Annotated in this window: 55 protein-coding genes, 1 tRNA gene and 2 pseudogenes (1 of these 58 running past the window's edge); 28 read left to right on the forward strand and 30 right to left on the reverse strand. The window is 60.7% G+C overall.

Annotated elements, in window-relative coordinates:
- Nucleotides 1-141: 141 nt before the first annotated feature.
- Genes MB818_RS14120 through MB818_RS14130 form a run of 3 tightly spaced genes read right to left on the reverse strand, consistent with a single transcriptional unit; the run spans nucleotide 142 to nucleotide 1,987 of the window.
- Nucleotides 142-423, reverse strand: coding sequence for a helix-turn-helix domain-containing protein (locus MB818_RS14120; protein WP_238905499.1), 282 nt, complete (start codon nucleotides 421-423; stop codon nucleotides 142-144).
- A gap of 39 nt (nucleotides 424-462) precedes the next feature.
- Nucleotides 463-843: a hypothetical protein gene (locus tag MB818_RS14125; RefSeq protein WP_234140010.1), complete on the reverse strand. Its 381-nt coding sequence runs from the start codon at nucleotides 841-843 to the stop codon at nucleotides 463-465.
- Nucleotides 821-1,987: an exonuclease domain-containing protein gene (locus tag MB818_RS14130; RefSeq protein WP_238905501.1), complete on the reverse strand. Its 1,167-nt coding sequence runs from the start codon at nucleotides 1,985-1,987 to the stop codon at nucleotides 821-823. The genes MB818_RS14125 and MB818_RS14130 overlap by 23 nt, the downstream gene beginning before the upstream one ends.
- 243 nt (nucleotides 1,988-2,230) lie before the next feature.
- Between MB818_RS14130 and MB818_RS14135 the strand changes: the two genes are divergently transcribed.
- Nucleotides 2,231-2,533: an SH3 domain-containing protein gene (locus tag MB818_RS14135; protein WP_234167717.1), complete on the forward strand. Its 303-nt coding sequence runs from the start codon at nucleotides 2,231-2,233 to the stop codon at nucleotides 2,531-2,533.
- 84 nt (nucleotides 2,534-2,617) lie between these two features.
- On the opposite strand, the pseudogene MB818_RS14140 reads toward MB818_RS14135, so the two are convergent.
- Both MB818_RS14140 and MB818_RS14145 read right to left on the reverse strand, forming a co-directional pair.
- A pseudogene (locus MB818_RS14140) lies at nucleotides 2,618-2,898 on the reverse strand (phage terminase large subunit family protein); the annotation flags it as partial.
- Nucleotides 2,886-3,110 (reverse strand): annotated as a pseudogene (locus MB818_RS14145) (transposase); the annotation flags it as partial. The pseudogenes MB818_RS14145 and MB818_RS14140, both read right to left, overlap by 13 nt.
- A 39-nt stretch (nucleotides 3,111-3,149) precedes the next feature.
- Here MB818_RS14145 and MB818_RS14150 point away from each other — a divergent pair.
- Nucleotides 3,150-3,386, forward strand: a complete 237-nt coding sequence (locus MB818_RS14150) for a LysR substrate-binding domain-containing protein (protein WP_234140007.1) — start codon at nucleotides 3,150-3,152, stop codon at nucleotides 3,384-3,386.
- A 94-nt stretch (nucleotides 3,387-3,480) separates the two neighbouring features.
- Entirely contained in the window at nucleotides 3,481-4,608 is a 1,128-nt protein-coding gene (lptF, locus tag MB818_RS14155; protein ID WP_234140006.1) for an LPS export ABC transporter permease LptF, read from the forward strand.
- Between the two features lie 15 nt (nucleotides 4,609-4,623).
- Here lptF and MB818_RS14160 read toward each other — a convergent pair whose 3' ends face one another.
- On the reverse strand, nucleotides 4,624-5,238 hold the full coding sequence (locus MB818_RS14160) for a response regulator transcription factor (RefSeq protein WP_234140005.1): 615 nt from the start codon (nucleotides 5,236-5,238) through the stop codon (nucleotides 4,624-4,626).
- A gap of 333 nt (nucleotides 5,239-5,571) precedes the next feature.
- On the opposite strand from MB818_RS14160, the gene MB818_RS14165 reads away from it, so the two are divergent.
- Nucleotides 5,572-6,054 (forward strand): putative pterin-binding protein, encoded by a 483-nt coding sequence (locus MB818_RS14165; RefSeq protein WP_234140004.1) that lies wholly within the window; start codon nucleotides 5,572-5,574, stop codon nucleotides 6,052-6,054.
- 88 nt (nucleotides 6,055-6,142) lie between these two features.
- Complete coding sequence (locus tag MB818_RS14170) at nucleotides 6,143-8,581, forward strand: PAS domain-containing hybrid sensor histidine kinase/response regulator (RefSeq protein ID WP_234140014.1); 2,439 nt, start codon at nucleotides 6,143-6,145, stop codon at nucleotides 8,579-8,581.
- On the opposite strand, the gene MB818_RS14175 is transcribed toward MB818_RS14170, so the two are convergent.
- From MB818_RS14175 to MB818_RS14190, 4 genes are read right to left on the reverse strand one after another with little or no spacing between them, the layout of a single operon-like run.
- On the reverse strand, nucleotides 8,578-10,557 hold the full coding sequence (locus MB818_RS14175) for an oxidoreductase (protein WP_238905504.1): 1,980 nt from the start codon (nucleotides 10,555-10,557) through the stop codon (nucleotides 8,578-8,580). The two genes, MB818_RS14170 and MB818_RS14175, sit on opposite strands and share 4 nt — an antisense overlap.
- Nucleotides 10,554-11,285, reverse strand: a complete 732-nt coding sequence (locus MB818_RS14180) for an NAD(P)-binding domain-containing protein (protein ID WP_238905506.1) — start codon at nucleotides 11,283-11,285, stop codon at nucleotides 10,554-10,556. The genes MB818_RS14175 and MB818_RS14180 overlap by 4 nt, the downstream gene beginning before the upstream one ends.
- 1 nt (nucleotide 11,286) lies before the next feature.
- Nucleotides 11,287-13,332 carry an NADH:flavin oxidoreductase gene (locus MB818_RS14185; protein WP_234217081.1) on the reverse strand — a complete coding sequence of 682 codons (2,046 nt, stop codon included), beginning with the start codon at nucleotides 13,330-13,332 and terminating at the stop codon, nucleotides 11,287-11,289.
- A 9-nt stretch (nucleotides 13,333-13,341) separates the two neighbouring features.
- On the reverse strand, nucleotides 13,342-14,910 hold the full coding sequence (locus MB818_RS14190; protein WP_238905508.1) for a trimethylamine methyltransferase family protein: 1,569 nt from the start codon (nucleotides 14,908-14,910) through the stop codon (nucleotides 13,342-13,344).
- Nucleotides 14,911-15,015: 105 nt separating this feature from the next.
- On the opposite strand from MB818_RS14190, the gene MB818_RS14195 reads away from it, so the two are divergent.
- From MB818_RS14195 to MB818_RS14220, 6 genes are all read left to right on the forward strand, one after another.
- The gene (locus MB818_RS14195; protein WP_234139999.1) at nucleotides 15,016-15,654 is read left to right on the forward strand and encodes a TetR/AcrR family transcriptional regulator; all 639 of its coding nucleotides are present in this window, start codon (nucleotides 15,016-15,018) and stop codon (nucleotides 15,652-15,654) included.
- A gap of 52 nt (nucleotides 15,655-15,706) precedes the next feature.
- A complete protein-coding gene (locus MB818_RS14200) occupies nucleotides 15,707-16,405 on the forward strand; it encodes a lytic transglycosylase domain-containing protein (RefSeq protein WP_234139998.1) in 699 nt (232 codons plus the stop codon).
- A gap of 69 nt (nucleotides 16,406-16,474) precedes the next feature.
- Entirely contained in the window at nucleotides 16,475-18,502 is a 2,028-nt protein-coding gene (gene flhA, locus MB818_RS14205; RefSeq protein WP_235790002.1) for a flagellar biosynthesis protein FlhA, read from the forward strand.
- Nucleotides 18,499-19,272 carry a flagellar biosynthetic protein FliR gene (locus MB818_RS14210; protein ID WP_238905510.1) on the forward strand — a complete coding sequence of 258 codons (774 nt, stop codon included), beginning with the start codon at nucleotides 18,499-18,501 and terminating at the stop codon, nucleotides 19,270-19,272. Before flhA ends, MB818_RS14210 begins: the two co-directional genes overlap by 4 nt.
- Nucleotides 19,269-20,357: a flagellar type III secretion system protein FlhB gene (gene flhB / locus MB818_RS14215; protein WP_238905513.1), complete on the forward strand. Its 1,089-nt coding sequence runs from the start codon at nucleotides 19,269-19,271 to the stop codon at nucleotides 20,355-20,357. Before MB818_RS14210 ends, flhB begins: the two co-directional genes overlap by 4 nt.
- Complete coding sequence (locus MB818_RS14220; RefSeq protein WP_238905514.1) at nucleotides 20,351-20,764, forward strand: hypothetical protein; 414 nt, start codon at nucleotides 20,351-20,353, stop codon at nucleotides 20,762-20,764. Before flhB ends, MB818_RS14220 begins: the two co-directional genes overlap by 7 nt.
- A gap of 92 nt (nucleotides 20,765-20,856) precedes the next feature.
- On the opposite strand, the gene MB818_RS14225 is transcribed toward MB818_RS14220, so the two are convergent.
- From MB818_RS14225 to MB818_RS14265, 9 genes are read right to left on the reverse strand one after another with little or no spacing between them, the layout of a single operon-like run.
- Nucleotides 20,857-21,393 carry a flagellar basal body-associated protein FliL gene (locus tag MB818_RS14225; RefSeq protein WP_234165303.1) on the reverse strand — a complete coding sequence of 179 codons (537 nt, stop codon included), beginning with the start codon at nucleotides 21,391-21,393 and terminating at the stop codon, nucleotides 20,857-20,859.
- Nucleotides 21,394-21,401: 8 nt separating this feature from the next.
- Nucleotides 21,402-22,142: a flagellar basal body L-ring protein FlgH gene (flgH, locus tag MB818_RS14230; RefSeq protein ID WP_234144644.1), complete on the reverse strand. Its 741-nt coding sequence runs from the start codon at nucleotides 22,140-22,142 to the stop codon at nucleotides 21,402-21,404.
- Entirely contained in the window at nucleotides 22,139-22,555 is a 417-nt protein-coding gene (gene flgA, locus MB818_RS14235; protein ID WP_234144643.1) for a flagellar basal body P-ring formation chaperone FlgA, read from the reverse strand. Before flgA ends, flgH begins: the two co-directional genes overlap by 4 nt.
- Nucleotides 22,555-23,340: a flagellar basal-body rod protein FlgG gene (gene flgG, locus MB818_RS14240; protein WP_234139990.1), complete on the reverse strand. Its 786-nt coding sequence runs from the start codon at nucleotides 23,338-23,340 to the stop codon at nucleotides 22,555-22,557. The genes flgA and flgG overlap by 1 nt, the downstream gene beginning before the upstream one ends.
- 22 nt (nucleotides 23,341-23,362) lie before the next feature.
- Nucleotides 23,363-24,076, reverse strand: a complete 714-nt coding sequence (locus MB818_RS14245; protein WP_238905515.1) for a flagellar hook-basal body complex protein — start codon at nucleotides 24,074-24,076, stop codon at nucleotides 23,363-23,365.
- Nucleotides 24,076-24,348 carry a flagellar biosynthetic protein FliQ gene (locus tag MB818_RS14250; RefSeq protein WP_234139988.1) on the reverse strand — a complete coding sequence of 91 codons (273 nt, stop codon included), beginning with the start codon at nucleotides 24,346-24,348 and terminating at the stop codon, nucleotides 24,076-24,078. The genes MB818_RS14245 and MB818_RS14250 overlap by 1 nt, the downstream gene beginning before the upstream one ends.
- 3 nt (nucleotides 24,349-24,351) lie before the next feature.
- The gene (gene fliE, locus MB818_RS14255) at nucleotides 24,352-24,642 is read right to left on the reverse strand and encodes a flagellar hook-basal body complex protein FliE (RefSeq protein ID WP_238905516.1); all 291 of its coding nucleotides are present in this window, start codon (nucleotides 24,640-24,642) and stop codon (nucleotides 24,352-24,354) included.
- A 12-nt stretch (nucleotides 24,643-24,654) separates the two neighbouring features.
- On the reverse strand, nucleotides 24,655-25,047 hold the full coding sequence (flgC, locus tag MB818_RS14260; protein ID WP_234139986.1) for a flagellar basal body rod protein FlgC: 393 nt from the start codon (nucleotides 25,045-25,047) through the stop codon (nucleotides 24,655-24,657).
- 11 nt (nucleotides 25,048-25,058) lie between these two features.
- A complete protein-coding gene (locus MB818_RS14265; protein ID WP_238905517.1) occupies nucleotides 25,059-25,448 on the reverse strand; it encodes a FlgB family protein in 390 nt (129 codons plus the stop codon).
- An 87-nt stretch (nucleotides 25,449-25,535) separates the two neighbouring features.
- On the opposite strand from MB818_RS14265, the gene MB818_RS14270 reads away from it, so the two are divergent.
- Nucleotides 25,536-26,873, forward strand: a complete 1,338-nt coding sequence (locus MB818_RS14270) for a FliI/YscN family ATPase (RefSeq protein WP_234144640.1) — start codon at nucleotides 25,536-25,538, stop codon at nucleotides 26,871-26,873.
- 18 nt (nucleotides 26,874-26,891) lie between these two features.
- Here MB818_RS14270 and MB818_RS14275 read toward each other — a convergent pair whose 3' ends face one another.
- The 3 genes from MB818_RS14275 to MB818_RS14285 all read right to left on the reverse strand — a co-directional run bounded on the left by MB818_RS14275 (nucleotide 26,892) and on the right by MB818_RS14285 (nucleotide 30,185).
- Entirely contained in the window at nucleotides 26,892-28,409 is a 1,518-nt protein-coding gene (locus MB818_RS14275) for a tripartite tricarboxylate transporter permease (RefSeq protein ID WP_238905522.1), read from the reverse strand.
- A 1-nt stretch (nucleotide 28,410) separates the two neighbouring features.
- Nucleotides 28,411-28,905, reverse strand: coding sequence for a tripartite tricarboxylate transporter TctB family protein (locus tag MB818_RS14280; protein ID WP_234139982.1), 495 nt, complete (start codon nucleotides 28,903-28,905; stop codon nucleotides 28,411-28,413).
- 299 nt (nucleotides 28,906-29,204) lie between these two features.
- Nucleotides 29,205-30,185 (reverse strand): tripartite tricarboxylate transporter substrate binding protein, encoded by a 981-nt coding sequence (locus MB818_RS14285; RefSeq protein ID WP_234144638.1) that lies wholly within the window; start codon nucleotides 30,183-30,185, stop codon nucleotides 29,205-29,207.
- A gap of 106 nt (nucleotides 30,186-30,291) precedes the next feature.
- On the opposite strand from MB818_RS14285, the gene MB818_RS14290 reads away from it, so the two are divergent.
- The 8 genes from MB818_RS14290 to MB818_RS14325 all read left to right on the forward strand — a co-directional run bounded on the left by MB818_RS14290 (nucleotide 30,292) and on the right by MB818_RS14325 (nucleotide 39,264).
- Nucleotides 30,292-30,957, forward strand: a complete 666-nt coding sequence (locus MB818_RS14290; protein WP_234139980.1) for a response regulator transcription factor — start codon at nucleotides 30,292-30,294, stop codon at nucleotides 30,955-30,957.
- Nucleotides 30,954-32,339: a sensor histidine kinase gene (locus MB818_RS14295; RefSeq protein ID WP_238905523.1), complete on the forward strand. Its 1,386-nt coding sequence runs from the start codon at nucleotides 30,954-30,956 to the stop codon at nucleotides 32,337-32,339. Before MB818_RS14290 ends, MB818_RS14295 begins: the two co-directional genes overlap by 4 nt.
- Nucleotides 32,336-33,334, forward strand: coding sequence for an ABC transporter substrate-binding protein (locus MB818_RS14300; protein ID WP_439653290.1), 999 nt, complete (start codon nucleotides 32,336-32,338; stop codon nucleotides 33,332-33,334). Before MB818_RS14295 ends, MB818_RS14300 begins: the two co-directional genes overlap by 4 nt.
- A 98-nt stretch (nucleotides 33,335-33,432) precedes the next feature.
- Nucleotides 33,433-34,269 carry a flagellar motor protein MotB gene (locus MB818_RS14305; RefSeq protein ID WP_234165321.1) on the forward strand — a complete coding sequence of 279 codons (837 nt, stop codon included), beginning with the start codon at nucleotides 33,433-33,435 and terminating at the stop codon, nucleotides 34,267-34,269.
- 77 nt (nucleotides 34,270-34,346) lie between these two features.
- The gene (locus MB818_RS14310) at nucleotides 34,347-35,666 is read left to right on the forward strand and encodes a flagellar hook protein FlgE (RefSeq protein ID WP_234165323.1); all 1,320 of its coding nucleotides are present in this window, start codon (nucleotides 34,347-34,349) and stop codon (nucleotides 35,664-35,666) included.
- Nucleotides 35,667-35,704: 38 nt separating this feature from the next.
- Nucleotides 35,705-37,156, forward strand: a complete 1,452-nt coding sequence (gene flgK / locus MB818_RS14315; protein ID WP_234139975.1) for a flagellar hook-associated protein FlgK — start codon at nucleotides 35,705-35,707, stop codon at nucleotides 37,154-37,156.
- 3 nt (nucleotides 37,157-37,159) lie between these two features.
- Complete coding sequence (locus MB818_RS14320; RefSeq protein ID WP_234139974.1) at nucleotides 37,160-38,167, forward strand: flagellin; 1,008 nt, start codon at nucleotides 37,160-37,162, stop codon at nucleotides 38,165-38,167.
- The gene (locus tag MB818_RS14325) at nucleotides 38,164-39,264 is read left to right on the forward strand and encodes a flagellar basal body P-ring protein FlgI (protein WP_234139973.1); all 1,101 of its coding nucleotides are present in this window, start codon (nucleotides 38,164-38,166) and stop codon (nucleotides 39,262-39,264) included. Before MB818_RS14320 ends, MB818_RS14325 begins: the two co-directional genes overlap by 4 nt.
- Nucleotides 39,265-39,418: 154 nt before the next feature.
- On the opposite strand, the gene fliP is transcribed toward MB818_RS14325, so the two are convergent.
- From fliP to fliF, 4 genes are read right to left on the reverse strand one after another with little or no spacing between them, the layout of a single operon-like run.
- Nucleotides 39,419-40,162, reverse strand: a complete 744-nt coding sequence (fliP, locus tag MB818_RS14330; RefSeq protein ID WP_234163575.1) for a flagellar type III secretion system pore protein FliP — start codon at nucleotides 40,160-40,162, stop codon at nucleotides 39,419-39,421.
- Complete coding sequence (locus MB818_RS14335) at nucleotides 40,159-40,443, reverse strand: FliM/FliN family flagellar motor switch protein (RefSeq protein WP_234139971.1); 285 nt, start codon at nucleotides 40,441-40,443, stop codon at nucleotides 40,159-40,161. Before MB818_RS14335 ends, fliP begins: the two co-directional genes overlap by 4 nt.
- Before the next feature lies 1 nt (nucleotide 40,444).
- Nucleotides 40,445-41,035: a FliH/SctL family protein gene (locus MB818_RS14340; RefSeq protein ID WP_234139970.1), complete on the reverse strand. Its 591-nt coding sequence runs from the start codon at nucleotides 41,033-41,035 to the stop codon at nucleotides 40,445-40,447.
- Nucleotides 41,035-42,639 (reverse strand): flagellar basal-body MS-ring/collar protein FliF, encoded by a 1,605-nt coding sequence (gene fliF, locus MB818_RS14345; protein ID WP_234177866.1) that lies wholly within the window; start codon nucleotides 42,637-42,639, stop codon nucleotides 41,035-41,037. The genes MB818_RS14340 and fliF overlap by 1 nt, the downstream gene beginning before the upstream one ends.
- 118 nt (nucleotides 42,640-42,757) lie before the next feature.
- On the opposite strand from fliF, the gene MB818_RS14350 reads away from it, so the two are divergent.
- The 5 genes from MB818_RS14350 (at nucleotide 42,758) to MB818_RS14370 (ending at nucleotide 47,450) form a co-directional block, all read left to right on the forward strand.
- On the forward strand, nucleotides 42,758-43,264 hold the full coding sequence (locus MB818_RS14350) for a flagellar basal body-associated FliL family protein (protein WP_234139968.1): 507 nt from the start codon (nucleotides 42,758-42,760) through the stop codon (nucleotides 43,262-43,264).
- A gap of 9 nt (nucleotides 43,265-43,273) precedes the next feature.
- Nucleotides 43,274-43,690 (forward strand): hypothetical protein, encoded by a 417-nt coding sequence (locus MB818_RS14355; RefSeq protein WP_234139967.1) that lies wholly within the window; start codon nucleotides 43,274-43,276, stop codon nucleotides 43,688-43,690.
- The gene (locus MB818_RS14360; protein ID WP_234139966.1) at nucleotides 43,687-44,277 is read left to right on the forward strand and encodes a MotE family protein; all 591 of its coding nucleotides are present in this window, start codon (nucleotides 43,687-43,689) and stop codon (nucleotides 44,275-44,277) included. The genes MB818_RS14355 and MB818_RS14360 overlap by 4 nt, the downstream gene beginning before the upstream one ends.
- A 63-nt stretch (nucleotides 44,278-44,340) precedes the next feature.
- Entirely contained in the window at nucleotides 44,341-45,210 is an 870-nt protein-coding gene (gene motA, locus MB818_RS14365) for a flagellar motor stator protein MotA (RefSeq protein WP_238905524.1), read from the forward strand.
- The gene (locus MB818_RS14370) at nucleotides 45,210-47,450 is read left to right on the forward strand and encodes a hypothetical protein (RefSeq protein WP_234139964.1); all 2,241 of its coding nucleotides are present in this window, start codon (nucleotides 45,210-45,212) and stop codon (nucleotides 47,448-47,450) included. Before motA ends, MB818_RS14370 begins: the two co-directional genes overlap by 1 nt.
- Before the next feature lie 337 nt (nucleotides 47,451-47,787).
- Here the strand turns inward: MB818_RS14370 and MB818_RS14375 are convergent, their stop codons facing one another.
- Nucleotides 47,788-49,158: an MmgE/PrpD family protein gene (locus MB818_RS14375; RefSeq protein ID WP_234139963.1), complete on the reverse strand. Its 1,371-nt coding sequence runs from the start codon at nucleotides 49,156-49,158 to the stop codon at nucleotides 47,788-47,790.
- A 184-nt stretch (nucleotides 49,159-49,342) separates the two neighbouring features.
- Between MB818_RS14375 and MB818_RS14380 the strand changes: the two genes are divergently transcribed.
- On the forward strand, nucleotides 49,343-50,230 hold the full coding sequence (locus MB818_RS14380) for a LysR substrate-binding domain-containing protein (RefSeq protein ID WP_238905525.1): 888 nt from the start codon (nucleotides 49,343-49,345) through the stop codon (nucleotides 50,228-50,230).
- 92 nt (nucleotides 50,231-50,322) lie between these two features.
- On the opposite strand, the gene MB818_RS14385 is transcribed toward MB818_RS14380, so the two are convergent.
- Nucleotides 50,323-52,740 carry a GcvT family protein gene (locus MB818_RS14385; protein ID WP_238905527.1) on the reverse strand — a complete coding sequence of 806 codons (2,418 nt, stop codon included), beginning with the start codon at nucleotides 52,738-52,740 and terminating at the stop codon, nucleotides 50,323-50,325.
- A 200-nt stretch (nucleotides 52,741-52,940) separates the two neighbouring features.
- Nucleotides 52,941-53,027 (reverse strand) — tRNA-Leu (locus MB818_RS14390).
- Between the two features lie 203 nt (nucleotides 53,028-53,230).
- Here MB818_RS14390 and MB818_RS14395 point away from each other — a divergent pair.
- A complete protein-coding gene (locus tag MB818_RS14395) occupies nucleotides 53,231-54,214 on the forward strand; it encodes a complex I NDUFA9 subunit family protein (protein ID WP_234217093.1) in 984 nt (327 codons plus the stop codon).
- Here MB818_RS14395 and MB818_RS14400 read toward each other — a convergent pair whose 3' ends face one another.
- Nucleotides 54,215-55,018 carry an undecaprenyl-diphosphate phosphatase gene (locus tag MB818_RS14400; protein ID WP_238905529.1) on the reverse strand — a complete coding sequence of 268 codons (804 nt, stop codon included), beginning with the start codon at nucleotides 55,016-55,018 and terminating at the stop codon, nucleotides 54,215-54,217.
- Nucleotides 55,019-55,249: 231 nt separating this feature from the next.
- Between MB818_RS14400 and MB818_RS14405 the strand changes: the two genes are divergently transcribed.
- Nucleotides 55,250-55,376 carry the start of an NAD(P)-dependent oxidoreductase gene (locus tag MB818_RS14405; protein ID WP_238905531.1) on the forward strand. Its footprint extends 1,307 nt past the window's final position, so only the first 127 of its 1,434 coding nucleotides appear in the window; it begins with the start codon at nucleotides 55,250-55,252; its stop codon lies off the right edge, out of view.

Consider the following 55,376-nt stretch of genomic DNA (forward strand, 5'->3'; position numbering starts at 1 on the left):
TTTCGATGTTCCGGATTTCTTGTCCATCTTCGCTCCATAATGGCTTTGATGAACCAGAAATCCTCCGTCGCTCAAACTCCTAAATCTGTCCGGTAGGTGCTGACGTCAGACAGGTCCTTTGGTTGTGCCGAAGCTCTTGTTTCAGATATCTTCCTTGAGGGCTTCGAGATTGGCGTGAATAACCTTCCAAGTTTCTGGCATACACTCTTGCAGGGCCAGGCGGATGAAAGGCGCGGGCTCGACACCGGTGGCCGCGGCAAGTGCGGGGATCTTTTCGACAGGTATCTTTGTAATTCCATTTTTCATCATCGAGATGATGTTCGAATTACTGTACCCCGCCTCGTTTGCGATTTCGCGCTGTGTCTTTCCGGAAAGCTTGATTGCCATCTCAAGATGGCTGGCGACGTCCGTCTTTGAAGTCATGTGAACTCCTTTTGTACTGTCTGTCGAATGAATGGTTGATCAGCCGCGAAGCAGTCCAACGCGGTAATTTGCGGGTGAGACGCGGATTATTTCCACGGTGTCACCAGCACGCGCGCCAGTACGCTCGAAGAACGCTCGGGTATTGGAGCGGTCACGGAAAAACTTGTGGCGTTCGCAGATGTCGGTTTTGCTGGAAACGCCCGGCCCCCACTCGACAGTCACCATCTGCGAACGGCCATCGACCCTCTTGCTGGCGCCGATCGCAGATTCGGGAAACTTTGCCAGAAACTCGCGAAGGTAGAAGTGGTGGTATTTGAGGTTAGCCTTTGTAAGCGTGCTGCGCCCAATCACTGTGCCAGCCTCCGGAACCACACCGCAGGGCAAAATATTCGTCGGGTCAGGAGGAACCGGAGCTTCCATTTTTTTCTGACAAATTTCTTCCTCCTTCGGTTACGTGATTTCGTTTTGCCATGAGCACTACCTGTGCAGCTGCGCGCGCATCCTCGCCGGCATCGTGATGCTCGAAACTCAATCCAAGATGTTTTTTCAAAGAAGCAAGCCCGAAGCCTCCGTTTTCCTTCAGTTCAGGCCAAGCGTGACGAGCAATACTGACACTATTCTGCCAGTACCAAGCCGGCTCGTCGCGGCCGAGCGCAAGACAGGCTGCGCGGATCGCGCTGCGATCGAAACCACTGTGCTGGTAAACGGTACGCCCCATCAAAAAGGGGTCTAGTACCTTCAGAACTGTGTCGATTGTAGGTGCGCCCTGCACCATTTTGGCATCAATACCGTGTAGCCCAGAGAATACCCAATGGCGTGTCCTCGGATTGACCAGTGTTTTCCAGGTTTCGATACTATTGTCATACCGCACGCAGGCAACACCGATCTGGCAGATGCTGCCGCGATCGTGGTGCGCGGTCTCCACATCCAATGCAAAGAACTGGAATGACCCGGATGGCAAAGGCGGAATGGTTTCAGATTTTCCAAGGGCTGCAGCCATACTTCTATCAAAACGTTCTTTCTGGCGTTCTAGCGCTGAAATCTCCAAAGGGCCGAGTTTGAGTCGCTCAATGACTTTATCAACCAATGCAACCGGTTCTGAGTAGATTCCCATGCCTTTGCGGTTCCAGGCGACAACTTCAGGCTGCGCCAAGGCAATCACCTGCGCCTCCAGTTCAGCGATATCGACCATATCTGGCAACGACACCCAAACAGCGCCGCAATATTCCGCAATGAAGGCATTGCGCAGCACCTTGGCGATCCTTCCATCTGCCGCCGTCGTTTCGTCGTTGCGCAATCGGAACATCCGACCAGTGTTGTACATTCGAGAAAAATAGTGGCTGTGGTCTTCCGATCCGGTTCGGTGGCGGTGGTGGATGCGCTTGTTGAGGCTCTCACCTTCGGATTTTGTCGCACCGATGTAACGCAAGGCCCCGTGGTGATCGACAAGCCCATAGATGCCGCGACAGTCTTGCGGTGTTTCACTGGTCGGACGAGTCGGCATTGTGAGCAGAATGTCCAGTATCTCGGAAGCAGAGAGAGTCGCTTTCATGGTCTGACCCATTTTTAACGGTGGAGGCGGCGTACGGCGCTGCGGACAGCCGACATCACCGGATTTTGCTCTACGCCCAGTTCGCCACAATCAAACCCGGCATGCTATCGAGCCCCCGCTCGAGGTGGCGTAAGAAATTCAGGGGGTTTGGCACCCAGCTTCTTGTTGGAAGTCGAACCCTGCCGTTTTGTCGGTGTTTCTTTCATCGGGCCGACGAACTACGATCCTCATTTAGGCAGATTACAGGAGAAGACGATGCGCAAAGCCATTTTCGTCGCACTTGCGGCGGTTTCTATCGGAACTCTCCTGAGTTCCAACCCTGCAACGGCTGCGTCGCTCGGACTGTTCGAGGTTTCTGGTGTCGAGGGGGATGACATGCTCAAGATGCGCGCAGGCCCTGGAACAGGGTACCGCGTGATCCTCGGCCTGCCAAACGGCACCGTGCTGCGCGTTCACACATGTGAGCAAACCGGAGGCACGCGCTGGTGCAACGTATCGCTGGAACAAGCACGAGGGCTCAAGGGGTATGTATCCTGGGCGTATCTTCGGAAACTGTGACCGCAAGCCTTCGGGGAAGACTGGCAGGACGTCAGCCGGCACGCATTGGGTAGCCTTGGCCGTGGTCACCTGCGGGTAGCGCTGATAGGCGCACGCCACCGCTCGTCCCTTCGCCCAGCGCAACCGCTCGAGTTGCAGCCACTGCATCGCCCCACAATGCGGGCAGGGCACAAAGTGGCGCTGCTGGTCGGAAGCCTCGAACTCCCGCTCAATGCAGGAAACCCTCCGGATCGTGGGCGTCGAGACCATCAACACCTTGCGCCGGTGCTCAAATGTCGTGGCACGGGCTTCGGTCAGGTTGACCGGATCCCCTTCCTCGATGAGGCGGGATAGGCATTAACCTCATCGAGGAAGACATAGCGCGCCGAAGCCGCTGGTTCTCCTTCTCAAGCTCCTTCAGTCGGGCAAGCTGCGATCTGCCCATCCCGCCATAGAGCTTGCGCCATCGATAGAACGTTTGCTGCGTTATGCCGATCTGGCGGACAGCCTCGCCCACCGTTGCGCCTTGGCCTTGCAGAACTTCAACTTGCCGAAGCTTCGCTACAATATCTTCGGGCTTCTCTCGTTTCCCAGCCACCGCTGATCCTCCAGTTTAAGGGACAATCCATCCCAGTTGGTGGACCACTTTCAGGGGGATACTCCACTGGCCCATTCGGTCAAGGCGATGATCCTCGACGGGTTCGGCTTGGGATGGCTGCCCCGTCATCTCTGCGCCCAGGAGTTGGCCGATGGGCGCCTGGCCTTGGCCAGCGGCAGCGCATTTCAGACCCAATTATCGGTGTGGCTCTATCGAGAGACCGACAATGAAAAATCGACACTGAACCGCTTGTGGCGGGATCTGTCAGCGGGTTAGGCGCCACCAGCGAACGCTGACAAAACGACGGTTCCGTATCCCGCAGCCATGGCTTATTGTGCCACGAACGCCCGGCCAACCCGCGAAAGCCTGCATGTCAAAGTTCGATGGATATTTCCTGCGCCAACTTCTGGTTCTGTGCGGCTTCTTCGCCTTTGTTCTGGTCGGCGTGTTCTGGATCAGCAAGGCGGTCAGCCTGTTCGACCGGCTGATCAGCAGTGGGCAGACGGCGATGGTGGCGCTGGAGTTCACGGCGCTGACCCTGCCGACGCTGGTGCGCACCGTGATGCCGATGGCGGCATTCTGCGCAACGGTCTATGTCACCAACCGCCTGAACCGCGAAAGCGAGATGACCGTTATGCTGGCAACCGGCAGCAGCCCGTTCCGGCTGGCCCGTCCCGTCATCCTGTTCGGCCTGATCTGCGCGGCGATGCTGGCAACGATCACGCTTTATCTGCGTCCCGCCGCCATGTTGCGGCTCGAGGCGCGTCAGGCCGAGGTGGCCGGCGATATGACCGCTCAACTTCTCAATGACGGGCAGTTCATGCACCCGGTCAAGGGTGTGACCGTCTACATCGGCAAGATTGACCGCGACGGCACGCTGAACGATGTCTATCTGTCGGACCGGCGCGCGCCCGAGCGCGTGGTGACTTATACCAGCTCCAAGGCGTATCTGGCCCGTAGCGGCGAACAGATCGCGCTGGTGATGGTCGAGGGCACCGCCCTGCAGATGGAGACCGGGCGCAAGACCCTTTCGACCACTGTGTTCCGCGATTTCTCCTATGACATTTCGGCGCTGGCCAAGCGGGACATCGAACGGCGGCAGGGCATTCGCGGCATGCCAACTTTGGCGCTGGCCGCTGCGCTAAGTGGCGGCGAATTGAGTGAGACTTATTCCCAAGGCGAGATAGCCGAAGAGTTGCAAGAACGCCTGTCCTGGATCGGAGTCAGTGTCGCTGTCACCCTGATCGGCTTTTCTACGCTGATGTTGGGCACGTTTTCCCGATTTGGCCTCTGGCCACAGCTCATTGCAGCCTTTGCCGGCCTCATCGCGCTCGAGGGAATGCGGAGCACCGCGACCGCATTTGTTGCGACCCACCCCGGCCTGTGGTGGGTTCAGCACGCGCCCGCCCTGGGTGGCATTTGCTTGTCGATCATGTTTCTGATGATCGCCGGACGTCCGCTGCGATTGCGGCAGCGACCCTCCGCAGACCTCGCATAGATCAAGTTTTCGGGCCTATTCGAACCCCGCATCCCGGGCGATCATTGCGGCGTGTGTCCGGTTCTTGGCATTCAGTTTCTTGCACAAAGTACGGACATGCAGCTTGATCGTTACCTCCTGCAAGTTCATTTCGCGGGCGATCTCCTTGTTGGGCATACCGCGGCACAGCCCGCTAAGAACCTGTTTCTCCCGCCGGCTTAGCGCGGCGGTCATATTGTCGCCCATGGATTCTTCAGGTGCTTGCAACACGGTGCTGGGTACAAATACCTCGCCCGCTACCATGAAACGAACGGCATTCAACAGGCTCTTGGCTGCCATTGACTTGGGAATGAAGCCCGCTGCCCCGGCGTTGACCGCATCTTGGGCGATCCGATTGGGCGCGGTTCCACTGAGCAGCGCAACCGGTGTTTCGGGCGCCTGGCGGACCGTTTGGCGCAGCCCATCCAGGCCATTCATTCCAGGCATGTTGAAATCGAGCAGAACAAGGTCGAATGGCTTGCCATCCCTGAGTAACTGCATTGCTGAGGTGAAGTCATGTGCCGTAACAACTTCGGCCTGACCCTCTGACTTAAGATAGGCCGAGATTGTATCCCGAACCAGTGCATGATCGTCGGCCAGAAGAATGCGCATGCGTTTCCCAAATACAAAGGACTAGAATTGACGCTACTCTAGCCTCGGGTTGGCGCCGCTGCCAGAGTGGAGCGCTGGAAAATGTCGCATCAGATGGGCGGGCGAAAAACGTGATTCCCGATCTAAGACCGGTAGGGACCTAAAGGTCGCGCTCAACCGTTTTGCTGTCTGTAAGAATGCTAACGACCCTACGTTAAGGCGCCAACCATGACTTCTAACGCAATTGTGTTCCGGACTTATACTAAAGGCTATTTCGATAACCCAAAGTGTTGTGCCCTCTTGTTCTGGGACTGACATAAATTGACGAATGGTATTGGTTTTTTGGAGGCGAAGATGAGGAGACTTGCAATTGCACTGTCGTTGTTGGTTGGAACGCTTCTTGCGCCCGTCGGACATGTGGCCAACGCAGGTGAAGAGTTGCTTGTCATCAGCGCTTCCGATGGTTCGGTCACGCGTCTCGATCTTGGTGACCTGAAGGCGCTTCCTGTCAGCGAAATACGTACAAGAACGATCTGGACCACAGGAGTACAGGAGTTTCGCGGTGTGGCCCTGCGCGACCTGCTTGATCATGTGGGCGCTGCCAGCGGTATGATCACCGCTGTCGCGCTCAACGATTACTTGATCCAAATCCCAACCTCGGATGCTACGATACCTGGCCCAGTAGTGGCCTATCTGCATAATGGCAAACAAATGTCGGTGCGTGAAAAGGGCCCCTTGTGGGTCGTGTATCCCTATGATGACAATCCTGTCTATAACACCGAAGAATACTATGCCCGAAGCATCTGGCAGCTGATCCGGCTGGAGGTGCCAAGGTAGCTGACGCTGGGGTGACGAGATCGCGATAGGTTTGATGAGATCGTTAAATAGCCGGCTTAGAACCGGTTTCTGGCTTACCCTCGTGCTGATGCTGATTGCGTATTCCGCGATGCTCGGGCGCGAAGCGATGGTGCGCCTCGACAGCCTTTCAACCGCCGCCTCTGATGACATCCGTTGGAACATGTCTCAGCTCGAAGTGGAGTTGTTGCGTCTTCAAAGTGCATCATTCAAGGCGCAGAGCGGGGAACCGGCAGATCTGGCGGCGCTTCGAACCAGGTTCGATATCTTCTACAGCCGCAGCCAGATCGTGCTGCACGGCGCATTGTACGGTTCGGCACGCGCGGTTCCTCAGGTGCGGAGCAAGCTGACTACGCTGGCGGATTTCCTGACTGACAGCCTGGAGATCGTCGATGCGACCGATCCCGTGCTAGTCACTCGTCTGCCAGAGTTCGCGACGAAGGTGGAGCTGTTGTCTCCTGAGGTGCGCGACATGGCGCTGACCATCGTCAACACATCTGCCCGTGCTGCAGATATCCAGCGTGTCAAAGTTTCCGAGACACTCAGGCGTTTGGCGCTGGCGGTGTTGGGATTGCTGGTCGCACTTTCGATTTTCGCGCTGCTCCTGCTGCGTCTCTATCGCAGCGGCCAGCTTGTCTCAGCGGAGAAGGAAGCGGTCAAATCGCGTTTCGAGGCCGCTGTTAGATCAGCGCTGGATGCCGTTTTGGTGGTGGATACCGACGGCCTTATTGTCGAGTTCAACGGTGGCGCCGAAGCCATGTTTGGCTATTCCCGTAGCGAGGCGCTGGGTCAACCGATGGCCGATCTTATCATCCCCCCCCACTATCGCGCGCAGCATGAAGAAGGCATGCAGAGGTTTCGCAAATATGGCACCAGCCGTGTGGTCGGCAGGGGACATTTGCGCCTGGAGGGCATGCGGAAATCGGGGGAGGTCTTTCCGGTCGAGCTGTCGATTTCGCTGGCCGAAACCAGCGACCAACTCGTTTTTGTCTCGTTCCTGCGTGATATCACAACCCGGCTCAGGACCGAGCACGAGCTGCGCGAGGCCCGCGATATCGCGCAAGCGGGCGCTCAGGCCAAGGCAGAACTTCTGACGGTGATGAGCCACGAGATGCGAACCCCACTAAACGGGGTTCTCGGTTCCTTGGAGCTGATGGAACGTGACCAGCTGTCGCCCAAGCAGCTGCGCCTGCTGCGCGCGATCCGGGTCTCGGCGGAGTTGTTGCTGAGCCAGGTCAACCGCGTGCTGGAACTGTCTCGGCTAGAGTCGGGAATGATCGAGTTCCCCAAAGAGCCGTTTGCACTTGTGACCATGGTCCAGCGCCTGACCGAGAGCTTGAATGCCGCAGCGGAGGAGCATGGCAACCGGCTCCGTTTGAACGTGATCGGCGACGACCCAGGTATCGTCTTGGGCAATCGCTTCGCGCTTCAGCAGGCGCTGGTCAACCTGCTGGGCAACGCGATCAAGTTTACCCGAAACGGCGAGATTTCGGTTGAGGTTGAAAGGTTGGCCGACGGTCGCATGGTCGAGTTCCGCATCTCGGACACTGGTCTGGGCATTCCCGCCGAGGATATAGATCGGATCTTCGACGAATTCGTTACTATCGACGCTGCGTACGCTCGAGAGAACCCGGGCACCGGACTGGGACTTAGCATCACCCGGCGGCTAGTCTGGGCCTTGGGGGGCGAGATTGAGGTCGAGAGTATAGAGCATGAGGGGAGCCTGTTCCTTATCCGCCTCCCGTTGGAGCCGGGTGAACCGGTCGAAAACGCAAGCGAGAACGAGAAGGAGGAAACTGGATCGCTTTCGGGAAAGCGGGTGCTTGTTGTCGAGGATAACGACATCAACAGGATGCTGCTTTTGGATATGCTGGAAGAGTTCGGTTGTCAGGTCAAGCTGGAGCGCGACGGGTTCGACGGTGTCGCCGCTGCCACAAGCACTCACTACGATCTGTTGCTGGTCGATATCAGCATGCCGGGCAAGGACGGGCTGGCGACTTTGCGAGAGATCCGCGCGCAAGAGGACCCGGCAACACATGTACCTGCCATCGCGATAACGGCCCATGTACGAGAGCAGGACAAGAAAAGATTCGTTGACGCCGGTTTCGACGGGTTTCTGGCCAAGCCGATTTCGATGGCTCAGTTGCAAAAAGAAATGAGCGCACTGCTTTTGTTGCCAGAGGAGGCAGCGGCTGCAGAACCGTCGATTGCTCAGGATTTCATCCAACGGTTCGGAGATGCAGAGTATCGCCGCTATCTGGTCGAGATGGTCGACGAACTAAGCGCCATTTCCAATGATCTCGCCCGTGGTGATCTGACAGATGCGCTCAAGGCGCATGTTCATAAACAGGCCGGATCAGCGGCGATTCTGGGCCAGATCGATCTGCACGCAGTTCTGCAAGAAATCGAAGCGGCAAGCCCGGGCGACTGGGCCGCGTGCATGGATGGTGTTCTGGGTCGGCTCAAGAGCGAACTGGCAGCTATCAGGGTCGTCGCCTCGGGCGGTTAGAGCCCCAGACCGGTCTTGCGGCCTTCGTGGATCGCGGCGGCGGCAAGCCGGGGGGCCGCGGCGTCGCCAATGCTGGTGGCTTCGATCCGCATGGTCTGCAAATCTTGCGACAAGCTGATTTCTGGGGTGTTGGCGGTGGCCAGAACGAGGCTGTCGGCGGCGATCACCTCCGCCTCTCCGGTCAGCAGCGATAGGACTTCGGCGCCCGCGCCGCTCCACTCCGTCAGGGCGCTTTCGGTGACGAAGCGCACGCCCAGACCTGCCAGCGCGGCGCGGGCAGGGAAATCGGTGGCGGACCGCACCAGTTCGCGCCCGACCATGGCGTCTGGGGTGACGATGGTGACCTTGTGCCCCTTTTCTGCCAGGTGCCAGGCGGTGCCGATACCGCGCCAGTTGCCTGCCTCGTCCAGCAGAACGACATGATCCCCCAGCCGGGCGGCGCGGGTCATCACGTCCTGGATGGACCAGACCTGCCCTCGTTCGATCCCCGGCAAGCGGGCCACATGCGGCAGCGCCTTTTGGAACCCCGTTTCCGGCGGGGCGGAGCCGGTGGCCAGTATCACGTGTTCGGCACCGATGGCGGCGACCTCTTCGGCATCCAGATAGGTGTTATAGCGGATCTCGACCTGAAGCTGGCGCAGTTGCCGTTCGTACCAGCCGATCAGGTCGGTGATCTGGGCCCGGCGCGGTTGCATCCCGGCGAGGCGGAATTGCCCACCCAATTCGGGGCCCGCCTCGGCCAGGATCACCCGGTGCCCGCGTTCGGCGGCGACACGGGCACATTCCAACCCGGCAGGGCCGCCGCCCACAACCAGCACGGTTTTCGGTGTCTCCGTGTGCGTGAACCGGTCGCCACCCCAGAGGTATTCATGCCCGGCCGAGGGGTTCACCAGGCAGGAGATATAGTAATCGCGCCCGCGCCGGCCCCAGCATTGCTGGTTGCACGAGAGGCATCCACGGATGTCTTCGGGTGCGCCGCGCTCGGCCTTGGCCACCAGATGCGGGTCAGCGATCTGGCCGCGCACGATCGACACCAGATCGGCCCGCCCTGCTCCCAGCACCGTATTGGCGTTGTCGGGAGTGCGGATATTGGCCTCGGCGGTGACCAGCGCGGTCAGGTTCGCCTGTTTCAGCCGCTCGGCCAGATCGGCGCCGAGGTTTTCGGCATACTGAAAGCTGGGCAAAAGCTTGTAGAAGTCGAAATAGCTGCCCGCGCCGACGGTGACATAATCCATCAGCCCTTGGGCGTCGTGCAGCGCCACGATCTCGACCATCTCGTCATGGCTGAGGCAGACGGGCTTGTCTGAATCGTCGTTCACCGACAGGCCGATGATGAAATCAGGGCCGCAGGCGGCGCGGATGCGCGCCATGATCTCGCGCGAAAGCCGGGTGCGGTTTTCAAGAGAGCCGCCCCATCGGTCGGTGCGCTGGTTGGAAAACGGCGTCCAGAACTGGTCAAGCAGGCAGTGATAGGCGGCCCAGACCTCGACCCCGTCAAACCCGGATTTCTGGCACCTGATCGCGGCATCGACAAAACCCTGAATGGTCTCCTCGATCTCGCCTTCGGTCATGGCGTGGCTGCCATCGTTGTCGTGATAGCTGGGTCCGCCCGAGGGCGACCAGTTGGCATGCCAGGAATTGTCCCAGTCGCCATGGGCGCCGACATGGTAGAGCTGCTGGATCATCACCGTGCCATGTGCTTTGCAGGCCTGGGTGATGCGGGCGAAATGCGGGATCACGTCATCGCTGGAATGACGGAAGTTGCCGCGTGTCAGAACGGCGGCGGCATGGACGGGCATGGGCTCGACCACGATCATCGCGGCGCCGCCCATGGCGCGTTCCTCGTAATAGGCCAGGTGCTGATCCCCCGGCAGACCGTCACGGGCCATGTTGGTGGTATGAGCACCGAACACGATCCGGTTCTTCAGCTGTTTGTGGCGCAGCTGAACCGGGGTAAAGACATGTTTGAAATTCATGCACCGGTCTCCAGGTGGTCGAGGCCCGTGCGCAGGCTTTCGCCCATGCCGGTATCCTCCATATGCAGCCGTAGCCGCTGGTTATAGCCGCCCGGCGTGTTGAGTGCGGCGATCAGGCTGGCGCAATCTGTATTGGCCAGACTCGAGGAAACCAGCGCGCGCAGAAATGCCTCGCCCTGTTCAGGCTCCGAAACGCGTTCGCCCAGCCAGCCCGCCGCGTCATGCACCATCCGGGTCACTGGTGACAGCACCGCCTGGGCGCAGAGATAGGCCGACATCTCGGCGGCGTCCCTGACTGCGAAGATCCGGTTACGGGCACCAAAGAGCGCAGCGATCAGATCGGTGTCACCCTGCATCATGATGGCCGAACCACCCTGTGCGATACTCGGAAAGGGCATCATGATCGCCACCGCGCGGGCGGGGGCGACCATGCTGTCCACCTCCTCCAGCGTGGCGCCGGCCATCAGTGTGATAACTTGTTGTCCGTCGCGGAAAGTGAGTGCGCCGAGGATCTCGACCGCCTGTTCGGCCATCAGACCCAGGATGATGATATCGCTCTGGTTCACGACTTCCTGATTGGCTGCGACCGAGACATCAGGATAGGCAGCGGCCAGTGCCTGAGCATTGGCCGCGTTGCGTTCCGACACGGTGATCGCATGTCCGTCGCCTGCGAGGCCGTGCACGACGGCGGTTGCGATGGTTCCGGTTCCGAGCACCCCGATCCGCATGTCAGATATCCTTCACCAACCTCAGCGCATCATAGATTGCCGCATGAGTGTTGCGGGCGCTGACCGCGTCGCCGATGCGGAACAGCTGGAATGCGCCGTCGTTGTTGGTTTCGACCCTCTGCGGGGTGCCTGCGATCAGCGCGTCATAGTCGATCTCGCCCCCGTTGCGGGACAGAGGCTTGAGATCGAAATAGAGATCGGCATTCGGCATGGTGCCATAGTTGACCACCACCTGATCATAGGTCTTGTCGCTGGTGAAGCTGCTGTAATCAGTGCCGATCTTGGCGCGCAGCTGGTTGCCGTCGCGGGTTACGTCCAACAGGCGGCGGGTCACCGTAAAGGTGGTATCCTTGTCCTGAAGTGCACGCATATACGGCACCAGGTTCATGCCCATGATGTCGGGCGCGAACATGCGGTCTGGGGTCATCACCTCGACCTTTGCACCGGCATTGGCAGCGACCTCGGCCGCCATCAGCGCCGGGTGGTCACCGCTCTCGTCATAGATCAGAACATTCTGCGCCGGTTTCACATCGCCCGAGATCAGGTCCCAGGCACTGACCACCAGATTATTCTCACGTCCGGTCTCAAACAGTTCGGTATTGGGCAGACCGCCGGTGGCGATGATCACCACATCGGGGTTCAGCGCGGTTACATCCGCCGCCTCGGCCCAGGTGTTGAAGCGGAACTCGACATCGCGGGCGGCGCATTGGGCCATGCGCCAGTCGATGATCCCGATCATCTCGCGCCGGCGCGGGTTCTGCGCGGTCAGGCGGACCTGGCCGCCGGGATCGGGCTGGGCCTCGAACACGGTGACATGGTGGCCACGTTCGGCGGCGACACGGGCGGCCTCGAGCCCTGCTGGACCGGCGCCAACGACAACCACGCGTTTGGGCGTTTCGGCGCGGGCAATCGTGTGCGGCATGGTCAATTCGCGACCGGTGGCCGGGTTGTGGATGCACAGCGCCTCGCCCGCCTGATAGATACGGTCGAGGCAATAGGTGGCTCCGACACAGGGGCGAATGTCGTCCTCGCGCCCCTCGACGATCTTCTGCACGATATGGGGGTCGGCCATATGCGCACGGGTCATGCCCACCATGTCCAGCAGCCCCGAGGCGACCGCGTGGCGCGCGGTCGCCACATCGGGGATACGCGCGGCATGGAAGGTCGGCATGCCTGTCGCCTTCTTCACCTCGCCCGCGAAATCCAGATGCGGGGCGCTTTTCATGCCCTGCACCGGGATCACGTCGGTCATCGCCGGATCGGTGTGGATGCGGCCCCGGATCACGTTCAGGAAATCGACCATGCCCGTATCTGCCAGCCGTTTCGAGATTTCGATCCCCTCTTCGGGGCCGATGCCGCCCTCTGCCGCCTCGTCGGCGGTATAGCGCAGGCCGACTATGAAATCATCGCCGACCCGCGCCCGCACGGCGCGCAGCACGTCCAGCGGCATCTTCATCCGGCTCTCAAGGGATTGCCCGCCATAAGGCCCGTCCAGATCGTTGGTCAGCGGCGACCAGAACTGATCCAGCAGGTGGCCATAAACCTGCAACTCGATCCCGTCCATGCCACCCTCTTTCATCCGTTCGGCGGCGTCGGCGAAATCCGAGATGATGCGGGCGATATCCCAGTCCTCGGCCAGTTTCGGAAAGGCGCGGTGCGCCGGTTCCCGGTGCCGGGACGAGCTGACCGAGGGCAACCACTCGCCCTTGTTCCAGCCGGTGCGGCGGCCCAGATGGGTCAGCTGGATCATCACCGCGCAGCCATGGTTGTGGCAGGCATCGGTCAGTTGCCGGATCCACGGCACCACCTCGTCCTTGTAGGCCAGGATGTTGTTGAAGACCGGCGGGCTGTCGCGCGATACCGCCGCTGATCCGGCGGTCATCGCCAGCGCCACGCCCGCGCGCGCGCGTTCGGCGTGGTAGGCCGCATAGCGCTGTTTCGGCATGCCGTCTTCGGGATAGGCCGGTTCATGCGCGGTGGTCATGATCCGGTTCTTCAGGGTCAGGTGTTTCAGCTGAAAGGGTTGCAGCAGCGGATCACGGCTCATGATATGTCCTCAATACCAGGCGTCGGGCATGGATGCTTTCTTGCGGTCAATGAAATCGCGCAGCGCCTCGTCGGTGGCGTCGTCCATCGGCGGCGCCTCGTAGGTGTTCAGGATATCCTTCCACCGCTGATTGGCGCGCTGGGCATAGTCGGCGCTGCCCTGTTCCGACCATGTTTCGTGGGTCTGGTCGTCGTTCAGGCCGCTGTCCCAATAGGCGGTTTCATAGTGGCGCAGGGTGTGGTCGGTGCCGAACAGGTGTTCGCCCGGCCCGTTCTGCGCCAGTGCCTCAAAGCCCAGCGTATCCTCGTTAACCTCGATCCCGGCAAGGTAGGAATGCAGCGCGCCGCACATGTCGGTGTCCATCACGAATTTCTCATAGGACATGCTGAGCAGACCGTCGACGAATCCCGCGGAATGCAGGATGTAGTTGGCGCCGCCCTGAACCGCCGACATCATCGACATCATCGCCTGTTGCATGGCCTGCCCGTCGGGCGCCTTGGAGGTCGAGAAGTTGCCGGCGCAGCGCAGCGGCATGTTCAGGCGGCGTGCCAGCTGTCCCATTACCAGCGAGCCCAGCGCCGGTTCGGGCGTGCCAAAGGTTGGGCTGCCCGAGCGCAGGCTCATCGACGACAGGAAGCCCGCCAGGATCGCGGGTGCACCGGGGCGCACCAGCTGTGTGAGCGCGCTGGATGCCATCGATTCGGCGAGGCATTGCGCGACGGCTCCGGCCATTGTCAGCGGCGATACCGCACCCCCCAGCAGGAACGGCAGGTGGATCGAACCCTGCCCGGCCTCGGCATAGGTGCGGATACCTCCGGTGGTGACACCGTCCAGCACCAGTGGCGAAGTGGTGTTGAAGTTGCCCATGATCACGCAGTTCTGGTCGACAAACTCCGCGCCGAATAGAATGCGGCACATCTCGATACTGTCGGCGGCCCGTTCCGGTGCGGTGATCGAGCCCAGGAAGGCGCGATCGGAATAGCGCATGTGCGAATAGACCATGTCGAGGTGCCGTTTGTTCACGGCGATGTCCGTGGGCTCGCAGATGGTGCCGCCGGAATGGTGCAGCCAGGGCGAGGACTGGCCCAACTTGATCAGGTTCTGGAAATCCTGGAGGGTGCCGTAGCGGCGGCCATTGTCCATATCCATAACGAAGGGCGAGCCATAGGCAGGTGCGAACACCATCGCGTCGCCGCCGATTTCGACCGTGTTGGCCGGGTTGCGTGCATGCTGGGTGAAGCGTGCAGGCGCGGTTGTCAGGATCTCGCGCAGCATCCCCGGCTCGAACCTGACATTCCAGGCATCGGCCCGCAGCTCGGTGACCTGGGCCCCGGCCTGTTTGTAGAGCCGCATCGCCTCGGCGTCGTCGCGCAGTTCTATCCCGATCTCGGCCAGGATACGGTCGGCGGTTGCCTCGATCCGTTCGAGCGCCTCGTCACTCAAAAGATCATACGCGGGAATGCGTCGGGAGATGAACGGCACGCGCAGGTGCAGGTTCTGGCCAGGTTCAGCGGACCGGCCTGCCTTGCCAGAGGCGCGGCGGGACCGACGGGTCCGTGGGGATGTCTGTTCGCTCATGTAAACTACCTGCCGAAATCGGGTTGGATGGATATTCTTGAACGCGACTCGACACATGTGTCAAGAAACTTGTGCATAGGTGTCAATCCTGCTACCTCATCGGTCATGTCACTGGCACCCAAACACACCGGATCCGAAAGCGCCTGGTTGGACGCGGCCTATGAATTGTTGACCGAAAACGGCGTCGAGGCGGTCAAGATCATGCCGTTGGCGCAAAAGCTGGGTGTGTCACGCACCGGCTTCTATTGGTATTTCAAGGATCGCGAGGCCCTTCTGGAGGCGATGATCCAGCGCTGGGAAGAGAAGAACACCGGTAATCTGGTGGCCCGCGTGAATGCATTTGCCGAAAGCATTGTCGAGGCGATGTTCAACCTGTTCGACTGCTGGCTGGATGACGGGCTGTTCGACGCGCGTCTGGATCTGGCGATTCGCAACTGGGCGCGCAACGATCCCGCGTTGCAACTGCGACTGGACCGGGCCGATCAGGCCCGTCAGGATGCGGTGGCGGGTATGTTCCAGCGCTTTGGCTATCCAGAGAATCAGGCCCGGGTACGGTCGCTGACCGTGATGTATACGCAGGTCGGCTATATCTCGATGCAGATCGAGGAACATCCCGATATCCGCATCGCCAACATGCCCGATTATGTCGAAGTGTTTACCGGCGTCACTCCGGATCAGGCGGATGTGGACCGGTTCCTGTCGCGGCACGCGGCCAAATGGCGGGCTGCTGCTAACCAGATGTAAACTTGGCGGGCGATAGCCTCTGGGGAACTGGAAGAATCCCCGGACAGGCAGAATGCCCTTGAAACTGATTTACCGCTTGGCCGCGGTCGTGTGGCTCACCGCGCTGCTTGCGGCGGCACCGGCCCTGGCAAAGCTCGATCCCGGCGTGTCGTCCCTTTGTGACCAGGCCGCGCGCCGTGCGGCCAGCCGCCACGGAGTCCCGCTCGACGTTCTGCGTGCGATCACGCGGGTCGAGACCGGTCGCCGCAGTGACGGCCAGTTGGCGCCCTGGCCCTGGACAGTCAATATGGAGGGGGCGGGGCATTGGTTTCCAACCGAATATGCCGCCCGCAAATTCGTGTTCGAGCGGTTTAAATCCGGCGCCCGCAGCTTTGACGTGGGGTGTTTCCAGATCAATTACCGCTGGCACAGCCAGGGGTTCTCTTCGATCGAGGAGATGTTCGACCCCGAGCGGAACGCCGATTATGCCGCCCGTTTCCTGAACGACCTGTTCGGCGAACTGGGGTCCTGGTCGGCGGCGGCGGGGGCTTATCACTCGCGCACGCAATCCCTGGCCGATGCCTATGCCTCGCGGTTCGACCGGACCCGCGCGGCGCTGGGTGAGGGGCCGCTGCCTGAACCAAGGCAAGGGTCTGGCTCTCGCGGGCCTCAACCCTTGCTCGCCCGGCAGGATGCGTCATCTGGCCCGGCCCGGCTGGGATCGCTGTTTGCAACCGGATCGGGCGCCCGCCCCTTCATTTCGTTCAACTAGGATCGCGCCGTGCCCAAGCTTTCCACCGAAACGCTGTTCAGCCCCACGGTTCTGCTGGCGCTTGCCCTGATGGCGATCATCGTGATGATGATTCTGCCGATGCCGGCCTGGGTTCTGGATATCGGCCTCGCTGCCTCGTTTGCGCTGGCGATCCTGATCTTTACGCTGACCCTGTTTATCGAGCGGCCGCTCGATTTCTCGGCCTTTCCGACCATCCTGCTCGCCTCGCTGATGCTGCGGCTGTCGCTGAACGTGTCCTCGACCAAGCTGATCATCGGTCAGGGTCATACCGGCCCGAACGCCGCCGGAGACGTGATCGAGGGGTTTGCCCAGTTCGTGATGGGCGGCAGCGTGTTTCTGGGCTTGGTGGTCTTTGGCGTTCTCCTGATCGTCAACTTCATGGTGATCACCAAGGGCGCCGCCCGCATGGCCGAAGTTGGCGCACGCTTTGCACTCGATGGCATGCCGGGCAAGCAACTGGCCATCGACAGCGACATGTCGGCAGGCGCTATCGACCATCAGGAGGCGAAGGCGAGACGCGAGTTGGAGCAGCAGGAAACCACCTTCTTCGGCTCGCTCGACGGTGCGTCGAAATTCGTCAAGGGCGATGCCATCGCCGGGCTGCTGATCACCCTGCTGAACCTGATCATGGGCCTGATCATGGGCGTCATCGTACATGGCATGCCGATGAGCGCCGCGTTCGAGACCTATGCCATCCTCACCGTGGGCGACGGTCTGGTATCGCAGATCCCGGCCGTGATCATTTCGATCGCCTCGGCGCTGCTGCTGGCGCGCGGCGGTACCCAGGGCGCCACCGACAATGCGCTGTTCGCGCAACTGGGCAAGCACCCGGCGGCACTGGCCACGGTGGCGCTGTTGATGGTTCTGTTCGCGCTGGTGCCCGGACTGCCGTTCCTGCCCTTCATCTCGGGCGGGGCGGTTCTGGGATATGCTGCCTGGCGGATGCGCCTGAAACAGAAACAAGAGGCTGACAGCGCCGCCCGGATCAGCGAGGAACAGACACCCGTCGCACGCCAGGGGATCGGCGATATCCTCGATCTTGACGATGTGCATCTGGAATTCGCCCCCGATCTGGTGGGAATGGCGCTGGATCCGGGCACCGGGCTGGACGCGCGCATCGCCAATATGCGAACTCACGTGGCTTCGATCTATGGGCTGATCCTGCCAGATATCCGCCTCACCGATCAGGCCGAACTGCCCCAAGGCACCTATGTGATCAAGGTGCAGGGGGTCGAGCAGGTGCGCGGCGTGCTGCATCCCGATCTGGTGCTGGCGTTGATGACCGACCATCCCGATGCGCTGCCCGCGGGCGAGGACGTGACCGAGCCGGTCTATGGCGCCCCCGCCCGCTGGATCCTGCCCAAGGACCAGGAGGCGGCGGCGCTGTCCGGCGCGACCATTGTCAGCCCGCCCGAGATATTGGCCACCCATCTGCTGGAAGTGATCAAACAGAACTTTGCTCGCCTGCTGTCACTGAAATCGCTGCGCCGCCTGTTGTCCGAGATGACCCGACTGTCCGATCCTGTCCGGTCCGAGGCCAATCAGAAACTCTTGGACGAACTGATCCCTGAAAAGGTGCCGATCGACACGTTGCACGCCGTTCTGCGCCTGCTGCTCGAGGAACGCGTGTCGATCCGAAACATGCCCCTGATCCTCGAAGCGGTGGCCGAGGCGCGACTGGCCACCACCCAGCCCGAGGCGATCTGTGAACATGTCCGCCAGCGGCTGGGCTTTCAACTGGTGGCCGAGATGAAACGCGCCGACGGGTCGATCCCGCTGGTACAGCTGGCGCCGGAATGGGAGGATGCCTTTGCCACCTATCAGGTCGATGGTGCCGGCGGTGGCCTCGATATCGCGCTTCCGCCCGACCTTTTCAACAAGCTGGCCGATGGCGTTGCTAAACGCCTGTCGCAGACGGCGGGGCAGGGGATATTCGCGGCGCTGGTGACTTCGACCCGCCGCCGCCGTTTCCTGCGCACCATCCTGCGGGCGCGCGGCATTTCGAACCCGGTCCTCTCCTTCGAGGAAATCGGGATGGAAGCGCGCCCGGCGCTGGTGGGACAGGTGCCCGCATGATCGCGCTGCCGCCCGAGTTGCTGGCGCTGATCTCGGGCGAGCTGTGGCAGGTCTTTGCCGTGTTTCTGCGGGTCTCGACCCTGGTTTCGGTTCTGCCCGCCTTGGGCGAACAATCGATTCCGATGCGGGTCCGCCTTGGGGTCGCCACCGCCTTTGCCGTGATCGTGGCCCCGGCTGCGCCGGCTGCCCCCGAGGTCACAAATGTCCTGCAATTCACCGCCCTTGCCGGAACCGAGGTATTGGCTGGGCTGGTCATGGGGCTGGGCATCCGGCTGTTTGCAATTGCACTGCAGGTGGCGGGTATGATCGCGGCGCAGGCCACATCGCTGTCGCAGCTTCTGGGCAATGCAGTGGCCGAGCCGACGCCCGCCATGGGCCATCTGCTGATGATGGGCGGGCTGGCGCTGGCGGTGATGTCGGGCCTGCATGTACGGGTGGCCGAATTCCTGATCCACTCCTACTCGATCTTTCCGATCGGCGAACTGCCCCATCCCGGCGATCTGAGCCAATGGGGTGTCGCCCAGGTCGGACGCATGTTCGCGCTGGCCTTCGGGCTGGCGGCGCCGTTTGTAATCGCCTCTCTGATCTATAACCTGACGCTGGGGGCCATCAACCGGGCGATGCCACAGCTTATGGTCGCCTTTGTCGGGGCGCCCGTGATCACACTTGGTGGTATGGCGCTGCTTCTTGTCGGCACACCGCTTTTGCTGTCGGTCTGGCTCGATGCGCTGTGGAGCTTCTTTCAGGATCCGATTGGGGCACGCCCATGAGCGGACAGGACGACGACAGCGACAAGTCATTCGATCCGACCCCGCAAAAGCTCCAGAAAGCGCGGGAAAAGGGAGAGGTTGCCAAATCCGCCGACCTGTCGGTGGTGGCGGCTTATGCCGGTTTGTTGCTGGCACTGTCAGCGCTGGGCGCGGCGAGCGTGACCAAGCTGGGCACCGCGCTGACGGTGTTGATCGGCCAGGCGGATGGCCTGTCGCGCCTTGTCTTCGAGGGGCGTGCTGGTGGGCCGGTCGGCGGGCTGATGGGAACGGTGGGGGCGGCGATCCTGCCCTGGTTCCTGGTCCCGGCAGCGGCGGTGATCCTGTCGGTTGTGGCCCAGCGCGCCTTTGTCATGGCGCCCAGCAAGCTGGTGCCCAAGATCTCGCGCATTTCGATCCTGCAGAACGCCAAAAACAAGTTCGGACGAGGCGGCCTGTTCGAATTTGCCAAGAGCTTTGTCAAATTGCTGCTCTATTCGGTCTGTCTGGGCTTCTTCATCAAGCTGAACCTGTCCGACATCGTCTCGTCCGCTGGGATGGAGGCGCGCCAGTCGGTGCTGCTGATGGCGCGGCTGTTGATGCGGTTCATGTTCCTGGTTGCGACGGTGGCGCTGGTGATCGGGGCCATCGACTATCTGTGGCAGCATGCCGAACACATTCGCAAGAACATGATGTCCCGCAAGGAGCTGATGGACGAGACCAAGGATGCCGAGGGCGATCCGCATATGAAGCAGAAGCGGCGCCAGAAGGGGCAGGAAATCGCGATGAACCAGATGCTGGCCGATGTGCCGGGCGCCGATGTGGTGATTGTGAACCCGACCCATTACGCGGTTGCCCTGAAATGGTCGCGCCTGCACGGCGCGGCGCCGGTCTGCGTGGCCAAAGGGGTCGACGAGGTTGCCGCCGCGATCCGCCGCAGCGCGGCCGAGGCCGGGGTGCCAATCCACTCCGATCCGCCCACCGCGCGAGCCCTGCATGCCGGTGTCGAGATCGGGCAGGAGATTTCCGAGGAGCATTATCGCCCGGTCGCAGCCGCGATCCGTTTTGCCGAGGCGATGCGCAAACGGGCCAAGGGGAGGGCATGGTGAGGCAGTCGATACTGGATCAAATGACCGGGGTGGGAGAGGCGCTCTATCTGCGCGAATACGAGCGTATCCGGGCCGTGCTGGAGGAAGAGGCGCGCATCGCCGCGCAGATCGCCCGGCTTGATGACCAGGTCGTCCGCACCCGTGCCGAAGGATCGGGAGATCATGGCTATCGCTCGGTCGGCGCCGACATCCTGTGGCAAAGCTGGGAGAGCCGGACTCGCCGCCAGCTGAACTCCGATCTGGCGCGCGCGCGCGCGAAACGGTTGTCGATGATGGATGATCTGAAACGCGCCTTTGGCCGCAAGCAGGCCATCGCGCAGATCGCGCAGGACGACAAAACGGCCCGGGCAAAGGCCCGTCGCAAGACGCAGCTTGATGCGCTCACCCGTGACGCCGCGCAGCGTTAGGCCCGTTTAACCGGTACAGACGCAGAAATGCCCCGCCAGTCGGCGGGGCTTTGGCTGCCGGTCGGGGAAAAGGTTGGCGGTTTGGGCACCGCTCAATACGAATCCTGACGGGCGATATCGACGATCAGCACGCTGACGATGTTGTCGCCAAAGGCCTTTTGCGCCGATTCAAGCAAGGCGACGCGCAGCGGGTCGAGATTGCCGGGGCGGGTGAAGGCACCGTCGAAACCGCCGATATTGGCATGGTCGAACAGGACCTGAAGGAAGCCGTCGCGCAGCTTGGGTTCCTTGGCGTAGAAATTCTCGCTGAAACCCGGCTGGACCTCGAGGCTGAGCGACACCGTGGCCAGGCCGCTGATCTGGTCCTTGTGCACCAGCGGCACCACAAAGGGTTTGTTCATCTTGACGTATTCGTTGCCTAAATCCTCGGCGCCGTGATCCTCGGACGGTTTCGATTTGGCGGAATCGGCAGGTTTGGCCTTGGACGGTTTCTCTTCGCCATGGTCACTGGCCTGATCGCTCGCATGGGCGCTGTCCTGCGCCGGTTTCGGGCCAAGGAACACCCCGGCGCCCACCCCGGCACCAAGGCCCACAACAAGGAACAGAACCGGAAGCAATTTACCCAACATGGCCGGCCTCAGAACGGCAGGACCATGTCCAGCACCTGCTGGCCATAGCGCGGTTGCTGCACATCGGTGATCTGGCCGCGACCACCATAAGACACTCGCGCCGAGGCGATCTTGTCATATGTGATCTCATTCTGGCGCGAGATATCCTCGGGCCGCACATAGCCAGAAACCAGAAGCTCGCGCAGTTCGAAATTCACCCGCAGCTCTTGCGAACCGGTGATCGACAGGACGCCGTTGGGCAGCACGTCGACCACGGTCGCGGCCACCCGCAGGGTCAGCTTTTCCTTGCGCTTCACCGATCCCTTGCCGCCCGAGGCGCTGGAGGAATCGACTGCGACCGCGTTGCTCATCGACGCGCCATCGGGCAGTTTTTCATCGATCCGCTGCGGCAGGCCCAGAAGATGCGGCACGCCCAGGCTTTCCGAACCCGAACGCGACCGGTTGGTGTCGTTCGAGATCTCGGCCTTTTCGTCGATTTCGATGACCACGGTCAGAATGTCACCCTTCTTCATCGCCCGCTGATCGCCCAGCAGCGAGTTCTGGCCGCCGCTCCACAGCGACGCGCGATCGACCGAGCGTTGCGGCTGTGTGTGCAGCGGCAGGCCGGGCCAGAGCATGGCCACGTGCTCGGGCGACTCGGTGTTCGGGGTAAAGCTGGGCGCCTTGCCCAGGTGATCGGCGCGGCCACAGGCCGACAGCACCACCAGCGCGGCAATCAGGGTTTTGGGGGAGGGACATTTCTGCATCATTTTACCTCGATGGAGCCATTGGGCCGAATCTGGCCGGAAACGGTGGTGCGGGACGTCAGGTTCATCACCCGGATGACATCTCCAGCCGCACCGCGACCCAGCGCGCGACCTTCGGTGGTGATGACCAGCGGGCCATTGTCGAAAAAGAGCGTCACCAGATCATTGCGGTCGACGATGGCGGGAGGGCCAACATCGTCGTACCGGATCGGCCGCCCGGGATAGAGCGCGACGCGTGCCTCTTGCCCGACCACCTCGTCGGGGTCGGTATAGCTGCCGGGGACGACGGCTGATTTCAGCATCAGATCCTCGGCGCCGATGATCTCCTTGGCGCGGATGGTGCGGGTGGGCACCAGCACCTCGGCTGCTGCCGTCTGCGCCAGGACAAGGGCAAGGATCGGGCCAAGATACCGCATCAGCGTACCTGCGTGGTGGCGCTCATCATCTGGTCCACCGCCGAGATGACCTTGGCGTTCATCTCATATCCGCGCTGCGCCTCGATCAGTTCGGTCACCTCGCGCACCGCGTCGACCGAACTGTCCTCCAGATATCCCTGACGCAGGGTGCCCAGCCCGTCCTCGCCCGGATTGCCGGTGATCGGCGCGCCCGAGGCCTCGGTTTCCTTGAACAGGTTGCTGCCGATCGCCTCCAGCCCTTTGGCATTGGTGAAACCGGCCAGCGTGACCTGGCCCAGCAACTGGCCCTCGGCTGCATCGTCGAAATAGGCATAGACCTCGCCCGAGGCGTTGATCGAGATCGACCGCGCATCGCTGGGAATGGTGATCTCGGGGGCCACCGACAACCCGTCCGAGGTGACGATCAGCCCCTCGGCAGAGCGTTTCAGCGACCCGTCGCGGGTAAAGGCCGACTGGCCCGAGGGCAGCGTCACCTCGAAATAGCCGCGTCCCTCGATGGCCAGGTCCAGATCGTTGCCGGTGGCCGACAACGCGCCCTGTTCCAGATGAACCGTCACTGCTGCCGGGCGGACCCCCAGGCCAAGCTGCACGCCGGTCGGCAATACGGTGCCGTCGGCGGCGTTCACCGTTCCGGCACGCGCGATCTGCTGGTAATGCAGGTCGGCAAACTCGGCACGACGGGCATTGTAGCCGGTGGTGTTCATGTTGGCGAGGTTGTTCGAGATCGTCTCGACCCGCATCTGCTGGGCGGACATGCCGGTGGCGGCGATTTTCAGGGCGCGCATTCTGGGGCTCCTTGGTTTGGGATCAGCGCAGCAGGCTGTTCACGGCGTTGCGGATGCGTTCGTCTTCGGACTGGAGGAAGCTCTGGCCCAGCTCATAGGCGCGCTGCACTTCGACCAGCCGGGCGACCTGGTCGATTGCATTGACATTTGATCCTTCGAGGAACCCTTGCATGATGCTGGCGCCTTCGATCGGTTCAGTGCCGTCATCGGCGCGGAAGAACACGCCGCCCTCTCGGATCAGCCCATGCGGGTCGATTGGCTTGAACAGGCCGATCTGACCCAGCAAGCGCCCGCCGCCGCTGATCGTGCCATCGGGGCCGATACGGACACCGTCGATATCCGGGGGCACAAAGACGGGTGCGCCATTGGCATCCATCAGCCGATAACCATCGACATTGACCAGATCGCCCTGAGCGTTCGGGGTAAAGCTGCCAGCGCGGGTCAGCCGTTCGCCGCCCGGGGTCTCGAGCATGAAGAACCCCTCGCCGTCGATGGCCAGATCGAAAGCACCGCCGGTCTGGGTCAGCACCCCTTGTTCCTGCGAGGTGTTGCGCACCTGACCGCGCGCCATGGACAGCGACGAGGTTCCAAGCCCGCCGCGCACGAATTCGGAAAACACCAACCCCTGCTGGCGATAGCCCGAGGTGGCGGCATTGGCGATATTGTTGGCCACGACGCGGGTTTCGTTCAAAAGCCCGGATTGTCGCGACAGGATGGCATAGCTGGGCGTTTCCATCAGACACCTCCCGATATCAGCGGAATGAGGGTTGTGGTGAAATAGTTGATCAGCGTCTGGGTCATGAAGCCCATCGAGATCCAGAACACGATCACGATGGCGGCCAATTTCGGCACAAAGGTCAGCGTCATTTCCTGGATCGAGGTCAGGGCCTGGAACAGACCCACTGCCAGACCGGCGATCAACGCCACCGACAGGATCGGAACCGAGGTGATTACCGCGATCCACAGCCCCTGTCGGACCGTGTCATAGAACAGGCCTTCGCTCATCATGGCTCAGACCGGCATCCGAAGGATTTCCTGATAGGCCTCGACCACCTTGTTGCGAACGGTGACGGCGGTTTCGACCGCCAGTTCCGACTGCGCCAACGCCTGCACCAGCGCATGCGGGTCGGCCTTGCCGATCATCGCCGATTGGGCCAGGTCTTCGCTGTGCTGCAGGGTGGCGGCAAAATCCTGGAAGGTGCCGCGCAGGCCCAGGGCGACGCTGTCGTCCTTGGGGTCCGCCTGGGTGGCGGGGCGGGCCGAGGCATAGGCCTGGGCTGCGGAGAGGCTGCGGATATCCATTCTGGCTGTCCTTTATTTGCGGAGAAGTTCCATCAGGCTTGCGGACATCTGCCGCGCCTGGTCGAAAAGCTTGAGATTCGCCTCGTAGCTGCGCTGCGCCTCGCGGGCGTCGGCGATCTCGATCATCAGGTCGACATTCGACCCCTTGTAGTGGCCGGTCTCGTCGGCCAGCGGGTGCGAGGGGTCAAAGATGTCGGGCAATTGCCGCCGGTCGAGTTTGACCCGGCCGGTGGTGACGCGCTCGACCCCGTCGTCACGGCCGCGCTCTACCTCGAACGGGACCGTCTTGCGGCGATAGCCCGGCGTGTCGGCGTTCGAGATATTCTCGGACACGTGGCGCAGGCGGGTGGCCTGGGCACGCAGCGCGCTGGCGGTCACAGAGAGGGATTTGGAAAATTCGCTCATCTCAGCCTCCTTCACCCACGACCCAGGCCGACGCGCAGTATGTTCATCGAGGATTTGTAGATCGCGAGCGCGCGGTCATGCTGACGCTTGACCTCGACCGCCTTGAGCATCTGCTCCTCGACGCTGACATTGTTGCGGTTCGGGTCGCCCGGACCGTCGGTTTCGAAAGGTGTCCAGCTGGTGGTCGAGGCCGCGGTGCCATTCAGATGGCCCGCCCGACGGGCCTGCATGGCGGTCCCGGCGCTCTCGCGAGCAAAGGTTTCAGCAAAGGGGGCGATATCGCGTTCGCGGTATCCGGGCGTATCGGCATTCGCCATGTTCTGGGCGATCACGGCCTGCCGTGTGCCTGCATGCGTTGCCATGGCGTACGCCATCTTAAAGACGTTCAAGTCCGAGAACATCGGGGCTTCTCCCTCGATCAATTTCAATCAAGGCTTAACCCCGATTCGTTTAGAAACCGTTTTCAGGAAATTGTTGGAGATATCCCGATGACGGCCCCGGACCCCCTCGCCCTGAAAGCCGAGTTCGACAGTCTCAGCCTGGTTCGACATGTCGGGCGCGTGACCGGCGTGGCAGGGGGCGTGATTCAGATCCAGGGACTCGCCAATCAGGCGCAGATCGGTGATCGGGTTGAATTGAAACGTAATTTTGGTCCGTCGCTAGGGGGTGAGGTGTTGCAGGTCGAAGGCAGCACGATCAACATGCTGCCCGACAGCGCACCCGAAGGTGTGTCGCTGGGCAATCGCGTGGTGTTGCATCCGATGCCGGGATTCGCGCCTGGGCGTCACTGGCTGGGACGGGTGGTTGACCCGTTCGGTCGACCGCTGGACGGGCGCCCCTTGATGCGGGGGGCCAAGGCGCGCGATCTGATGCGCCCGCCGCCGCCTGCCGTGCAGCGCAAACCCCTGGGTCAGCGCATGGCAACCGGGCTTTGTGCACTGAACACATTGTTGCCCATTGTCCAGGGCCAGCGGGTCGGTCTTTTTGCCGGGTCGGGGGTTGGCAAATCCAGCCTGCTTGCCACGCTGGCCAAGTCGATGCAGGCGGATGCGGTTGTGGTCGCGCTGATCGGTGAACGGGGGCGCGAGGTCAACGAGTTCGTGGCCAAGGCGCTGGGCCCCGAGGGGCTGGCGCGCTCGGTCATCGTCGCGGCCACATCGGATCAATCCGCATTGGTTCGCCGCCGCTGCGCCTGGGCTGCAATGACTGTGGCCGAGAGCTTGCGCGACGAGGGGTTGAATGTTCTCTACCTGGCGGACTCGATCACCCGTTTCGCCGAGGCGCATCGCGAAATTTCCGCCGCCATGGGCGAGGCGCCGGCGCTCAGGGGCTATCCGCCCTCGGTTACGCCGCTGATCACCGGCCTGTGCGAACGCGCCGGCCCTGGGACCGAGAAACAGGGCGATATCACAGGTGTTTTCAGTGTCCTGGTCGCAGGGTCGGACATGGATGAACCGGTCGCCGATATCCTGCGCGGTGTTCTGGACGGCCATATCGTTTTGAACCGCGAAATCGCCGAACGTGGTCGCTTTCCCGCCATCGACATCAGCCGTTCGGTCTCGCGCAGCTTGCCGGATGCGGCCACGCCCGAGCAGAACGCACTGATCGGCGAGGCGCGGCGCCTGATTGGCGCCTACGAGCAATCCGAAGTGATGATCAAGGCAGGGCTGTATACAGAAGGAGCTGACCCGTTACTGGATCAGGCGGTGCGGGTCTGGCCCGAGCTGGATGCTTTTCTGGCCCGACCCGATGCTCAGGGGGTCGAGCACAGTTTCTCGCGCCTGCAACTGGTCTTGCGCCGCGCCAAATCCGGCCCCCGCCACTAGACGTGGGCCGGACAGGTGTCAGTCGGCGTCAGCCACGCCCTCGGCCCGCAGCCGCGCGCGGCGAGCGCGATAGCTGGGCAGCAGTACCAGAATCACCGCCAGTGCCAGAAGCCCCATAGTCATCGGCCGTTCCAGAATGAAGCCCAGCCCGTCATAGAGCTGCATCGCACGGGCAAAGTTGTTTTCCAGCATTGAACCGAGAATGAAACCGATAAGCAGCGGCGCCAGCGGATAGTCCGCAAATCGCAGCACCGTGGCGCAGACGCCGAGCCCCACCAGGATCAAGAGTTCGGTGGCGTTGTTCTGACCGATATATGCCCCCATCAGGGTAAAGAACAGGATGAACGGTATCAGAAAGGTCCGCGGCACCGTAAGGATCTTGGCGATATAGGGGATCAGCGGCAGGTTCAGGACCAACAGGATCAGGTTGCCCAGATACATTGAAATGATGACTGCCCAGAAGATCTGTGGATCGTCCACCATAAGGCGTGGTCCGGGCGTGACGTTCAGCGCGATCAATGCGCCGAGGAGAATCGCGGTGGTCCCCGACCCTGGAATGCCCAGGGTGAGAAGCGGAACGAAGGATCCGGTGCAGGCGGCGTTATTGGCGCTTTCGGGTGCGGCCAATCCCTTGAGCGACCCCTTGCCGAACTCCGCCTGCTCGGCCTTGGGGGCAATGTTGCGTTCGACCGCGTAACCGAGGAAACTGGCGATTGTCGCGCCTGCGCCGGGCAGAACACCAATCAGGAAACCCTGCACCGATTGCCGCCCGATCACTGGCGCGATGGATTTCGCCTCGGCCCTTGTGATGCGCAGGTCCTTGATCGCGTTGCCATCACCTCCCTGGTTGGACCGCGAGGGATCGAGCACGAGATAAAGCGCCTCGGGCAGGGCGAACATCGCCATAGCCAGCGTGATGAACCCAAACCCCGATTGCAGATCCATCACTCCCATGGTGAAGCGCGGCATATTGAAAAGCGCGCCCTCGCCCACGGTCGCCATGATCAGACCGAGAAGCGTCATCAACAGCGCCTTGCCGACCTGTCCTGATCCGGCAAAGGCGGCGATGGCCGACAGGCCCACCACCATCAGTGCGAAATACTCGGCCGAATGAAACAGCAGCGCGACCGAGGCCAGCGCGGGCGCGAAAACCATCAGCAGGATCGCCCCAATGGTGCCGCCGCAAAAGCTGGCGATCGCGGCTACCGTCAGCGCCTTGCCAGCCTTACCCTGCCGCGCCAGAGGATAGCCGTCGAAACTGGTCGCGACGGTCGAGGCCACGCCGGGCGCGTTGATCAGGATCGACGATGTGGACCCGCCGAAGATCGCGCCATAGTAGACGCCGGCCAGCAGGATCAAGGCCGCTGACGGATCGCCAATGGTGATCGCGACCGGGATCATGATCGCGATGATCGACATCGGACCAAGCCCAGGCAGCATGCCGATGAATGTTCCGATCAGACAGCCACCGATGACCATCAAAATATTTGTGAGCGAAAAGGCTGTCGCCAACCCGATCATCAGACCTTCGAGCATATCAGCCTCCGTTTGCCATAAATGCGGGCCAGGGGCTGAGGAAGATCCCCAGAACCACCTGGACTAGGTACCAGACCAGCCCGGCGGCGATCGCAGCCACCGGCAGCAGGATGTGAAGCCGGCGTTCGCCAAGGATCAGCGAGCCGATTGTCAGAAAGGCGAGAGTTGAAAGCAGAAACCCAAAGGGCCGCAACAGCAACGCATAGGCCACCATGAGCGCAAGCAGCATAAGCGCTTGGCCAAGTTTGTACTCGGTCAACCGACGATAATTGATCTCCATCGGTTTTGGCTCAGCCGCGCCCTTTTCGAGACCCAGGAGAACAGTCAGCGCAGTCAGAACGGCAAGAACTGACAGGATCTTGGGAAAGGTGCTTGGCCAGATCGGGTTGCGTTTCATGAACGGGGCAAGGCCCGCGTCCATGGTGAAGAAGGCGGCGTAGCCATAGGCGAGGCAGATCATCAGAATGACCAGTGCGATCCAGCGGTCGAGTGCCATAAGATCCTCCGGGGCGTGTTGGGTTGAGGCTGTCAGGGGGGCGCTGCCCCCGCCGCCCGTTCCGGGCGCCTCCCCCGGGATATTTTCAGCAAGAGGAAAGACGATGTTAACCTTGTTTCCCTAGGTTTGGATCACGGTACAGGCTGGGAAGCCGATGACCGTGCAAGGGGAAGGTTATGCTTCTTCGGTGGAGGGGAGGGTCGGCCGCTCTCCCCTTCCTCTTGCTTCAAATATCCCGGGAGCGCGAGGGTGGAACCCTCGCACATCACAGACGAGCGCGGCGTAGCCGCACCTTTGGATTAGAGAAAACCCAGCTTGCGCATCAGATCCCCGATCTGCTGTTCCTGTTTTTCCAGGAAGGCACGGAAATCGTCACCGCTGTTGTGGATGTTTACCCAACCGTTGCGGGCGCGCACGGCTTCCCATTCGGGAGTATCATACATCTTGGCAATCGCGTCCTGATAGGCGGCAAGCCGGTCCTCGGGCAGACCGGGGGCGCCGAAGAATCCACGCCAGTTCACAAAACTCGTGTCGATCCCCTGTTCCTTCATCGTCGGGGCGTCGGGATAGGCGGCGACCCGATCATCCGAGGTGACGCCGATGATCTTGACCTCGCCCGCATTCGCCAGATCCACCGCTTCGGAGAAGCCGGTGCTGAGCGCGGCGATCTCTCCCGAGAGGAGCGCCGCCATCGCCTTGCCGCCCGCGTCATAGGGGATGTATTTCACTGCCAGTGCGTCCTTGCCAGCAGCCTCCATGACCATTGCGGCGACCAGATGGTCCATGCCACCGGGCACCGAACCGCCACCGATGGCGGTGCCACCCGGGTCGGCGTCAAAAGCGGCGAGAAGGTCGTTCATCGAATTTACCGGGCTGCCCTTGCTCACCACGATGGCGGCATAGTCGCCGATGGTTCCGGCGACCAGGGTCAGGTCGCGAAAATTCTGCGGGAACACGCCGGTCAGCGAGCGGATGATGATCGGGGTTGAATTGACCATCAGCGTGCCGTGGTTCGAGGCGGCGTTTTCGATCAGGTAGCCGATTGCCTTGCCGCCGCCGCCGCCGGACATGTTTTCATAACTGGCGGTGCCTACGAGGCCCGCTGCGGTCAGTGCCTCGCCGGTGCCGCGTGCGGTGCCGTCCCAACCGCCACCGGCGCCGCCGGGGACGAGGAAATGGATGCTGTCGACCACCGGTTCGGCCATGGCCGGCGTCGAAAAGGCAAATGCCGCCGATGCGGCGGCCATCATGACCCGGCGGGTCAGGTTCAGTTTCGTCATTGTGTCCTCCCGTTTGACAAAGCGGGTTTCGCTTGCCCATGTGAAAGGAAAGCCATGCAAAGCTGACACCAACCTGTCGCATTCGGTTGAAGAGGAGAGGTACCCCATGCGGTTCCTACTGGTCGAAGACAATCTGAGCCTGGCTGCGGCTATCCTGGATCGGCTGCGCCTGGACGGGCATGTGGTAGATCATGCAGAGAACATCTCGGTTGCCGAAGAGTTTGTGGTAACGGCAGATTACGATTTGATTTTGCTGGATATTATGTTGCCCGATGGGGATGGCCGCACCTTTCTCAAGACGCAGCGCGATCATCTCAGCGAGACCCCGGTCATCGTTCTGACCGCGCGATCCGAGGTGTCCGACCGGGTCGGTGTTCTGGACCTCGGCGCCGATGATTATCTGACCAAACCTTTCGACTTTGCCGAGCTGGAGGCACGCTGCCGGGCGGTTTTGCGGCGGCGCGGGGGGCGCCCATCGAACCAGAAACGAATCGGGGCGCTGATCTTTGATCCACTCTCGGGAGTTCTGGAAGTCGCTGGTGTCGATGTGCCCCTGCGAAACAAGGAACTGCGGCTGTTGGAGATCTTTCTGGCCGCGCCGGATCAGATCTTTTCCAAGGCACGATTGGTGGACCGGCTGTTTTCTTACGACGAGGAAGTGTCGGAGAATGCGATCGAGGTCTATGTGGCCCGGCTGCGCAAGAAGATCAGCGGTTCGGGGGTCGAAATTCAGACGGTGCGCGGGTTGGGGTACCGGATGCGGACGCAATGAGTGACAGTTTGCGCATCAGCGGTTCGATCCGCCGGCGGCTGACGATACAGCTGGTCGGCAGCGCGGCGGTGCTGGCGACGCTGCTGTTTCTGATCGTACAGACCTTTACCCGAGACCTGGCTGAAGAGACTCACGACCGCATCCTGCTGGCCTCGGCCACCTCGATCATGGACGCAATCTCGGTCCGGGCGGGAGAGGTGACCGTGGACCTTCCTTATGCTGCGCTGTCGATGCTGAGCAATGTCAGCGATGACAGGGTGTTCTATCGGGTCATGCTGGGGGCCGAAACACTGACCGGTTACGACGATCTGCCCGTACCCGAACCCGGGTCACGAGAAACCGGAGCAAGGTTCGACACGCTGGTCTACAAAGGCGAAACCGTGCGGATGGCGACGACGGTACGCTGGCTGTCGCGCAATGGGGTTTCCACGCCCCTTATCATCTCTGTGGCGCAGACCCGGACTGGACAGACCGAACGGCTGGCGGCCCTGACCCGGACCGCATTGTTGCTGGGGGCGGGCTTCTTTGCCGTCGCCGTTCTCTTGGCTGTCTGGACGGCGCAATCCTCGATCCGGCCGCTTCGGCAACTGGCGGGTATGGTGTCGCGTCGGGGGCCAACCGATCTGCGCCCGGTCGCGCGCCCGGTTCCCGCTGAAATGGCGCCACTGGTCCGATCCCTCAACAGCTTTATCGACCGGTTGGGCCTGTCTCTCTCGAGATCCGAGGATTTCATTGCCGAAGCGGCGCACCGGGTGCGGACTCCGCTGGCAACAGTGCGGACCCAGGCAGAGAATACCCTGCACCGGATCGAGCGACCGGAAAACCGGACTGCACTGCGCGAGATGATCCGTGCCATCGACGAAAGCTCGCGTGCGGCAGGGCAACTGCTGGATCATGCTATGGTGAGCTTTCGCACTGACAGTCTTGAACGCAAACCCTTCGATCTGGCCGAGCTGACTGCTGAACTGGTGAATCGGTTGCGGCCGGTCGCCGACCTGAAGGATATCGATCTGGAACTCGAGATGACGGGCGCGCATGCCATGGCGGGTGACCCGATCCTTGTCCAGAACGCGGTACGCAACCTGCTTGACAATGCGATCAAATATGCGCCCGAGGAAACCCGTATCACGGTATCGGTTCGGGGTGATGCGGCGGCTCATACCCTGTGCATCCGGGATGCGGCGGGCGGGTTTCCCGAGGATGAGATGGGCAGCCTGACCGAACGTTTCGTTAGAGGCCGCAATGCCGAGGGCACGGTCGGGTCCGGTTTGGGCCTGACCATCGCCCGCGAGGTGGCCGAGGCGCATGGCGGGCGGCTGGAGATCGCCAACACAAAGGATGGAACCGGCGCATGCGTCTGTCTGCACTTTCCCTCTGCTTGACCCTTTGGGCGGCTGTCGTCTGCGCTTTCGAGGTCGAGGAACACGCGCGTTTCGGTCCTGCCGAGGCGCGCGTTCTGCGCATCCTGTCAACGACGGATATCGATATCCTGCGCCCGCTGATCGATAGTTTTCTGCGGAGCCGTCCAGGGGTCGCGGTCGATTATACCGCAGCCAGCAGCGCTCAGGTGATGCAGGCCATTGTCACAGAGAATGCGCGGTTCGATCTTGTCCTGTCCTCGGCGATGGATTTGCAGATAAAGCTGGCCAATGATGGGTTTACCCGACCCCATCGTTCGCCCTGGACGCCGCTTGTCCCGGATTGGGGTAACTGGCGGGACCATGTCTTTGCCTTTTCACAGGAAACGGCCTCGGTTGTTCTGTCTCGCGCGGCCTTCGCCGGTGAAGAGCCGCCGCGCACCCGGCAGGATCTGATTGACCTGCTCAGACGCGACCCGGACCGGTTTCAGGGCCGGGTCGGCACCTATGACGTTACAGTCAGCGGTCTGGGATATCTGTTCGCGACCCAGGATGCACGAACCGCCGAGAGTTACTGGCGGCTGATGGAGGTTCTGGGCGGCTTGCAGGTCAGGCTGTATTGCTGTTCTGGTGAAATGATCGAGGCGGTGGCCGAGGGCCGCATCGACCTGGCCTATAATGTGCTGGGCAGCTACGCGCGGGCACGCACCGATCTGGCCGAGCGTATTCTTGTGGTCGAGCCCGAGGAATACACAAACATGATGATGCGCACTGCGGTCATCCTTGGCGAGGCGGCCGAGCCCGATCTTGCCGGTGCATTTGTCGACCACCTGATCGCGGCGGCCTGGTCCGACCCGCCTGCGCCTGACTATCCTTTTCTGGACCCGCCCGAGACCACTCGCCCGGTTGGGGCGTCACTGCGTCCAATTGCGTTGGGGCCCGGATTGCTGGTGTTTCTGGATCGGCTCAAGCGGCAGCGGTTCCTGGAGGAATGGCGTAACGCGGTTCAACAACAGTGATCGCCGTGGGTGTGATAACCCGACAATCTTATATGTTATGCCTCTGTTAACGCCTCGCCTGATATCCCTGATTTCGGGTGATAAGGAAGGTGGTGGAGATGGGTGCGCATTCCAATGCGGCGCCGATCATCATCAAGAAAAAGAAATCGGGTGGTGGCGACGGTCACCACGGCGGCGCGTGGAAGGTGGCCTATGCCGACTTCGTAACCGCCATGATGGCTTTTTTCATGTTGATGTGGCTGCTGAACGCAACGACGGAAAAACAACGCAAGGGTCTGGCCGACTATTTCTCGGATTCAATTCCGATCAACCCGGTTTCCGGTGGTGGTGACGGGTCCTTTGGCGGCGACAGCATGTTCTCGGAGAACGCGCTGGTCACTTCCGGGACCGGAGGTGTCAATCGCCGGCGCGCGGATGCGGACCGCTCGCGTGGGTCGACCGGGGTCGACCGCCAGGGCGGCGAGGGAGAGCCGTTCGAAGACTTCAAGACACTGGAGGCGACCTTGCAGGGGCGGGCGGGGGAAAGCCTGGTATCCGAGCAGTTGCGTAAGCATATCGTGACCCGTGTGACTGACGAGGGGCTGATCGTCGAGCTGATCTCTACAGACGAATCGCCCTTGTTCGACACCGGGTCGGACCGCCCGACCCAGTTGATGAAAGATCTGGCCAAGGTGGTGGTGCGGGCATCGGGAATGGTCACGAATGGTATCGCCGTGGGAGGGCATATTCGGGCACATCCGGTGGTGTTGGTGCGGAGCCCAGTTTGGGAACTGTCCACCGCGCGAGCCGAGCGAACTAGAGTTCTATTTGAAAGCCTGGGAATGAAAGAAGAACGTATTCAGCGCGTTACTGGATTCGCCGACCGGAAGCTCACCGATTTGAATCCGATGTCTGCGCGCAACGACCGGATCGAAATCATCTTTCTACGCAGTTGAGATCACAGAGATGAATGGCATTTTATTTGTTAGCGGGCTGTTAAGCGGTCAGGCGTTAGCTGTTGCAACAGTTTTTCATGATGCAGCAGAAAGGCGTATCCATGACCATTTCATCTTCGCTCAACGCCGGGGTTGCGGCGCTGTCCGCAAATGCCAGCCGCCTGGCGACGATCTCGGACAACATCGCGAACTCGTCGACCTATGGCTACAAGCGGGTTGAAACGGATTTCCATGCACTGGTGAATGCTGGCGGACGCGGGAAATACTCGGCAGGTGGGGTTCGTACGACCACACAGCGCCTGATCGACCAACGCGGTTCACTGGTATCTACCTCGAATTCGACTGACCTTGCCGTGCGCGGGCGCGGTATGCTGCCAGTGATGCGTAGTTCGCAACTGGCCTTGCCTCAACAAGATATGCTTCTGGCGACGACAGGTTCCTTTCGCACAGATGAAGAAGGTTATCTCAAATCAGAGGCTGGCCTGGTTCTGATGGGCTGGCGGGCCAATCCCGATGGGTCGATCCCGAACTTGCCGCGCGATACCTCTGATGGGCTGGAGCCGGTGCAGTTGAGCGTTAATCAGCTATCGGGAGCCCCGACAACCGAAATGGTTCTGCGCATGAACCTACCGGCAACCGCAACGGAGGCTGGGGCAGCAGGAGACCCACAGCCCCTTTCGGTCGAGTATTATGACAATCTAGGTAAATCCGAAAACCTCCAGATCGAGCTCGTCCCAACCGTGCCTGCAACAGGCGTCAGCAACGAATGGACCTTGGTTATGCGGGACACTGCTTCTGGTGGCGCGATTGTCGGGGAGTACACGCTGACCTTTTCTGACGCGCGGACCGATGGCGGTACGCTAGCTGCTGTCTCTGCGACAACAGGCGGGGCATACGATCCGGCAACTGGTTCGGTTGTTGTCAACGTGGCTGGCGGCCCGATGGAAATCAATATCGGCCAGATCGGAGCGTCGGATGGTATCACTCAGCTGTCCGACAAATTTGCGCCGGTATCGATTACAAAGGACGGAACCGCCGTTGGTACGATGAGCCGTGTTGAGATTGACGAGAACGGCTATGTCTATGCCTTTTTCGACAATGGTGTCAGCCGAAGAGTGTTCCAGATTCCGCTCATCGACATGCCAAATCCCAACGGCCTGATGGCACTTGACAGTCAGACTTATGAACCCTCGCGCGAAAGCGGCACTTATTTCCTTTGGGATGCGGGTGATGGTCCGACCGGTGATCTTGTTTCCTTCGCACGAGAGGAATCGACTACCGATGTTGCGTCCGAACTCACCGCGATGATTCAGACCCAAAGGGCGTATTCGTCGAGTGCCAAAGTGATCCAGACAGTGGACGAGATGCTGCAAGAGACCACCAACATCAAGCGATAAACCGGTCATTCGCTGTATCTTGATCAAGGAGGCTTGTCATGACCATCTCGGCCGCACTTCACTCGGCTCTCAGCGGCTTGACCGCAGCGAGCCGTGCAACGGGGGTCACAACCGACAATATCGCAAATGCTCTGACACCTGGATATGCGCGAAGATCACTGGAAGTGACCGGCAACACGAATGGAGGAACAGGAGTTCGTATTGTTGGAGTGACTCGACACGCTGATCCGGTCCTGGTGGCGAACCGGCGCGGCGCCGATGCTGCGCGGGGTTATGCAGATACAGTATCAGACTTTCAAAACCGGTTGTTACAGTTGGTCGGAGGCACGGACGATCCTCGTTCGGTTCCAAACCTGATCGCTGAATTCGAAAGCAGCCTGATCGCAGCGGCCAGTAACCCTTCGGCCCAGACTCGTCTGGATGCCGCTGCGACCGCGGCTTCCGACCTGACGGCAGCACTCAACTTCGCATCGGATGGTTTGCGAGACGCCCGCAACGATGCGGATCGCAGTATCGGGCAGCAGGTCGATCGTCTCAACACGGTGTTGCAGAACATTGAAACTCTCAACGGGCGCATCCAGTCAGTCAAGCTTTCAGGCGGAGACACTGCTTCCCTCCTCGATCAACGACAAGAGATGATCGATGAAGTCAACACGATGGTACCGGTCAACGTAGTTACTCGCGATCATGGCAGCGTGGCACTGTTCACCGATGGCGGCGCCATCCTGCTAGACGGGCCGGCTGCTCAACTGAGTTTTTCCCCGACGACACAGACGATGCCGCATATGACATTGGACAACGGTATGTTGTCAGGTTTGGAGCTGAACGGAACGCACCTGCGAATAAGCGGCCCAACTTCGGCTATTCGGGGTGGTACACTTGCCGCAGCGTTCGATATTCGCGACGAACTTTCTGTCGAGGCGCAGAAGGACCTTGATTTGGTCGCGCGCGATCTTGTGGAACGTTTCGAGGCCCCGGCTTTGGACCCGACAGCGGCGCCAACCGACCCTGGGCTATTTACCGACAACGGTGCCCGGTTCGCAGCAACGGCGCAAACCGGGCTAGCAGGCCGATTGGAACTGAATACAATCGTCGATCCGAAACAGGGGGGGCTAAGTTGGCGCTTACGCGACGGTCTGGGGGCGGTTGCCCCCGGGGCACCTGGAAACGCAACGCAGATCAACGCGTTTCTTAAAGCTCTGACGGTCGCGCGCACGCCGCTTGATACTCGGTTCGGGACCGGCGCGATTACTGCGAGTGGTGTTGGCACGGCTCTGTTGTCCAGAGTGACGCAAAACGACAGCCTGGCGGCTGAACGGTTGGCCTTTGCATCAGCCAGCCAGACAGAGATGCAAAAGCTTGAACTGGAACAGGGCGTCGATACGGACTCTGAACTGCAGACACTGATGCAGCTCGAACAGGCATTTGCCGCAAATGCCCGCGTCATCGAGACGGTTGGCGAGATGATGGACACATTGTTGAGGTTGTAACCGATGGCTATGAATTCACTGGGAGATTTGGCTCAGAACCTGATGCTGCGCAGCTATGGCACGCGCATCCGGAACGACATCAACACCCTGACCCGAGAACTGAGTACGGGCGAGGTTGCCGATGTTTCTGGTCGTCTACGCGGAGATTTTTCGCATCTTGCCGATATGGATCGGTCCCTGCGACGGCTTTCGGCGCTTTCAGCTGCAAATGCCGAAGCCAAACTTATGGCGTCGGCAAGCCAAGCTAGCCTTGCCACTGTGGAAGAGACGGTCACCGACCTGTCGGATTCGCTGCTGTCGGTCGCGCTCTCAAACCAGGCTGTCAGCCATGCGCATGCGGGCGTCAAGGCGCGTGGGGCGCTAGGAACGATGATATCCTCGCTGAACACTTCGGTCGGCGGGCGCAGCTTGTTTGCCGGTGTTGCGACGGACCAAGCTCCACTCTCCTCGGCTGATACAATCCTTTCTGGATTGCGTACGGCCCTTTCCGGTCTGTCCACTCCCGGTGATATCATGCAGGCTGCGCGAGACTGGTTTGATGATCCCGCAGGTTTTGTCGCAACTGTCTATACCGGATCGGATCAGTCTCTAGCGCCCGTTCAGGTGTCGGAAAATACTCAGGTCTCGCTGACACGTCGTGCCGACGATTCTGCATTTCGCGATGCGTTGCGCCTTGCTTCGGTCTCTGCGCTGGCAGAGGATCCAGCACTTGGTTTGTCTGCTGATACCAAGACTGCGCTTTTCAAGCAGATCGGTGTAGACCTTTTGGGCACCAGAGACGGTATCGTCACGCTTCAGGCCGAGATCGGAGATGCAGAGGCCAGAATCGAAAAGGCCGCAGCCAGGAATGGCGCCGCCAAGAGCGGCCTTGAACGTGCGCGCGGTGAACTCGTGGGCGCCGACCCTTACGAAACCGCTATTCGCCTAGAGGCAGTGCAGTACCAGTTGGAAAGCCTCTACACGACGACCGTGCGCAATTCGCGCCTCTCATTAGTGAATTTTCTGAGATGATAATGATCCGCCTTTTTGTCTTTCTCCTTCTGCTTCCTGGCCTGGCTCAGGCAGGGGCGGTTCGTCTGAAGGATCTCGTCGAATTTGATGGAGTCAGGGGAAACGACTTGGTTGGCTACGGTCTGGTGGTAGGCCTGAACGGGACGGGCGACGGGTTGCGCAACGCCCCCTTCACCGAAGAGATCATGTCGAACATCCTCGAGCGGTTGGGTGTCAACGTAACCGGCGAGGATTTTCGGCCAAAAAATGTTGCTGCGGTTTTCGTCACCGCCGCGCTACCGCCTTTTGCCCGGGTGGGCAGTCAGATAGATATAACTGTATCCGCGATCGGTGATTCCAAAAGCCTGCTTGGTGGCACCTTGATCATGACTCCGCTGAACGCGGCGGATGGGCAAATCTATGCGGTTGCGCAGGGTACGGTTCTTGCTGGCGGCGCTTCGGCCGAAGGTCAGGCGGCTTCGGTCGTACAGGGGGTGCCGACCTCCGGAGTGATCCCAGCAGGCGCGCGGGTGGAGCGGGAGATCGAATTCGACTTGAGGTCCTTGACCCGACTGCGCCTGGCGCTGCGTGAACCTGATTTCACCACCGCTGGGCGGATTGAGGCTGCGGTGAATACGGTGTTCAACGGTCGAGTCGCGGTGATGCGCGATTCAGGTACTGTCGAGTTGGATATCACGGCCACCCAGACCAAGTCGCCAGCCCATGCGATTGTCAGAATCGAGAACATACTTGTTGAACCGGAGCGGAAGGCGAGGGTGGTAGTGGACCAGCGTTCGGGAACAATCGTTATGGGAGCAGATGTGCGGATCTCGCGCGTGGCAGTGTCGCAAGGTAGCCTGACTTTGCGGGTCGAAGAGGCGCCGATCGCGGTGCAACCCAACCCGTTTGCCGAAGGCGACACCGTGATCGTTCCAAGAACAACAGCGGAAATCGAACAGGAACCCGGGATCAAACTGGCCGAAGTGCCAGAAAGCGCCTCGCTATCGGATGTGGTGGCGGGTCTCAACGCGCTGGGCGTGTCACCGCGCGACATGATCGACATCCTCAAAACAATCAAGGCAGCCGGTGCTTTGCACGCCGAATTCGTCGTACGCTGAGCAGTCGTCGCATACAGAACTGGGGTCGCCCTGTTTTTCTACCCACCGTTTCTGAATGTTGGGTCGTTAGTACGCCGGATATCAACCATATGCTGCAAACGTTTCGCCCCGCCGAAGGGCGGGGCGGATCTGGAGAGGTGTTTCGGATACTTGCTCAGGGAATGTAGCTACGAACCAGCGCGCTAGCGATAAGTGACCAGCCATCCGCAAGCACAAAGAAGGCCAGCTTGAAAGGGAGAGAAACGGTCGCTGGCGGCACCATCATCATGCCCATCGACATCAGCACTGCGGCCACCACCAGATCGATGATCAGGAAGGGTAGAAACACCAGAAAACCTATCTGAAACGCGCGTGCAATCTCGGAGAGCATGAAGGACGGCACCAGAACCGAGAGTGGAGCGTCAGGAGTCGCCGCCATCGCCGCACCGTCAGGCCGCAAACTGGCCATGGCAAAAAAGGTGTCCGCATCTAGCCTGGCGGCCATGAACCCTTTGAAGGGCGCGATTGCGTTTTCCAGCGCTGGTTCCAGTGACAGTTCTTCGGCCATCATAGGCGCGATGCCTGTTGTCCAAGCTTCCGTGAACACGGGCTCCATTACGAAATAGGTCAAGAATAGCGCCAAGCTGACAATCAGCATGTTGGGTGGCGACTGTTGCAATCCGATTCCCTGACGCAGGATTGCCAGAACTGTTACCAGAAAGGGGAAACAGGTGATCATGATGGCCAGCCCGGGCGCCAGGCTGAGCACGGTAATCAGCAGGATTAACTGTATCGTTCGGGCGGACACCGAGCCACCTTGGTCCAGCGAAAGGGAAATGTCCTGCGCGACCGCCGGCCCCGCAAGAAATGCACCGGTCAGCAGCGTTATGACCAACAAAACAGGTATGACGGGCCTCATCCCAAGTCGTAGGCCAGATCCGAGATTTCGATCAACCGCACGGCAAGCTGACCCGCTTGTTCTCCGGTTAACTCTTCGAGCTGGCCACGCGCCACCAGCCGGTCGCCGACATAGAGATCGACCGGATCCTCCACACGTTTGTCGAGGGTGAGGACGGCATTCTCGCCAAGTCCGATCAGATCCCGGATCAGCGGTCGCGCGCGCCCGACCGAAACGGTGATCTCGATCGGTACCGAATTGAAGGGGTTCTTTGGTTCGGTCGGTTTTTGCGGGTCGCTCATGTCACGATACCTCTTTGGCCTGATGCAGGAAGGACTCCATTGCCTCGTTGATCGAACTCAGAAGTGCCGAACAGTCGATGTCGCGCTCGGCAGTCCCGATTCGTAGACAGGCCTGCCCGGCGGGAAGCGATGATTCTTCGACCAGTTGAACGGGGAAAGAGAATTCCTCTGAAAGGATTGGTTTGAGCGAAGCGCTCACCCCTGATGGAACGATGAGGAGCGCCGGTTGCGAAACCTGCTCGCGAGCCATGGCTTTCAGCTGTTCGACGATATGGTGGGTATAGCTGCGTTTCATCGTTTTCGGTAGCACCGTTCCAACCAAGCTCTCGAACATCGGTTCCAGACTGTGGGTCATCTGGCTCAGCGCTTCGTGATAGGTAAAAGACAGATCCTCGAGATTGCGCACCAGGGTGGCGTTTAGCTGATCCTGCGCCTCGGATCGGGCGGATACGGCATCGTCCCAACCGGCAGAGTAGCCTTGCTCGAAGGCCGCAAGGCGGTACTCTTCCAACGTATCCTCGTCCATAAGCCGAACTCTGCTGGGATCCATCAGATTGACTTCGAAGTCTTCTAGAAGATGCGCGATGGTCATCAGACTTTTTCCTCATTCTCTTCAAGCCAACCGCGAAGAATCTCTATCGTCTCTTCCTGTTTGTCACCGATCATCGCGCGGAGGCGCTCCACAGGAGTGTTCCCAACCCCCGCTAGGGCAGGTACCCCGCCGCGCGTCTTTGGATTCGCGTTGGAAAGCTGAGCCAGCCCTGGGCTCCCGTCGTCGATCTCGCCGGTCAGTGTAGGGATCGCAGCTTCCGCGGTGGCTCCATCCGAAGGCTGTGCCACCGCTAGAAGTTGCGGCGAACCAACAGGTTTGCTCAGGATCGGTCGAACAACAAAGAGGCCTAAAACCAGCGTGACCAATGCTAGAGTTGCCATCTGGATCAGCGACATCATGTCAAATCTCAACCCTTGCATCATCGAACTGCTGGCCAGAGTTCCCTGCGGTTCAATCTCCGGGAGTTCCATGGATTTAAGTGTGATCACGTCGCCACGAGTTTCGTCGAACCCTACCGCCGATTCCACCAATTCCCGCAGAGCGGACAGCTCTTCCTCTGGGCGTGGCGTGAACTGGCTGCTTCCATTTTCCGCGGCGCCTGGCAAACCGTTGACCAGGACAGCCACGCTCAGCCGTTTGATGGCGCCGGGCGCGCGTAGGATCTCTGTTTCGGTTTCCGAGACCTCGTAATTCACCCTTTCGCGCGTGGCGCTGGTGCTCGAGTTGGATTCGTCGCCAACCGATCCGTCTCCGTCCGGTAGATTGGAGGCAACCGTGACATCTGAGGATTGATTCTTGGACGCGTCAGATCGCTCCTCGATATCGGTACTGATGGCGATACGGCCATTGGGGTCCAGCCGGCGCTCGCGGATCGATTCCGTTTCGGTCACCGCATCAACGCTCACTTCGACAATTGCATTGCCGCGTCCGACCCGTGCTTCGACCAGTCGTAGAACCCGCTCTCGCATCTGCTGCGAGCGCTCCTCGAAGTTACTTGAGTTCGGGGTTTCAAGCGGGCCGATAACGTTTCCGTTTGAATCGATCACGGTAACCCCGTCGGCGGCCATCCCAGAAATTGCCGAGGCGACAAGATAGCGAATCGCGTTTGCCTGTGCCGGCGTCACCTCTGAGCCCGAAGGGACGATCGATACGGATGCGGTCGGTGCTATGTTGCGTTGGAACGGGCTGGACGAACTGTTGGCGATATGTACCCGCGCCTGAGCTACATGTGGGCTAGCCACGATGGTACGGGCCAATTCACCTTCCTTTGCGCGCCAATAGGCAGCATCGAACATCTGCGATGTGGTACCAAAACCGCTGAGCGAATCGAGCAACTCGTACCCTCGACCACCGTTTGCAGGTAGCCCCTCGGACGCCAGAGTCAGGCGCAACTCGTCCCTCTGCGCAACCGGTACATAGATCGATCCGCCGCGCACCTCAAATAAAACACCTTGTTGCTCCAGCGAACGCACGACCTCCCCCGCCGAGCCGTTCTCAAGCCCTGCGTAGAGCAGCTGCATGTTCGGTGTCCCGGCAATTCTGGTCAGCCCCATAACGCCGAGAAACATCGCCAGAACAGCACCGATGACGATGAATTGTCTCTTCTTGTCCAAACTTGCCCAGACATTTCTTATCTGCTGCACGTCTACCTCCGTCTCGCCGACTTTCTGCGCGGTACTCCTCCTGTTTCACCGATTGGCCTTAACAATCGGTTAGTTCCTGTCGGGCTAGTAAGGTTCTTGAACCAAGAACGAGGACGGCATGACGGACACAACCGCCGATGAAGTCGAACTAGAAAAGAAACCGGGTAAGAAAAGCCTAGTTATTGGATTAGTTCTGGCACTTGCCGGATCAGGCGCTGGGTACTTCGCCACGGCTTCGGGGACGATTCGCTTGGGCGCCCATCCTGTCGAAAGTGATACTGAGGCGGGCGTTTCCTATGGTGCCCAGTTGCCAGATCAGCTGCCGGATATCGCTTTTGTCGATTTGCAGCCGATCATGGTATCGCTGCTCAGAGAAAACGGGCAGCGGCACCTTAGATTTCATGCGCAGTTGGAAGTTCCCGAACATTATCTGGCGGATGTCGAGAAAATCAGGCCCCGCATTGTTGATGTGCTGAACGGTTATTTGCGCGCCGTTGAGATCGATGATCTTAGCGATCCGCTGGCCCTGACGCGCCTACGCGGGCACATGCAGCGGCGGATCAACATTGTCGCGGGCGAAGGGCGTGTCAACGACGTGCTCGTAATGGAATTCGTACTGAACTAGGAGAGTGCCTTGGAACTGATTGCGGATATTCTTCTGGTCGCCGGTGCGTTGGGTGCCGGTCTGTATTGCTTTGTGCTCGGTCGCCGTTTGAAACGGTTCAACAACCTTGAAAAAGGTGTTGGGGGTGCGGTTGCGGTTCTTTCGTCGCAGGTGGACGAGTTGAACAAGACCCTCGCGTCGGCCCGAGACGCGTCAGATAGTTCTGGTGCTGCCTTGAGTGCGCTCAGCGAGCGCGCCGAAGCGGTTGCACAACGGCTTGAGTTGATGATGGCGTCGTTGCATGACGTCCCGCCAGCTTCGACGGTACCTCCGCCAAAAATTGTAGAAAAGGAACTGAAACCTGTGCGTGCAGACGAGGAGAAACAGGCGCCTGCGGGGGTCATGTTCAAGCGGCATGGCCGAAACAATAGTGGAGCCGCACCATGAAACGTAAAAAACGCGAGACCTCTGGTCGCGGAAGCGCGCTGCTGCTGATTTCGGTGCTGATGATTGGATCCGCACTTATCCGGATCGGTCTCGAGGCTGGGCCCGCCCTTGCTCGCGAAGTGGTTGAGGAACCAGTTCAGAATGCGGGTGTCAAAGAAAAGCGCAGCGCACTGGCCGAGTCGGATCTTCATGCGCTGCTGGCTACGCTGCGACAGCGCGAAAAGGACCTGAACCAACGTGAGTCACGCGTTTTGGAACGCATGCGCGCGCTGGAAATAGCAGAAGTGGCAATCGAGCGGAAATTGGCCAAGTTGGCCGAAGCCGAAGAAGATTTACGCGAAACTGTTGCCGCAGCAAGCGTCGCTGCCGAGAGCGATCTGAGCCGACTGACCGAAGTTTATGAAAAGATGAAACCCAAGGAATCTGCGGCATTGTTTGAAGAGATGGACGCAAGCTTTGCCGCGGGTTTTCTGGCCCGGATGCGACCTGAGGCGGCGGCGGATATCATGGCGGGTCTAACCCCTAAAGTAGCCTACACGATCAGTGTCGTTCTGGCAGGGCGAAATGCCAATGTACCTACTGAATAAAAACGAGAAATTAGGAAACTCCTGCTTGAATCGTGTTTCAACCGGAATGAGTGGAGCGCGGAAATGATCGGCATTCTTGGAATCGTTGTGATCTTTGCGATGGTTTTCGGTGGCTATTTGGCCGCCGGTGGAAAGATGACGATCATCCTCAAATCTCTGCCATTTGAGATTATGATGATTGGTGGAGCGGCGACGGGGGCGTTTCTCATTTCCAATGATATGGGTGGAGTAAAGCACACGCTCAAGGATTTAGGGAAGGTATTCAAGGGCCCGAAATGGAAACCTGAGGATTACCAGGACCTGCTATGTCTTCTTTTTTCGCTCATCCGCATCGCGCGACAGAATCCGGTCGAGGTAGAGCAACATATCGAGGATCCTGCGAATTCCACGCTGTTCTTGAAATATCCTCGCATCCAGGCCGACCGCGAAGCTGTGGATTTGATCTGCGACACAATGAGGTCGGCGGCGATGAACTATGACGATCCACACCAGGTCGAGGAAGTCCTGGAAAAACGGATGGAAGCGAACCTGCATCATGCGATGCATTCCAGCCATGCGCTTCAAACTGTTGCGGATGGGTTGCCGGCATTGGGAATCGTTGCGGCCGTGCTGGGTGTGATCAAAACCATGGGCTCGATCGATCAGCCGCCCGAGGTACTGGGTAAGCTGATCGGCGGCGCGTTGGTCGGAACATTTCTTGGGGTGTTCCTCGCCTATGGTCTCGTTGGTCCATTTGCGTCCAAGGTCAAAGCCGTCGTTGAAGAGGACAATCATTTCTATCTGCTGATCAAGGAGGTGCTGGTCGCCAATCTGCACGATCACAATGCGGCCATGTGTATCGAAGTGGGTCGGCAGAACACGCCTTCGCACATCCGCCCTGGTTTCGCCGCTCTCGAGCAGGCGTTGAAAGACGTCAAGCAGGATGCTGCCTGATGGCTAGGGTGCTGTTGGCTTTGTTGTTCTTTCTTGCGGCGTTGCCGGTGGATGCAACTGAGGTTGAAGTGCGCTCAGGAGAACATGGGGATTTCACGCGGCTCGTGTTACGCATCCCCGTTCGGACTGAATGGAACCTGAAAAATGCGGTGCGATCGTCGCAATTGACAGTCGCGCTGCCCGACCTGAAGTTTGAGTACGATACTGTTTTTGAACGCGTGCCACGCAAGCGGCTAGAAGAATTGCGCCAGTCAGAAATTGGCGCTCCTCTTGAGATGCTATTTGCCTGCGATTGTGAGGCGCGAGCCTTTGTACAGTCTGGCACATTGCTTGTGATCGATATTCGTGACCGGCCTGCCGACAGCCCCCGGCTCAGGCTTCCGTTGGTGCGGGATCAGGTGTTGGATGTACGGGCGGAGGGCGCCGTCTCCGCGCCGCAAGATCACGCTGTTGAGGATCGGGTGGCAGAAATCGCGCTTACTGAGGACACCGAACTGCTCATCGCTGACGCGCGCCGTCATCAAGCGTTCCTGGATATCCCGGTTCCACTGGCGGGAGAGAGAGCTGTGGAGAACAGGCTTTACTCTCGTATTTTGCGGGGGGTCGATCAGGAAGTGTTGGCGCTGAGGTTTCGAGACGAGCCGGGGACCGAAAGAGGGTCGACAGAAGCCCAAGCGGCGTTGACCGAAACACTTACCGAAGGACTAGGATTGCCGAACTTGCGAGTCACGACAGTTGTTGATCGTGATTTGCATGCGGCGCGTGAGGGGCACACCAGCCTGCCCGCGGTTCAACAATGCATCGAAGACCAGCAGTTGGCGGTAGGGGAGTGGGCGGATAACAGGCCGTTCAGCACCCAACATGCAGATTTGCGCGATGGGCTATTTGGTGAGTTTGACAAGGTCGATGCTCGGGCCGCGCTTGCGCTTGCGCGATTCTACCTTCATTTCGGGTTCGGCGACGAAGCCTCTGTCACCCTTGAGCTTCTGAAGCCTTCGTACTCGGAGCACAAGCTCCTTGCTGCGCTCGCCGCTGCGGTAGAAGGGCGCCAGGAACCCGAGGGAAATCCCTTGGCGGGCCTTCAGGGTTGCGACAATGCTGTGGCGATGTGGTCGGTGCTCAGCGAAAAAAGTGCATCTGAGGCAACGGATACCAACGCGGTATTGCGCAGCTACGGGCGACTACCTTTGCATCTGCGAGCTTATCTGGGCCCGGTTTTGGGAGAATATCTAGCCAATGCCGGTTTTGCAGACGCTGCCCATCAATTGGTTCGTGCGGCTGAACGGATCAATGAAGGGGACCAAGCGGCCATCGCTGTTGTCGAGGCCAAGATTGCTGGGCTGAACAACAAACCCGACATACGAGAGCAGAAGCTGAAGGCGGTTATCGAGGACGCATCCGCTCCGACCCACGCCCCGCTTGCGTTGGTCGACCTGATTGAAAAGCGTTGGTCCGAAGGTGGCGATATCACCCCGCAGGAGTTGCTGTTGGCCGCCTCGTACTTGCACGAATTCCGCAGATCAGAGATCGGGCCTCGAGTTCAAACAGCATATGTGATCGCGCTCGCTCTCTCTGCGCAATTCGATGAAGCAATTGGGGCGCTAGCTGAACCCGGTCAGGATCGCAGATCCGAAATCTGGCAGGAAACGGTTGATCGTATCGTCAAGCGGATCATGTCCCATGCAAGCGATATCACGTTTCTGCGCCATGTAGCGATGCTTGATAGCGATCTATTTATCGCCGTGAAGGCGGATACCGCGACTTTGGTTGCGCAGCGATTGATCGAGTTGGGCTTTTTTGAGGATGCACTCCGATATGCCGATCGACCGCAGGACCGCAAATCTCGAGGAGCCCGTGCGGAAATCATCGCTCGCGCCACGCTTGGTATGGGACGCCCCCATCGAGCGCTGTTGGAGCTTGAAAGTACCAGCGGGGCCGAAGCCGAACGCTTGCGTGCCGAAGCGATGAGCGAGGCGGGAGCGCTGGAGCAGGCGGCTGAGGCGTTGTTGAGAGCTGGTGATCTTGATGCGGCGAGCCGGTACATTTGGCTGGCTGGCTCCGATGCGCCCATCGCAGGAGGTGAAGAAACTCGATTTGGCGGGATCCATCTGATGGGGCAAGCCCTGCTGGAAGAGAGAAAACCATCCGCCGCAACGCCTCTTGCCGCTGCGCGCGAACTGGTCGATGACAGTACGCGGATACGCGATCAGATTGGTATCTTGTTGGATCGCCTTCAGTGAATGCGACCGGTCGTGGATACTTGGCCCGATATCTGAGTTCTTCGCTATGCAGAGGCAGCGCCCGACAAAGCCGTGTCTTCTGGTAAATAGGTTAGCGTGCGTTTTTTCCGGGTATAAGGGTTCTCCAGTGACGTTGTTGTTGGGGGCTTGACCCCAAGAAATCTGACAGATCCCTTGAAGCATCCATAATTATTGGCGTCTCTCCAAATTGAGACATATCGTACAATGAAAGCTCGCGGCAGGGCTTGGCCTCCCTGACCTCCGGCTGCACAAAATAGCTTGGGCGTTTCACGCTGCGAAAACAATGTCTGAATTTAACCTTCCTTCTGCAGGTGGTTTAGCCAATCGGATCGAACAGATGCTTCATCACGTCGGAGAACCGGCTTTGAGGATCAGTGAGGGCGAGAGTAGCGTCGCGCAACGCCGCGACTCGCTCAGCTCCGAGGCTCGGCGCGGCGAATTCCATGAACTTGTCAACGAGCTCTGCCCGGGGCATCGGTGCTTCGGGTCCACCTCTAGCATTGATATCGCCAGATTTCAGTATGCGCCCATCGGTCGTAGTGATCTCGACATCTGCCCATCGACCGGCTGGAAACCGGCTGCTGTGACGCGGGTCTTCGCTCACCGTGATCCTTTGCATGATTTCAGCCACTAGTGGATCGGTCAAACCGGTTCCGGCGACATGTTCGGCCCCGATACGCCCATAGGCGATATGCACAGCGACCGGAAAGGGCAGGGAGTATTGCGCGATCGCGGTGGTTGGTGGCAGCCCCTGATAGAGGCAGGCCGCCTGATGAAAGCTGTTCACATGGACTTGCGCGATATCGGGGTGCGAGAGCTGGTGGTCCAGCATCACCTGCCTTACCCCGTCAATGGCCGCATGCGCCCAGCGGCAGATCGGATAGGGCTTCACATATTGGCGCTCCATCTGCCAGAATTGGCCCAGGTCCTCCCAATAGGGCGTGGCCTCAGGCGCCTCCATGGTGATCGCGGGTGCGCCGGTGAACCCGTGCTCGGCAAGGATCATCGACGACATCCCGACCATCGCGCCCCAGCCCGAGCCGTCATGCAGCATCGTGGGTGTCGCGATCTCGCGCATCATCTGGCTGCGGGGGCCATGATACTCGGCAATGCCCAGCGCCTGCCGCATCGTCTCGCGCCCCTGCCCGCGCAGTCGCGCCGCCATCGCCACCACGCCCAGGCAGTTCCACGCGCCCGAGGTGTGATAGTCGCTGACCGTGGCATGCAACGCGATGCCCGCGCGCCCGGCCACCTCGTATCCCACGGTGATTGCGGCCAGCGCCTCGGGCCCGGACAGATCAGGCAGATGCTGCGCCAATGTCGCCAGGGTCGGGATCACCACGACACCGATATGCCCCTTAGTCGGGTTGTACCCGTCATGTCCATCCAGATTGTCGGTTTGGGTGGCGGCGGCATAGGCCGCGCCCGCCAGACTGACGCGCCGCCCGTCGAACATCATGCGCGCGCTATGGGCCGGATCGGAGCTGCCATAGAGCAGAGTCGCGGTCTGCCGCGCAATCACGCCCGCCTCCATAGGGCTCGCCGCAGCAACGATCCCCAGCGTATCCAGCGCCATCAGTGCGGCGGCCTCCAGCGTGCTGGCAGGTATGTCACCGGGAGCGCGGTCAAGCGCGAAATCGGCGATCCGGTCAAAGGTAGAGAGGGGTTTGCTCATCAGTGCGGTCATCGGGCCTCCTTCGCCCATAGGGGCGTCTCCGACGCCAAGGCTAGACGCTTGCCTGCCCCACCACACGCAAAAATGTCGGGGCCTTTGCCCCGAATATTTTATTGCCCCGGATGGTATTGCTTTGAACACGGCCGGGCAGGACAGGGCTTGCCGCAACCGGGCCAACCGGCAATAGACTGGTGCCATGAAACACCTGCCGCATCTCACCTTCCTGCGCTCGTTCGAGGCCGCCGCCCGCCACCTGAGCTTCACCGCTGCCTCCGAGGAACTGAACTGCACCCAATCGGCAGTCAGCAACCATGTCCGCTCACTCGAGGAATATATCGGCCGCCCGCTCTTCGTCCGCCTTCCCCGCGCGCTGGCCCTGACCGAGGTGGGAGAGGCCTATCTCCCCTCGGTCCGCCACGCCCTTCAGGAAATCGACGTCGCGACGGAGGCGCTGCTGTCCCAGAAGCGGCGGCGCGAGGTGGTGGTCTCCTGCCCCACCAGCCTGGCTTCGGTCTGGCTCGCCGGCGTGCTGCGCGACTTTCACCTCACCCATCCCGATATCCTGGTCACCGTGCATGGGACCGTCTGGACCGATGTGGAACAGGACGTGTCCGACATCTCGATCACGATGGACCACACCGATGACATCCCCGATGGCGCGGCGCAACTCTGGGACGAACGGCTGGCTCTCGTCTGCGCCCCCGATTTCCGGGTTGAAGGCAAGCCCCTGACCGACCCGGCGCAGCTGGTGCGCGCCCGCCGGATCCAGGTGCTCGGCCGCCCGATCTACTGGGAGCTGATGGCGCGCCATTTCGGCATCAAGATCTTCGAGGCCACCGGCGGGTACAAGACCGATGTCTCCTCCCTCGCCGCCCGCCTGGCGGCCGAGGGCCTCGGCTGCGCCGCCCTGCCGCGCGTGCTTGCCCGCCCCTATCTGGATCAGGGCGAATTGATCGAACCGTTCCAGACCGACATCCGCAACCCTTGGGTCTATTGCGCCCGGTTCAAAAGCCGCACGCCAACGCCCTCGGTCCGCCTGTTCAAATCCTGGTTGCTCGACGCGGCCGCCCGGATGGAGGGCTGACCGCCGCCTGCGCAAAAACCGATCCAGCTTCTTTCTGGTCGAAAATACTCAAATTCCGACCCGGCCACTTGCGCACCGGATCGGCACAAGGCTCACCCGCGCAACCGCGCCCCCGCCGGATCGAATGGCGGTTCGGCCAGCAACACCGCCTTGTGCGGCTTGCCCAACAGGAACACTTCCAGCACGTCGCCCGGTTTCGCCACCGCCGGGTTGGCATAGCCGATGGCCAGCGACTTGCCCACCGAGTAACCATAAGCGCCCGAGGTCACCCGCCCCACCGGCCTTCCGTCTGGGGTAAAGATCGGCTCACCGCCACTGGCGTCCGCCCCATGCGCGGCCTCGATCTCGAAGACCGACAGCACCTCGCGCACCGGGTTGTCCTTGATCTTCAGCCAGGCCGCCTTGTTCAGGAACTCCTTGTCGGCCTTGATCAACCGCTCCAGTCCCACTTCCTGCGGCCAGTATTCCGGGCTGTATTCCCGGCCCCAGGACCCATAGCCCTTCTCGATGCGCAAGGACCCGAGCGCCCGGCTGCCCACCGGCCCGCCGCCGATCTCGCGGGCGGCCGCAATCAGCGCGGTGTAGAGCCGCACCTGATCCCCCTCGGCGCAATGCAGCTCCCAGCCCAGATCGCCGGTGAAGCTGACCCGGATCGCCAGACAGGTCACGCCCGCCACCTCGATCGTGGCCGAGCGCATGAAGGGGAAGCCCTCGTTCGACAGATCGGCGTTGGTCAGGCGCTGCAACATGTCGCGCGCCTTGGGTCCGGCCACGTTATAGCCCGCGATGCGGTTGGTCGCGACCTCGCACGTGGTGCCCTCGGGCAAGTCCACCATGTTGAAGAAGCGCTGGTGATAGCGTTCGGCCATGCCCGAGCCCACCATCATATAGGTATCCTCGCCGGTCATGGTGATGGTGAAATCACCCGCGATCCCGCCCCGGACGCCGATCAAAGGCGTCAGACAGGATCTGCCCACGACAGTGGGCACCCGGTTCGCCACCAGCCGGTCCAGCCAGTCGCGGGCACCCGGCCCCTTGATCTCGTAATTGGCAAAGTTCGAGATGTCGATCACGCCCACCTGCTCGCGCAGCATCCGCACCTCGCGGCCCACCGGCTCCCACCAGTTCTGGCGGGTAAAGCCCACGGTCTCGGTCACACCGGGGCGGTCGGCGAACCACAGCGGATGCTCCCAGCCGCAGTTCATGCCGAACACCGCGCCCATCTCCTTTTGCATCTCGTATGCCGGACGCACCCGCGCCGGTCGCCCGGCGCTGCGTTCCTCGTTGGGGAAATGGATGGCAAAGCGATGGGTATACTGGTCCTGCACCCGCGCCTTGGTGAATTTCTTGTCGGCCCAGTCGCCGAACCGCGCCAGGTCCCAGGCGAACATGTCGTATTGCGGCTCGCCCTCGATCATCCATTGCGCCGCCAAAAGGCCCAGACCCCCCGATTGCGAAAAGCCGGGGATGATGCCGCCGCAGACGAAATAGTTCCGCAATTCCGGCACCGGTCCCCACAGCGCGCTCGAATCCGGCGACCAGATCATCGGCCCGTTGATCACCCGCTTGACGCCTGCCGTCGCCGCCACCGGCACCCGCTCGGTGGCGCGGATCACGTTTTCCATGATCCGGTCCAGATCGTCGGGGAACAGGTCATGGGCAAAATCCAGCGGCGTGCCGTTTTCGGCCCAGAACTTCATGTCCTTTTCATAGGCGCCGATCAGCAGCCCGTTGCCTTCCTGCCGGAAGTAGTATTCGCCGTCCCGATCCGCGATCGAGGGCAGGCGGCGGCCCAGTGCCGCCACCTCGGGGATGGCCTCGGTCACGAAATACTGATGCTCGGTCGGTTGCAGCGGCAGGGTGATCCCCGCCAGCGCCGCCACCTCGCGCCCCCACAGGCCCGCCGCGTTGACCACCCATTGGGTGTGAATGTCGCCCTTCTCGGTGCGCACGATCCAGCTGCCATCGGGCTGGGGCTCGGTGCCGATCACCGGACAGAACCGCTCGATGGTGGCGCCCATGGCGCGGGCTCCGGCGGCATAGGCATAGGTCACGCCCGACGGGTCCACGTTGCCGCCATCGGGCTCGTACATGATGCAGCGGATATCGTCGAACTGCGCCAGCGGGTGCAGTTCCTTCGCGCGGTCCTTGTCGATCTCGTAGAAATTCAGCCCGTAATACCGCGCCTTGGCCTCTTGCAACCGAAGCTGGTGTTCGCGCGCCTCGGTCTGCGCCAGATAGAGCGAGCCCGCCTGGAACACGCCGCAGCCCTGCCCGGTCTCCTTCTCCAGCTCCTTGTACAGGTTCATCGTGTAATGCTGGATACGGGTAATGTTGTTGTTGTCATGCAGCCCATGGATATTCGCGGCCGCATGCCAGGTGGATCCGCTGGTCAGCTCGTCCCGCTCCAGCAAGACGACATCGCGCCACCCCAGCTTGGCCAGGTGATAAAGGATCGAGCAACCGACAAGGCCGCCGCCGATCACGACGGCCTGAGCATGGGTTTTCATGGGGCGGATCTCCGTTCTGCCAGTTCAGAAACCCTAGCCAAAGGCGACGCGCACCACCCGCCAAATTTTTGATGTGCAGGGGCCGGTTTTCGTTTTGCTTGCTCAGACAGCGGTCGCCCAAAACACCGGGCGCAGCTTTGGTGCAGGGCGATAGGCCCTTTGCAGGACGTTGAACCAAAACGATTTTTTCAGGGAAGATATGGTGCCCAGGAGAGGACTCGAACCTCCACGACCTTGCGGTCACTGGCACCTGAAGCCAGCGCGTCTACCAATTCCGCCACCTGGGCAGGTGTCGTGAGGGGGCGTTTAAGCCTAGCCGCGAGGAGCGTCAACCGGATTTTTTCGGTTTTGCAAAAGTTTTTTGAACCGCCCCCTGCAGCCCCATGCCGAAACCGGGGTGGACTCGGGTTGCGCGGCACTATTGCGCCTTGTTTGGCGCGCCTTGGGACGGTAGATCGGAGCAACAGCCAAGTCAGCAGGAGCCACTCTGATGTCCAAACTGGTCACGATTTACGGCGGATCGGGATTCGTGGGCCGCTATATCGCGCGGCGCATGGCAAAGGAGGGCTGGCGCGTGCGCGTGGCGGTGCGGCGCCCGAACGAGGCGATGCATGTCAAACCCTATGGCGCAGTGGGCCAGGTGGAACCGGTCTTGTGCAACCTGCGCGACGACAATTCGGTCGCGCAGGCAATGCGCGGCGCCGATGCGGTGGTTAACTGTGTCGGTGTCCTGAACGAGCTTGGCCGCAACAGCTTTGACGCGGTGCAGGCCGAAGGCGCCGAGCGCATCGCGCGGATCGCTGCCGAACAGGGCATCACCCGCATGGTGCATGTTTCGGCCATTGGCGCGGATGCGGACAGCGACAGCGACTATTCCCGTACCAAGGCGCTGGGCGAGACGGGCGTGTTGCGCCATATGCCCGATGCCATGATCCTGCGGCCTTCGGTGATCTTCGGATCCGAAGATCAGTTCTTCAACCGCTTTGCCGGCATGACCCGGTTCGGGCCGTTCCTGCCCGTGGTCGGGGCTGATACCCGGTTCCAGCCGGTCTATGTGGACGATGTGGCACGTGCCGCGGTCAAGGGCGTGCTGGGCCAGGCGCCCGGCGGTGTCTACGAGCTTGGCGGGCCGGATGTCGAAACCTTCCGCGCGTTGATGCAGCGGATGCTGGGTGTCATCCATCGCAAGCGGATCATTCTGGGCCTGCCCTTCTTTGCCGCACGGATCATGGCCGGGATGCTGGATGTGGCCAAGTTCGTCAGCTTCCAGCTGTTCCCGAACGGTATCCTGACCCGCGACCAGCTGAAGAACCTGCGACGCGACAATGTGGTCAGCGCAGATGCCAAAGGCTTTGCCGACCTGGGTATCACGCCCAAGCCGATGGATACGATCCTGCCGACCTATCTGTGGAAATTCCGCCCCAATGGTCAGTATGACGAGATTCAGGCCTCGGCCCGGAACCTGCGTGCCTGATCAGGTATAGGCGATCGCCAGCAACACCAGCCCCAGCGCCACACGGTAGATAACATAGGGTGTAAAGCTGACGGTGCGCAGCAGGCGCATCATCAGGCTGAGCGCCAACAGGGCCGAGACAAACGCGAACACGGCGGCGATGGCGCCGTCGCGCGCCGTCTGGGCATCGGCGGTGACCGCCACTTCGGCCCCCAAGAGCACGCCAGAGGCGATGATCGTCGGGATCGACATCAGCATCGAGATTCGGGCGGCGTCGCCGCGCGCATAGCCCAGTCGCCGGGCGCCGGTGATGGTAATGCCCGAGCGTGAAGTGCCGGGGATCAGCGCCAGAACCTGCCACAGACCCATGACCAGCGCATCGCGGATACCCCAGTCGGCCGTGTGTTTCTGTTGCGGGCCGGTGCGATCCGCCCACCACAGCACGAGCCCGAAGCCCAGCATCGTCCAGCCGATCACGGCGACCGAGCGCAAGGCATCGCTGAGCCCGGTGAAGTGCAGCAGCGCGCCCGCGATCACGGTGGGAATCGTCGCCACGATCAGCCCCATGGCCAGCCGGGCGCCCGGTGTGTCGGTCTTGCCCGTCAGGGCGCGGGGCAGGCCCGAGAGGCCGTCGCGGACATCGGCCCAGAAATAAAGGACCACGGCACAGAGCGTGCCGACGTGAACCGCAACGTCGATGGTCTGTCCCTGGTCCTGCATGCCCGAGAGTTGCGGCAGCAGAATCAGGTGACCTGAGGACGAGACCGGCAGGAACTCGGTTATGCCCTGGATGAGAGCGACCAGAATCAAGTGAAACAGGGACATGGGTGTTCGGTGATTTCCGTGCGATCCGGTTGGCCAGAATGGGTATAACTATGGTCTTGGAAAAGGAAAGTTTCTATTTAGGTCCGGATCGATACCTAAAAATCCTCGTTTCTGACCGCAGCGGCGCTACCGAAAGCAAAAAAAATAAAAATAGGTCAGCAAAAGTGACTTTTATTTCGATCCACGCTAGGATACGAAAACGCCGAATAGCGAAAACGTGGAGTCCGACCCGTGGCCAAGCAACCGATGCTCAAATTTGTGCAGATCGAACGTGACATGCCGGAAAAGCGTGCAGCCACTGTACGCAAGGAGGATTTTCACGAGATCTATGCCGAGTATGCCGCCGCCAAGGCCGCCG

Origin of the sequence: Ruegeria alba (genome assembly GCF_022321465.1) — a bacterium.
Lineage (GTDB): Bacteria > Pseudomonadota > Alphaproteobacteria > Rhodobacterales > Rhodobacteraceae > Ruegeria_B > Ruegeria_B alba.

Bases quoted from the DNA above. Each gene is read 5' to 3' on its own strand.
- MB818_RS14120 (WP_238905499.1), bottom strand. From the start codon at position 423: ATGACTTCAAAGACGGACGTCGCCAGCCATCTTGAGATGGCAATCAAG.
- MB818_RS14125 (WP_234140010.1), bottom strand. From the start codon at position 843: ATGGAAGCTCCGGTTCCTCCTGACCCGACGAATATTTTGCCCTGCGGT.
- MB818_RS14130 (WP_238905501.1), bottom strand. From the start codon at position 1,987: ATGGGTCAGACCATGAAAGCGACTCTCTCTGCTTCCGAGATACTGGAC.
- MB818_RS14135 (WP_234167717.1), top strand. From the start codon at position 2,231: ATGCGCAAAGCCATTTTCGTCGCACTTGCGGCGGTTTCTATCGGAACT.
- lptF (WP_234140006.1), top strand. From the start codon at position 3,481: ATGTCAAAGTTCGATGGATATTTCCTGCGCCAACTTCTGGTTCTGTGC.
- MB818_RS14160 (WP_234140005.1), bottom strand. From the start codon at position 5,238: ATGCGCATTCTTCTGGCCGACGATCATGCACTGGTTCGGGATACAATC.
- MB818_RS14165 (WP_234140004.1), top strand. From the start codon at position 5,572: ATGAGGAGACTTGCAATTGCACTGTCGTTGTTGGTTGGAACGCTTCTT.
- MB818_RS14170 (WP_234140014.1), top strand. From the start codon at position 6,143: ATGCTGATTGCGTATTCCGCGATGCTCGGGCGCGAAGCGATGGTGCGC.
- MB818_RS14175 (WP_238905504.1), bottom strand. From the start codon at position 10,557: ATGAATTTCAAACATGTCTTTACCCCGGTTCAGCTGCGCCACAAACAG.
- MB818_RS14180 (WP_238905506.1), bottom strand. From the start codon at position 11,285: ATGCGGATCGGGGTGCTCGGAACCGGAACCATCGCAACCGCCGTCGTG.
- MB818_RS14185 (WP_234217081.1), bottom strand. From the start codon at position 13,332: ATGAGCCGTGATCCGCTGCTGCAACCCTTTCAGCTGAAACACCTGACC.
- MB818_RS14190 (WP_238905508.1), bottom strand. From the start codon at position 14,910: ATGAGCGAACAGACATCCCCACGGACCCGTCGGTCCCGCCGCGCCTCT.
- MB818_RS14195 (WP_234139999.1), top strand. From the start codon at position 15,016: ATGTCACTGGCACCCAAACACACCGGATCCGAAAGCGCCTGGTTGGAC.
- MB818_RS14200 (WP_234139998.1), top strand. From the start codon at position 15,707: ATGCCCTTGAAACTGATTTACCGCTTGGCCGCGGTCGTGTGGCTCACC.
- flhA (WP_235790002.1), top strand. From the start codon at position 16,475: ATGGCGATCATCGTGATGATGATTCTGCCGATGCCGGCCTGGGTTCTG.
- MB818_RS14210 (WP_238905510.1), top strand. From the start codon at position 18,499: ATGATCGCGCTGCCGCCCGAGTTGCTGGCGCTGATCTCGGGCGAGCTG.
- flhB (WP_238905513.1), top strand. From the start codon at position 19,269: ATGAGCGGACAGGACGACGACAGCGACAAGTCATTCGATCCGACCCCG.
- MB818_RS14220 (WP_238905514.1), top strand. From the start codon at position 20,351: ATGGTGAGGCAGTCGATACTGGATCAAATGACCGGGGTGGGAGAGGCG.
- MB818_RS14225 (WP_234165303.1), bottom strand. From the start codon at position 21,393: ATGTTGGGTAAATTGCTTCCGGTTCTGTTCCTTGTTGTGGGCCTTGGT.
- flgH (WP_234144644.1), bottom strand. From the start codon at position 22,142: ATGATGCAGAAATGTCCCTCCCCCAAAACCCTGATTGCCGCGCTGGTG.
- flgA (WP_234144643.1), bottom strand. From the start codon at position 22,555: ATGCGGTATCTTGGCCCGATCCTTGCCCTTGTCCTGGCGCAGACGGCA.
- flgG (WP_234139990.1), bottom strand. From the start codon at position 23,340: ATGCGCGCCCTGAAAATCGCCGCCACCGGCATGTCCGCCCAGCAGATG.
- MB818_RS14245 (WP_238905515.1), bottom strand. From the start codon at position 24,076: ATGGAAACGCCCAGCTATGCCATCCTGTCGCGACAATCCGGGCTTTTG.
- MB818_RS14250 (WP_234139988.1), bottom strand. From the start codon at position 24,348: ATGATGAGCGAAGGCCTGTTCTATGACACGGTCCGACAGGGGCTGTGG.
- fliE (WP_238905516.1), bottom strand. From the start codon at position 24,642: ATGGATATCCGCAGCCTCTCCGCAGCCCAGGCCTATGCCTCGGCCCGC.
- flgC (WP_234139986.1), bottom strand. From the start codon at position 25,047: ATGAGCGAATTTTCCAAATCCCTCTCTGTGACCGCCAGCGCGCTGCGT.
- MB818_RS14265 (WP_238905517.1), bottom strand. From the start codon at position 25,448: ATGTTCTCGGACTTGAACGTCTTTAAGATGGCGTACGCCATGGCAACG.
- MB818_RS14270 (WP_234144640.1), top strand. From the start codon at position 25,536: ATGACGGCCCCGGACCCCCTCGCCCTGAAAGCCGAGTTCGACAGTCTC.
- MB818_RS14275 (WP_238905522.1), bottom strand. From the start codon at position 28,409: ATGCTCGAAGGTCTGATGATCGGGTTGGCGACAGCCTTTTCGCTCACA.
- MB818_RS14280 (WP_234139982.1), bottom strand. From the start codon at position 28,905: ATGGCACTCGACCGCTGGATCGCACTGGTCATTCTGATGATCTGCCTC.
- MB818_RS14285 (WP_234144638.1), bottom strand. From the start codon at position 30,185: ATGACGAAACTGAACCTGACCCGCCGGGTCATGATGGCCGCCGCATCG.
- MB818_RS14290 (WP_234139980.1), top strand. From the start codon at position 30,292: ATGCGGTTCCTACTGGTCGAAGACAATCTGAGCCTGGCTGCGGCTATC.
- MB818_RS14295 (WP_238905523.1), top strand. From the start codon at position 30,954: ATGAGTGACAGTTTGCGCATCAGCGGTTCGATCCGCCGGCGGCTGACG.
- MB818_RS14305 (WP_234165321.1), top strand. From the start codon at position 33,433: ATGGGTGCGCATTCCAATGCGGCGCCGATCATCATCAAGAAAAAGAAA.
- MB818_RS14310 (WP_234165323.1), top strand. From the start codon at position 34,347: ATGATGCAGCAGAAAGGCGTATCCATGACCATTTCATCTTCGCTCAAC.
- flgK (WP_234139975.1), top strand. From the start codon at position 35,705: ATGACCATCTCGGCCGCACTTCACTCGGCTCTCAGCGGCTTGACCGCA.
- MB818_RS14320 (WP_234139974.1), top strand. From the start codon at position 37,160: ATGGCTATGAATTCACTGGGAGATTTGGCTCAGAACCTGATGCTGCGC.
- MB818_RS14325 (WP_234139973.1), top strand. From the start codon at position 38,164: ATGATAATGATCCGCCTTTTTGTCTTTCTCCTTCTGCTTCCTGGCCTG.
- fliP (WP_234163575.1), bottom strand. From the start codon at position 40,162: ATGAGGCCCGTCATACCTGTTTTGTTGGTCATAACGCTGCTGACCGGT.
- MB818_RS14335 (WP_234139971.1), bottom strand. From the start codon at position 40,443: ATGAGCGACCCGCAAAAACCGACCGAACCAAAGAACCCCTTCAATTCG.
- MB818_RS14340 (WP_234139970.1), bottom strand. From the start codon at position 41,035: ATGACCATCGCGCATCTTCTAGAAGACTTCGAAGTCAATCTGATGGAT.
- MB818_RS14350 (WP_234139968.1), top strand. From the start codon at position 42,758: ATGACGGACACAACCGCCGATGAAGTCGAACTAGAAAAGAAACCGGGT.
- MB818_RS14360 (WP_234139966.1), top strand. From the start codon at position 43,687: ATGAAACGTAAAAAACGCGAGACCTCTGGTCGCGGAAGCGCGCTGCTG.
- motA (WP_238905524.1), top strand. From the start codon at position 44,341: ATGATCGGCATTCTTGGAATCGTTGTGATCTTTGCGATGGTTTTCGGT.
- MB818_RS14370 (WP_234139964.1), top strand. From the start codon at position 45,210: ATGGCTAGGGTGCTGTTGGCTTTGTTGTTCTTTCTTGCGGCGTTGCCG.
- MB818_RS14375 (WP_234139963.1), bottom strand. From the start codon at position 49,158: ATGACCGCACTGATGAGCAAACCCCTCTCTACCTTTGACCGGATCGCC.
- MB818_RS14380 (WP_238905525.1), top strand. From the start codon at position 49,343: ATGAAACACCTGCCGCATCTCACCTTCCTGCGCTCGTTCGAGGCCGCC.
- MB818_RS14385 (WP_238905527.1), bottom strand. From the start codon at position 52,740: ATGAAAACCCATGCTCAGGCCGTCGTGATCGGCGGCGGCCTTGTCGGT.
- MB818_RS14395 (WP_234217093.1), top strand. From the start codon at position 53,231: ATGTCCAAACTGGTCACGATTTACGGCGGATCGGGATTCGTGGGCCGC.
- MB818_RS14400 (WP_238905529.1), bottom strand. From the start codon at position 55,018: ATGTCCCTGTTTCACTTGATTCTGGTCGCTCTCATCCAGGGCATAACC.